At 36.4% G+C, this 57,671-nt stretch carries 45 protein-coding genes; 30 read left to right on the top strand and 15 right to left on the bottom strand.

What is annotated here, in order from left to right:
* Positions 1-219 precede the first annotated feature (219 nt).
* The 19 genes from JAZ75_RS13775 to JAZ75_RS13865 all read left to right on the top strand — a co-directional run bounded on the left by JAZ75_RS13775 (position 220) and on the right by JAZ75_RS13865 (position 24,746).
* The gene (locus JAZ75_RS13775) at positions 220-1,236 is read left to right on the top strand and encodes a LacI family DNA-binding transcriptional regulator (protein WP_208696131.1); all 1,017 of its coding nucleotides are present in this window, start codon (positions 220-222) and stop codon (positions 1,234-1,236) included.
* Between the two features lie 184 nt (positions 1,237-1,420).
* Positions 1,421-4,012 carry an alpha-amylase family glycosyl hydrolase gene (locus tag JAZ75_RS13780; RefSeq protein WP_208696133.1) on the top strand — a complete coding sequence of 864 codons (2,592 nt, stop codon included), beginning with the start codon at positions 1,421-1,423 and terminating at the stop codon, positions 4,010-4,012.
* A 21-nt stretch (positions 4,013-4,033) separates the two neighbouring features.
* Positions 4,034-7,018, top strand: coding sequence for a SusC/RagA family TonB-linked outer membrane protein (locus JAZ75_RS13785; protein ID WP_208696135.1), 2,985 nt, complete (start codon positions 4,034-4,036; stop codon positions 7,016-7,018).
* Between the two features lie 19 nt (positions 7,019-7,037).
* A complete protein-coding gene (locus JAZ75_RS13790) occupies positions 7,038-8,594 on the top strand; it encodes a RagB/SusD family nutrient uptake outer membrane protein (protein ID WP_132844687.1) in 1,557 nt (518 codons plus the stop codon).
* Between the two features lie 26 nt (positions 8,595-8,620).
* A complete protein-coding gene (locus tag JAZ75_RS13795) occupies positions 8,621-9,595 on the top strand; it encodes a SusF/SusE family outer membrane protein (RefSeq protein ID WP_183915887.1) in 975 nt (324 codons plus the stop codon).
* A gap of 49 nt (positions 9,596-9,644) precedes the next feature.
* Positions 9,645-11,492 (top strand): glycoside hydrolase family 13 protein, encoded by a 1,848-nt coding sequence (locus JAZ75_RS13800; protein ID WP_208696137.1) that lies wholly within the window; start codon positions 9,645-9,647, stop codon positions 11,490-11,492.
* A gap of 3 nt (positions 11,493-11,495) precedes the next feature.
* Positions 11,496-12,143, top strand: coding sequence for a beta-phosphoglucomutase (pgmB, locus tag JAZ75_RS13805; protein ID WP_021187800.1), 648 nt, complete (start codon positions 11,496-11,498; stop codon positions 12,141-12,143).
* A gap of 15 nt (positions 12,144-12,158) precedes the next feature.
* Positions 12,159-14,441, top strand: a complete 2,283-nt coding sequence (locus JAZ75_RS13810) for a family 65 glycosyl hydrolase domain-containing protein (RefSeq protein WP_208696139.1) — start codon at positions 12,159-12,161, stop codon at positions 14,439-14,441.
* Between the two features lie 19 nt (positions 14,442-14,460).
* Positions 14,461-15,798 carry an MFS transporter gene (locus JAZ75_RS13815; RefSeq protein WP_208696141.1) on the top strand — a complete coding sequence of 446 codons (1,338 nt, stop codon included), beginning with the start codon at positions 14,461-14,463 and terminating at the stop codon, positions 15,796-15,798.
* Between the two features lie 102 nt (positions 15,799-15,900).
* Positions 15,901-16,791, top strand: coding sequence for a DUF4886 domain-containing protein (locus JAZ75_RS13820; protein WP_208696142.1), 891 nt, complete (start codon positions 15,901-15,903; stop codon positions 16,789-16,791).
* A gap of 10 nt (positions 16,792-16,801) precedes the next feature.
* Positions 16,802-17,791, top strand: coding sequence for a polysaccharide deacetylase (locus JAZ75_RS13825; protein ID WP_208696144.1), 990 nt, complete (start codon positions 16,802-16,804; stop codon positions 17,789-17,791).
* Positions 17,792-17,844: 53 nt separating this feature from the next.
* Complete coding sequence (locus JAZ75_RS13830) at positions 17,845-18,333, top strand: DinB family protein (RefSeq protein WP_132844667.1); 489 nt, start codon at positions 17,845-17,847, stop codon at positions 18,331-18,333.
* Positions 18,334-18,595: 262 nt separating this feature from the next.
* Positions 18,596-20,413: a M60 family metallopeptidase gene (locus tag JAZ75_RS13835; RefSeq protein WP_208696146.1), complete on the top strand. Its 1,818-nt coding sequence runs from the start codon at positions 18,596-18,598 to the stop codon at positions 20,411-20,413.
* Between the two features lie 206 nt (positions 20,414-20,619).
* Positions 20,620-21,780, top strand: coding sequence for a metallophosphoesterase family protein (locus JAZ75_RS13840; RefSeq protein ID WP_208696148.1), 1,161 nt, complete (start codon positions 20,620-20,622; stop codon positions 21,778-21,780).
* A 338-nt stretch (positions 21,781-22,118) separates the two neighbouring features.
* The gene (locus tag JAZ75_RS13845) at positions 22,119-22,634 is read left to right on the top strand and encodes an RNA polymerase sigma factor (RefSeq protein ID WP_208696150.1); all 516 of its coding nucleotides are present in this window, start codon (positions 22,119-22,121) and stop codon (positions 22,632-22,634) included.
* Positions 22,600-23,250 (top strand): hypothetical protein, encoded by a 651-nt coding sequence (locus JAZ75_RS13850; RefSeq protein ID WP_208696152.1) that lies wholly within the window; start codon positions 22,600-22,602, stop codon positions 23,248-23,250. The genes JAZ75_RS13845 and JAZ75_RS13850 overlap by 35 nt, the downstream gene beginning before the upstream one ends.
* A gap of 5 nt (positions 23,251-23,255) precedes the next feature.
* Positions 23,256-23,729 carry a DUF4252 domain-containing protein gene (locus JAZ75_RS13855; protein WP_208696154.1) on the top strand — a complete coding sequence of 158 codons (474 nt, stop codon included), beginning with the start codon at positions 23,256-23,258 and terminating at the stop codon, positions 23,727-23,729.
* Positions 23,730-23,733: 4 nt separating this feature from the next.
* Complete coding sequence (locus tag JAZ75_RS13860) at positions 23,734-24,261, top strand: DUF4252 domain-containing protein (protein WP_084825452.1); 528 nt, start codon at positions 23,734-23,736, stop codon at positions 24,259-24,261.
* Positions 24,262-24,263: 2 nt separating this feature from the next.
* Positions 24,264-24,746 (top strand): hypothetical protein, encoded by a 483-nt coding sequence (locus JAZ75_RS13865; RefSeq protein ID WP_208696156.1) that lies wholly within the window; start codon positions 24,264-24,266, stop codon positions 24,744-24,746.
* A 67-nt stretch (positions 24,747-24,813) separates the two neighbouring features.
* Here the strand turns inward: JAZ75_RS13865 and sucD are convergent, their stop codons facing one another.
* Positions 24,814-25,692 carry a succinate--CoA ligase subunit alpha gene (gene sucD, locus JAZ75_RS13870; protein WP_132772105.1) on the bottom strand — a complete coding sequence of 293 codons (879 nt, stop codon included), beginning with the start codon at positions 25,690-25,692 and terminating at the stop codon, positions 24,814-24,816.
* Positions 25,693-25,783: 91 nt separating this feature from the next.
* Positions 25,784-26,317, bottom strand: coding sequence for an RNA methyltransferase (locus tag JAZ75_RS13875; RefSeq protein WP_208696158.1), 534 nt, complete (start codon positions 26,315-26,317; stop codon positions 25,784-25,786).
* A 111-nt stretch (positions 26,318-26,428) separates the two neighbouring features.
* On the opposite strand from JAZ75_RS13875, the gene rpsT reads away from it, so the two are divergent.
* Complete coding sequence (gene rpsT / locus JAZ75_RS13880; protein WP_132844653.1) at positions 26,429-26,683, top strand: 30S ribosomal protein S20; 255 nt, start codon at positions 26,429-26,431, stop codon at positions 26,681-26,683.
* 139 nt (positions 26,684-26,822) lie between these two features.
* Here the strand turns inward: rpsT and JAZ75_RS13885 are convergent, their stop codons facing one another.
* Complete coding sequence (locus tag JAZ75_RS13885) at positions 26,823-27,665, bottom strand: DUF1080 domain-containing protein (RefSeq protein ID WP_132772107.1); 843 nt, start codon at positions 27,663-27,665, stop codon at positions 26,823-26,825.
* Positions 27,666-27,708: 43 nt separating this feature from the next.
* Positions 27,709-28,542 carry a helix-turn-helix transcriptional regulator gene (locus JAZ75_RS13890; protein ID WP_021187813.1) on the bottom strand — a complete coding sequence of 278 codons (834 nt, stop codon included), beginning with the start codon at positions 28,540-28,542 and terminating at the stop codon, positions 27,709-27,711.
* A 398-nt stretch (positions 28,543-28,940) separates the two neighbouring features.
* Between JAZ75_RS13890 and JAZ75_RS13895 the strand changes: the two genes are divergently transcribed.
* Positions 28,941-30,431: a succinate CoA transferase gene (locus JAZ75_RS13895; RefSeq protein ID WP_208696160.1), complete on the top strand. Its 1,491-nt coding sequence runs from the start codon at positions 28,941-28,943 to the stop codon at positions 30,429-30,431.
* A gap of 171 nt (positions 30,432-30,602) precedes the next feature.
* On the opposite strand, the gene JAZ75_RS13900 is transcribed toward JAZ75_RS13895, so the two are convergent.
* The 4 genes from JAZ75_RS13900 to JAZ75_RS13915 are packed head-to-tail and all read right to left on the bottom strand — an operon-like array spanning position 30,603 to position 33,810.
* A complete protein-coding gene (locus JAZ75_RS13900) occupies positions 30,603-31,544 on the bottom strand; it encodes a glycerophosphodiester phosphodiesterase family protein (protein ID WP_132772108.1) in 942 nt (313 codons plus the stop codon).
* Positions 31,545-31,555: 11 nt separating this feature from the next.
* Positions 31,556-32,068, bottom strand: coding sequence for a shikimate kinase (locus tag JAZ75_RS13905; protein ID WP_132772109.1), 513 nt, complete (start codon positions 32,066-32,068; stop codon positions 31,556-31,558).
* A gap of 4 nt (positions 32,069-32,072) precedes the next feature.
* Positions 32,073-33,263, bottom strand: coding sequence for a BT_3928 family protein (locus JAZ75_RS13910; RefSeq protein WP_409049543.1), 1,191 nt, complete (start codon positions 33,261-33,263; stop codon positions 32,073-32,075).
* Between the two features lies 1 nt (position 33,264).
* A complete protein-coding gene (locus tag JAZ75_RS13915; protein ID WP_208696162.1) occupies positions 33,265-33,810 on the bottom strand; it encodes a DUF1599 domain-containing protein in 546 nt (181 codons plus the stop codon).
* Between the two features lie 187 nt (positions 33,811-33,997).
* On the opposite strand from JAZ75_RS13915, the gene JAZ75_RS13920 reads away from it, so the two are divergent.
* From JAZ75_RS13920 to JAZ75_RS13945, 6 genes are all read left to right on the top strand, one after another.
* Positions 33,998-34,795 (top strand): HipA family kinase, encoded by a 798-nt coding sequence (locus JAZ75_RS13920; RefSeq protein WP_208696164.1) that lies wholly within the window; start codon positions 33,998-34,000, stop codon positions 34,793-34,795.
* Positions 34,773-35,156: a DUF3037 domain-containing protein gene (locus JAZ75_RS13925; protein ID WP_021189640.1), complete on the top strand. Its 384-nt coding sequence runs from the start codon at positions 34,773-34,775 to the stop codon at positions 35,154-35,156. Before JAZ75_RS13920 ends, JAZ75_RS13925 begins: the two co-directional genes overlap by 23 nt.
* A 65-nt stretch (positions 35,157-35,221) precedes the next feature.
* The gene (locus JAZ75_RS13930; protein ID WP_021189639.1) at positions 35,222-36,031 is read left to right on the top strand and encodes a serine O-acetyltransferase; all 810 of its coding nucleotides are present in this window, start codon (positions 35,222-35,224) and stop codon (positions 36,029-36,031) included.
* Between the two features lies 1 nt (position 36,032).
* Positions 36,033-36,905, top strand: coding sequence for a cysteine synthase CysM (gene cysM, locus JAZ75_RS13935; protein ID WP_132772112.1), 873 nt, complete (start codon positions 36,033-36,035; stop codon positions 36,903-36,905).
* A 749-nt stretch (positions 36,906-37,654) separates the two neighbouring features.
* Positions 37,655-40,876, top strand: coding sequence for a SusC/RagA family TonB-linked outer membrane protein (locus JAZ75_RS13940; RefSeq protein WP_208696166.1), 3,222 nt, complete (start codon positions 37,655-37,657; stop codon positions 40,874-40,876).
* A gap of 12 nt (positions 40,877-40,888) precedes the next feature.
* Positions 40,889-42,775, top strand: a complete 1,887-nt coding sequence (locus JAZ75_RS13945; protein WP_208696168.1) for a RagB/SusD family nutrient uptake outer membrane protein — start codon at positions 40,889-40,891, stop codon at positions 42,773-42,775.
* Positions 42,776-42,874: 99 nt separating this feature from the next.
* Here JAZ75_RS13945 and JAZ75_RS13950 read toward each other — a convergent pair whose 3' ends face one another.
* The 3 genes from JAZ75_RS13950 to JAZ75_RS13960 all read right to left on the bottom strand — a co-directional run bounded on the left by JAZ75_RS13950 (position 42,875) and on the right by JAZ75_RS13960 (position 46,087).
* Entirely contained in the window at positions 42,875-43,165 is a 291-nt protein-coding gene (locus JAZ75_RS13950) for a hypothetical protein (protein ID WP_132772114.1), read from the bottom strand.
* Positions 43,166-43,228: 63 nt separating this feature from the next.
* Positions 43,229-45,475, bottom strand: a complete 2,247-nt coding sequence (locus JAZ75_RS13955) for a Tex family protein (RefSeq protein WP_208696170.1) — start codon at positions 45,473-45,475, stop codon at positions 43,229-43,231.
* 96 nt (positions 45,476-45,571) lie between these two features.
* Complete coding sequence (locus tag JAZ75_RS13960) at positions 45,572-46,087, bottom strand: twin-arginine translocase TatA/TatE family subunit (RefSeq protein WP_208696172.1); 516 nt, start codon at positions 46,085-46,087, stop codon at positions 45,572-45,574.
* A gap of 208 nt (positions 46,088-46,295) precedes the next feature.
* On the opposite strand from JAZ75_RS13960, the gene JAZ75_RS13965 reads away from it, so the two are divergent.
* Positions 46,296-47,651, top strand: a complete 1,356-nt coding sequence (locus JAZ75_RS13965; protein WP_183915860.1) for an MATE family efflux transporter — start codon at positions 46,296-46,298, stop codon at positions 47,649-47,651.
* Positions 47,652-47,708: 57 nt separating this feature from the next.
* Here the strand turns inward: JAZ75_RS13965 and JAZ75_RS13970 are convergent, their stop codons facing one another.
* The 3 genes from JAZ75_RS13970 to JAZ75_RS13980 form a co-directional block, all read right to left on the bottom strand.
* The gene (locus JAZ75_RS13970; RefSeq protein ID WP_208696174.1) at positions 47,709-49,100 is read right to left on the bottom strand and encodes a dihydrolipoamide acetyltransferase family protein; all 1,392 of its coding nucleotides are present in this window, start codon (positions 49,098-49,100) and stop codon (positions 47,709-47,711) included.
* A gap of 107 nt (positions 49,101-49,207) precedes the next feature.
* Positions 49,208-50,470, bottom strand: coding sequence for a competence/damage-inducible protein A (locus tag JAZ75_RS13975; RefSeq protein ID WP_208696176.1), 1,263 nt, complete (start codon positions 50,468-50,470; stop codon positions 49,208-49,210).
* 102 nt (positions 50,471-50,572) lie between these two features.
* A complete protein-coding gene (locus tag JAZ75_RS13980) occupies positions 50,573-53,218 on the bottom strand; it encodes a putative LPS assembly protein LptD (RefSeq protein ID WP_232789197.1) in 2,646 nt (881 codons plus the stop codon).
* Positions 53,219-53,389: 171 nt separating this feature from the next.
* Here JAZ75_RS13980 and JAZ75_RS13985 point away from each other — a divergent pair, with 171 nt between their 5' ends.
* Both JAZ75_RS13985 and JAZ75_RS13990 read left to right on the top strand, forming a co-directional pair.
* Positions 53,390-54,220 (top strand): N-acetylmuramoyl-L-alanine amidase, encoded by an 831-nt coding sequence (locus JAZ75_RS13985; protein WP_232789198.1) that lies wholly within the window; start codon positions 53,390-53,392, stop codon positions 54,218-54,220.
* Positions 54,221-54,289: 69 nt separating this feature from the next.
* Positions 54,290-55,243 carry an MlaD family protein gene (locus JAZ75_RS13990; RefSeq protein WP_021189627.1) on the top strand — a complete coding sequence of 318 codons (954 nt, stop codon included), beginning with the start codon at positions 54,290-54,292 and terminating at the stop codon, positions 55,241-55,243.
* A 40-nt stretch (positions 55,244-55,283) separates the two neighbouring features.
* Here the strand turns inward: JAZ75_RS13990 and JAZ75_RS13995 are convergent, their stop codons facing one another.
* Positions 55,284-57,368, bottom strand: a complete 2,085-nt coding sequence (locus tag JAZ75_RS13995; RefSeq protein ID WP_208696178.1) for a S9 family peptidase — start codon at positions 57,366-57,368, stop codon at positions 55,284-55,286.
* Between the last annotated feature and the right edge of the window lie 303 nt (positions 57,369-57,671).

Genomic DNA, 57,671 nt, shown 5'->3' on the forward strand with positions numbered 1-57,671 from the left:
CTCTTCCCATTCCGAACAGAGAAGTCAAGCCCGCCAGAGCCGATGGTATTGCCGTAACAGGTGGGAGAGTAGGTCGGTGCCTTTTTTTATACAGAAGCCTTTGCTATACAGCAGAGGCTTTTTGTGTTTATACCTTTTTATACCTTAGCTATTCTTACTTTAAGCTTCATTTAAATCCTAAATTTGTTCTATATTTGAGATGCTTTTATTTCAGCAACAATGTCACATATAACAATTATAGAATTAGCGGAACGTTTAGGTCTATCCAAGTCTACAGTATCACGGGCTTTCCGCGATGGTAATGATATCAATCCAAATACAAAAGCACGTATTTTAAAAATGGCTGATGAATTAGGCTTTTCACCTAATATGTATGCGAGCAATTTAAGAGCTAATAAAAGCAGTACCATCGCTATTATAATACCTGAATTTGGAAATAAATTTTTTAGTCAGGCGATTAAAGGAATTGAATTGGTTGCCCGTTCAAAAAATTACCATACTTTAATTTATGTAACAGACCACCGCGTGGATAAAGAAGCTTCTATTATACGATCGTTGATCAACGGACGAGTAGATGGGGTTATTATGTCTGCTTCTGGTGAAGGCCATGATCATAGCCATCTTCAGGTACTAAAAGATAATAATATACCGGTTGTTTTCTTTGATAGAACTTATGATGATGTGAATACCAGCTATGTAACTGGAAACGATTTTGAAGCAAGTTTTGCTGCTACAGAGCATTTAATAGAGAACGACTGTAGACGAATTGCTTATTTAGTAATTAATCAAAATGTCTCTATTGGTAAGGTACGTATGGCGGGTTATCAGGCTGCTTTGGAAAAATATAAAATTCCTTTTGATGCTAATTTGGTGCTTGATACCGTGAATGAATCAGAAGGTAATATGGAAGACATTAAGAATTTGTTTAAAATACAGAAACCTGATGGTTTATTTGCTTCCGTTGAACGTTTGGCTATTTCGGCAATGCGTGTTGCCAAAGATCAAGGAATTAATATTCCTTCTGAATTAAAGTTGATCTGCTTTTCATGTTTAGATATTGCAGATCTTCTAGAACCTGGATTAAGTGTTGTTAAACAACCCGCTTATGAAATGGGAAAAACTGCTACAGAATATCTGTGTCAACTGATTGCTAAACCGATTAGCTTCTCTAATCAAGAAGTAACTTATCTGGAATCTTCTCTAATTTTTCAGAAATCTAGTAAAAAAAATCATTAAAAAGTTTGGATTTAAGCCTTTAGCTTTTTATCTTAGATAAATATTGGGAACGTTCCCAGTATAGGATTACCAATTGTAAAGGGATTTTAGCTTTGAATTCATAGTATATTTTTAGCGTACAAGATGCTTTAATGCATCACTATGGGAACGTTCCCATAAATTATATTGCCAATTGTAAGGAGTTATGAGACATTATTTTATCTGTATATTTTTTAGTATATCGGTTATTTTTTTTAGTTGTAAAAAAAGTAATCCTGCCACTATAGCGATAGAAAGTGAAGTGTCTCCTAGTGATATTGGTTTAGTCACAACGAATAAGCTGTTTAATTACTGGGATGAGTCCATTACATTTATGTTTGATGTAAATAAGGGGAATCGGGCACTGGTATCGGCAGATGGACCATTGTTTTTACATATTGGGCTAATTACTGCTATAAGTAAAGATGAAAATGATTGGAAAGAGGTTGCTACGGATTGGACAAAAAATGATGATGCATTTAAGCTAAGCCGTCAATCTGATGGACGGTATAGCATCACGTTAAAACCGAGTGAAGTTTTTAAAGGAATTGCTGGAACTGACGTGATTAAAATTGCATTAGTAGTACGCAATGGTTCAGGAACAAAAATTCAGAGGAATAGAGATGGGTCTGATATTTATGTAGATGTTACTACAAAAGGGGAAGTTCATCTTTCATTTTTAAAACCTAGCACACAGCCTACTTATATTTTAACATCGGAAAAAGAAGCTTATTTATTGAATGAAGAGCTCGCTATCGAAGTTTTTTCTACGGTAGCGGGCAAACTTTCACTACGTATTGATGAAGTTGAACAGGAAACTGTAAGCAATTCATCGCAGCACACATTTAAATGTAAGTTTGGAACTTTAGGTGTACATCTTATTACTGCTCGCATAGAAGTTAATGGAAATAGCTACGAGAAGAAGTTACGGATATTCGTTAATGATAAGCCTGAAATTGCAGCACTTCCTATCGGCGTCAATAAGAACGGTGTAACGATCGACAAGGAAAAGAAAACAGTGAGTTTCGCGTTAACTGCTCCTGGAAAATCAACTATTTTTCTATTAGGTAGTTTTAATAATTTTCAGGCAGAATCAAAGTATGTCTTGAAACAGACGCCTGATGGAAGTACATGGTGGTTAACAGTATCAGATTTGGATTTTTCAAAAAAGTATACCTATCAATTTCTAATTGATGGTCAGTTAAGAATAGGGGATCCTTACAGCAAGTTAGTATTGGACCCAATCTATGATAGCAATTTAGGAAGTTCGGTCGCTGAGTTGCCAGCATATCCGATACAGCAGACTACAGGTCAGGTGAGTGTATTGGAATTGAATGGTACGGACTATCCTTGGAAAGTTCAAAACTTTAACAGACCAAATGCTTATGATTTAGTGATTTATGAATTGCTTACACGTGATTTTTCAAAACAGCATAATTTTAATGCGATACGCGATTCCATTCCATATTTAAAGCGTCTAGGTATTAATGCCGTCGAACTGATGCCTGTTCAGGAAAGTGAAGCCAATTCTACTTGGGGTTACAATCCTTCTTATCATTTAGCCGTGGATAAATATTATGGTCGTGCAAATGATTTAAAAAGTCTCATCGATAATCTTCACCAGTCAGGAATTGCGGTGATCTTAGATGTGGTACTTAATCATGCATTCGGACAATCACCTCTCGCTCAACTGTATTTTGAAGGACAAACCACGAGCTCTAACAATGTTTGGTTTAATATGATGCCAAGACATCCTTTTAATGTCGGATATGACTTTAATCATGAAAGCCCTTATACACAAACTTTTGTGAAGGATGTTCTGAAGTATTGGATTACAGAATTTAAGATAGACGGCTTCCGTTTCGATTTATCAAAAGGATTTACACAGAAAAATACGGGTACTGCAGAAACTAACGTTGGGTCTTGGTCTGCTTATGATGCTAGCCGGGTTGCGATCTGGAAAAATTATCATGATTATCTTAAAATTCTTGATCCAAGTTGCTATATCATTTTAGAACATTTCGGTTCTGATCAAGAGGAACAAGAATTAGCTGCTGAAGGAATGTTACTTTGGAATAATTTAAATGGGAATTTTAATGAAGCGACTATGGGCTATAATAGCGGATCTAAATCGGATTTGAGTAGATTATTTGCGGAATCACATGGTTTTAAGACAGCTAATATGGTGAGCTACATGGAGTCTCATGATGAAGAAAGAATCCAATTTAAGAATGCTCAATATGGTTATACTGACGGTTCTTATTCTGTTAAGAATCTTGCTACTGCTTTAGATAGGATTCAAGCAGCAGCAACGTTTTTGTTAACTAGTCCTGGTCCAAAAATGATCTGGCAATTTGGTGAATTCGGTTACGATATCTCGATAGATGAAAATGGTCGAACAGGGGAAAAACCATTGAAATGGGATTATTTGTCCAACATTTCTCGTAAGCGTTTATTTGAGCACTACGCAAAATTGATCAGGTTGAAAAAATTAAATTCAATTTTTAGAAAAGCAACTTTATTATCGTCCTCACTGCAGGATGGATTGAAATACTATACCATATCTGATGGAAATCAAACTGTATTTGTTATCGGAAATTTTGACACTGTAACGAGAGCGTTTCACATTACATCAGATTTAGCGGGGAGCTGGTATGATAATATGACTCGATCGAATCTAAATTGGGATCAAAATAGTCAGATTACAATTAAGCCTGGTGGATATTACCTTTTAAGTAAAACTAAATTAATAAACTAAACATATAAAATCAATTACATTATGAGCAAATTTACATTACGTGCTGTAATGACCTTTGGTCTTTTGATGATGCTTTGGATGAATGCTTTTTCACAAAATTCTTCACTTTCTGGTAAAGTGGTGGATGATAAGGGAGAAATTGTGATCGGAGCTACTATTGTAATCAAAGGAAGTCCAATTTCAACAGCAACAAATCAAAACGGGGAGTACACAATTAATCAAGTGCCACTAGGAAAGACGACTGTTACGGTCAATATGATCGGTTACAGTTCTATGGATTTACCGATCCAAATTGTCTCCGGTGCAAATGTGTTGAATTTCAACTTGAATTCAAGTACCAACGATTTAGAAGAAGTAGTTGTGATCGGTTACGGTGTGGCCAAGAAAAAGCAAATTACAGGTTCTATATCAAGTGTCGGTCCAAAGGAATTTAATACTGGGGTAGTGAGTTCGCCTGACCAGTTATTGGCAGGTAAAGTTGCAGGTTTGACGGTGAATAGATCAGGTGGTGACCCTACTGCAGGTTCCACTATCCAATTGCGCGGACCATCGTCATTGACTGCTAGTTCTTCACCATTGTATGTGATTGATGGGGTAGTCGGTGCAAACATTGAATTGGTAGCACCAGATGATATCGTATCGATGGATGTGATGAAAGATGCTTCGTCCACTGCAATTTATGGGTCACGTGCTGCAAATGGAGTTATTTTCGTGACGACAAAACGCGGTAAAGCAGGTAAGCCTGTATTATCTTATAGTGGTTATGCTGCTATTGAAAGAGTTGCTAATCGTGTCAATGTGTTAAGTGCAGCTGAGCACAAGCAATTTGTTGCAGACAATGGTTTGACTGTAGCTGCCTCTGAGACTGGTTTTGATACTGATTGGCAAGATGAAATAACTCGGACTGGGGTTTCTCATAATCACAATCTCTCGCTAACAGGTGGTTCTGAAGGAACTCGCTATAATGCTTCTGTAAATTACTTTAATAACCAAGGTATTGTGAAAAGAAGTGATTTAGAAAGGGTCGTAGCGCGGGTTGGAATTGATCAAAATGCTTTTGATGATCGCTTGAAATTAGCGCTTAATGTTGCGAATAGTATGAACAAATCCAATCATGTAGACTACGGGATTTTTAATGGGGCAGCTCGTTATCTGCCTACTTCACCGGTTCGTTCTGATGATGTTGCTTATGCACCATATAATGGTTATTTCCAAGTACCTGGAAGAACAAACTATTTCAATCCTGTAGCCATGTTAAATCAACGCGATGAAGAGCGAAATAACAATACTTTGCTAGCTAGTTTAAAAGCGGATCTGACGATCTTCAAGGGATTGACCTGGACTAACGTGATATCGTATCAGCAAAATCAATTTGATAAGAAATACTATATGCATCGTACAGACTTTGATTCGAAAGCATTGGGAAGAGGATTTGCTGAACGTTCAAACTTGAAAAATATAGATAAGATTTTTGAGTCTTATGTTAATTATAATGTCACTAAGAATCTTCATTCTTTTGATGCAATGGCTGGTTATTCGTATCAGAAAACTAAAAATAATGATGGCGTTGTTGCTTCTTCTGTCGGTTTTATGTCTGACGATCTAGGAGGCAATAACCTTAATTTAGGGACCTTGCCAGATGGTTATAATCCTTATAGTACATATCCTTATATTTTAGAATCTTTATTGATTTCGGTTTATGGTCGTGTGGGATATAATTATGATGAAAAATATTTGTTAAGTGCATCTGTACGTCGTGACGGTTCATCAAAATTTGGAAAAAATAATAGATGGGCAACATTTCCTTCAATTTCCGGAGCTTGGAGAATAAGTAGGGAAAGTTTCATGCAAGACCAAGATATATTTAGTGAATTAAAGTTACGTATGGGGTATGGTGTTTCAGGAAATCAAAATATAGATCCATATCGACAGATCATTATTTTCGGTCCTCAAAATGGTCAATTTCTATATAATGGTAATTGGATGAATGCCTATGGCGTTAACCAAAATGAAAACCCTGATTTAAAATGGGAAAGTACATCAATGTTTAATGCTGGATTGGATTTTGAATTATGGAGAGGGCGTTTTGGAGGTACCATTGAATATTATAATAAAGAAACTAAGGATTTATTGTATGAGTACGACGTTCCTTCGCCACCTTATCAGTTCAATCGTTTATTAGCTAATGGAGCAAGCATGAGTAATAAAGGTGTTGAGATCACTTTAAATGCCGTCGTTTATCGCAATAGTGATTTTTCATATAATACAACTGTCAACTTCGCCCGTAATATCAATAAGGTTGGTTCATTAGCTTCTAATATCGAAAATATTGGCGTATCGCAGCGTTATGAAGGAAGTATTGGTCTTGATGGCTGGACCGGTCAAACGGCAGCAATTGTTTTACCAGGTCATGCATTAGGAACATTCTATGTTGCTAATTATATGGGCTACGATGAAGTTGCGAAGAAAACGATTTATCAAAAACCAACAGGTGAACTTGTCACACAGGATCAGATTTCGGCACCAGATGATTATATGGTCATGGGGCAGGCGCTTCCTAAATTTACTTATGGATGGAATAATAGTTTTCAATATAAAAACTGGGACTTAAACTTCTTCTTACGTGGTATGTATGGCAATCAAATTTTTAATGCTACCCGTGCCGATTTAAGCCGTCTTCAACAAGCAAATGTGACGAATATTTCTAAAGATGCAGTTGAAGAAGGCATCTTTGAAACGCCACTAATTGCTTCTAGCAGATTTATTGAAGATGGTTCATTTTTAAGACTAGATAATGCAACATTGGGTTATACATTTAGTACCAAAGAATCTAAATATTTAAAAAATGCTCGGTTATATGTATCTGGACAAAATTTATTTACGATAACCAAATATTCGGGTGTAGACCCAGAGGTAAGTTTAGGTGGTTTAGCACCTGGTGTTGATAATAGAAATTATTATCCGAAAACAAGATCTTTCTTGTTAGGTGTGAAATTAACTTTTTAACCCTTATTCACAATTAGTTATGAAAAAGAGATTCAGTAAAATTCATTTATTCTTATTTGCCGGGTTACTGGTTGCAGGACAGTCTTGTACCAAATTTGACGATAAGATGTATTCAGCATATACAGAAGATACATTTCCCAAGACTCCAGAACAATTTATCGCCTTAACAGGGCCTGTATATACCAGTGCAAGAGGTTATTTTGATAATTATTTTAGTCTGCAAACAGCGGGATCTGATGAAGTTATTATCCCAACAAGAGGAGGAGATTGGTTTGATGGTGGAAAATGGCGGGACATGCATTACCATACTTGGTCAGCGTCACATGAAGTTGTTCAAAATAATTGGGATTGGGGTTTCAATGCAATAGGTACTTGTAACCGTGTGCTTAGTATTTTAGAACAAGCTCCAGAATCAACTACAAAAGCACAGACAATTTCTGAAATAAAAGCCATGCGCGCTTGGTATTATTTTATGATGATGGATGCTTACGGAAACATTCCGCTAGTTACCAGCTTTGATACAGGAACAGAGTTACCGGCAACTACAGCTCGGGCAGAAGTCTATAAATTCATTGTAAAAGATTTAGAAGATAATCTAGCAAATTTAAGTGAAGAAAAAACAGAAGCTACTTATGGTCGACCAACAAAATGGTTTGCACATACCTTATTAGCAAAACTGTACTTAAATGCACAGGTTTATAGTGGCACTGCAAATTGGAATAAGGTGGTTGAACATAGCAATGCTGTAATTAATTCGGGGAAATATGCGCTAGAAAATGATTTTTTGACGCAATTTAAACCTGATAATGGCGCTTCAAATCCTGAACCAATATTTTCAATTCCTTATGATGCTTCCCGTGCTACAGGGAATACTTTATTCAACCGTGTACTACATTATGCACATCGTCAAACCTTTGAATTGAGCATTAATCCGTGGAATGGATGGAGTGCACAACCGGCCTATTTTGACTTGTTTGAAAATGCGGATAATCGTAAAAAACAATGGTTATATGGTCAACAGTATAATTCTACGGGTCAACCTCTGAATTATAACGGACTTAATGTCGTGTTAGATCCATATAATTATAAATTAATACCTGGATCTGATTTTGACATTGGAGGAGCGGATGATGGAGGACGTTTAGCAGGTGCACGTTGTATTAAATACTATCCGGATAAGAACCAGATTAGTAATAATGCCGGCAATGATGTGGTTGTATTCCGCCTAGCAGACGTGTTGCTGATGAAAGCCGAAGCTGTTTTAAGAGGAGCTACAGCAGCAAGTGTTTCCCAAGCTGTTGATGCAGCTAATCAGGTCCGTAAACGTGCATTCCCAGTTAATCCGGAGAAACATTTTACGGCTAGCACATTAACTTTGGACGCTATTTATAAAGAACGTGCCTTAGAATTTACGTTTGAATTGACCAGAAGAACAGATATGATTCGTTTTGGTAGATGGGAAGATGCTCAGTTATTTAAACCAGCAAATGCTGGAGAAACTTACAAACGTCTATTTCCTATTCCCGCAAGAGCAAGAGCTAATAATAATAAATTGGATCAAAATCCTGGTTATTAATCTTTAAATGAATAGAAATTATGAAAATGTCTAATATATTTCGATTACTATTAGTTTTATTTGTTGGTATTACTTCCCTTTTGTTCTCTTGTAAGAAAGTGGAGCACGGTACGGACGTTCCAATATTGTCGATTAACGAAAGTACAGTTTCGACCATTCAAGTCGGGAAAAAATTAAAAGTTAGTTTTATTGCTAATCAGGTTACGGATTTTACATTCTCTATTGTACCCGTAAGTGCAGGCGAAGCTTTGATCACAGAAAATATTACTGTTGATCCCAATACATTTATTTTATCAAAAGAATTTGATATTCCTAATCAAGCATCATGGATAGGAGAGGCTTTACTCAAAATCAGTTATAATTCTTCAGGACAGATTATTGAAAAAACAAGACCAATTACTTTCACAGAGAGTAATCCACAAATGTTTCTTGTTGGAGGCTCAGTTGCCGCTGGTTGGGAACCAACTTTAGCGCTTCCGATGAGTTTGTACGATAAAGAAAGTAAAACTAAGTTTGAGATTTATGAGTACGTTACCGTAGATGGTTCTGGATTTAAATTTTTACCGACTAATGTTGACTGGACAGATGCTTTTGGTAAAGGAGCAACAGACGGAACATTATTACAAAGCGGTGATGCTGGAAATATTACTGTTTCTTCGAATGATTTTTATAGAATTCGGATGGATGCTGAAGCTAAAACCTATGAAGTGTCAAAATCAACCTGGGGCGTTATCGGTAGTGCAACTCCTAAAGGTTGGGATAGTGATACAGATTTAACTTTTGTAGGTAGCAAGGGAGTATATACCTGGAAAGTAACAGTAAACCTGGTTGCGGGTGAATTAAAATTCCGAATGGACGATGATTGGGCTGTGAATATCGGAGGCGACTTATCCGCTCTACAACAAGATGGTGCCAATATAGCAATTGCTACTGCTGGTAAATACGATATTGAACTGTCACGAACAGCTTCAGGTTATTCTGCAAAAATTTCTAAAAACTAATTTAATAGGGAGCATGAGGCTCCCTATTTCTTCAAACTTTTTTTGAACGATGATACGTTTATTGTTAAGTGGTGTTTTTATGCTACTTCAGCTTTCTTATGCCTTCTCTCAAGGTAAATTTTCTATACAAAGAGTCGAACCTTTGCATTGGTGGGTTGGTATGAAATCTTCTGATTTGCAGTTGATTATTTATGGAAAAGGCATTGGAAAGAGTACGGTTAAAATCAAGAAGCAAGGCTTAACCTTAGTCAAAACTAATCCGGTTGAAAATTCCGATTATTTATTTCTAGATCTATCGGTTGACTCCGACGCAACTGCTGGCTTTTATCCAATTGAATTTCATGAAAATAATAAGCTAGTAGGAAGCTATAAATATGAATTAAAAAATAGAGAAACATCTTCTGTGAAAGCTCAGGGTGTCCATTCCGACGATTTGATCTACTTAATCATGCCAGATCGCTTTGCCAATGGAAACACAAAGAATGATCAAATAAAAGGTTTACGGGAGATTCAGGTAAACCGTGATTCCATGTATGCTCGTCATGGTGGTGATATAGATGGTGTTATTCAACATCTAGATTATCTAGCTGATCTAGGAGTTACTTCTGTGTGGTTAACACCAGTACTGACCAATGATATGCCCCAGGCTTCCTATCATGGTTATGCAAATACAGAAAACTATCATATTGATCCACGATTGGGAACCAATGAAACCTACCGTAAACTTGGGGAGGAACTACACAAACGAAATATGAAATTGGTACATGATGTCGTTCCGAATCACGTAGGACTGTATCATTGGACCGTAATTGACAAGCCTTTTAAAGACTGGTTGCATGAATGGCCAAGTTTTACACAAACTACTTATAAAGATCAGACTATTTTCGATCCTTATGCTTCCGTTGCAGATCGCGAGCGAATGGAAAAAGGATGGTTTGTAGAGACGATGCCCGACATGAATCAAGAAAATGAATATGTTCAGAAGTATATTCTACAGAGTCATATTTGGTGGATTGAGTATGCAGGTATTGATGGTTTTCGTATAGATACCTATCCATACAACGATTTGGATTTTATGGCTAAATGGACAGCGGCAATTCAAAAAGAATATCCTCAGTTTTCATTCTTTGGTGAAACATGGGTACAGTCTGTACCGAATCAAGCTTATTTCTTAGGAGGAAAACGTGTTGGCCAGTCGATCGATACGAAGCTTGATGGTGTCACTGATTTTCAATTAAATTATGCTATCGCAGATGCATTGAATAATGAAAAGGATGGTGCAAATAGATTGTATGCAACTTTAGGATCGGATTATCAATATCCTAATCCATTAGCGAATGTAATATTTTTAGATAATCATGACAAGGACCGTTTTTTCTCTGTGGTTGGAGAGGACATAGAAAAATATAAAGCGGCATTCTCTTGGTTGCTGACATCTCGTGGTATACCACAGATGTATTATGGTGCAGAGGTATTGATGAAGAATTTTAATAGACCTGATGGCTTACTACGTGAAGATTTTAAAGGTGGATTTGCGGGTGATACTGTTAATAAATTTAATGCTTCAGGCCGATCTGATGCAGAAAATGAACTGTTCGATCATATTAAAAAGTTAGCGAATTATCGTAAGAATAATACGGTGCTACAATATGGAGCAACACAGCATTATGTACCGGAACATAATGTGTATGCATATTTCAGATCTCACGAAAACCAAGTAGTATCTGTTTTTATGAACTGTAATGACAAGGCGGTTAAATTACCCTTAGCTCGATTTAGGGAGAGTATGAAAGAAGCAACGCGAATGAAAAATATTTTAACAGATATCGATCAAGAAATACCATTGGAAATTACATTAAAACCTCATCAAACAGTGGTGTTTGAATTAAAAAAATAAAAAATGAAAAGTGCATTGGACCTTTTGAAGGAAATTAAGGGAGTAATTTTTGATCTCGACGGTGTTTTGGTGGATACTGCTGTATTTCATTTTCAAGCTTGGAAAAGACTTGCTCAGGAATTGGGATTTGATTTTACAGAGATTGAAAATGAACAATTAAAAGGTGTAAGTAGAATTGCTTCACTAGAGAAAATTTTAAACTGGGCTGGAGTTGATGCTTCTGAAAGTGAAAAAATAGAAATGGCAGAACGGAAAAATCGCTGGTATTTAGATTTAGTTGAGCAAATGAAAGCAGATGAAATTCTACCTGGATCTCTTGAACTGTTGCATTGGTTAAAGAAAAATGGATATCAGGTTGCATTAGGGTCTGCGAGTAAAAATGCACCGCTTATCCTCGAGAAAACGGGTATGATTTCTTTTTTTGATGTCCTTGTTGATGGTAATAGTGTGAGTCTTTCTAAACCTAATCCAGAGGTTTTTTTAAAAGCTGCCCGTGATCTTAAGTTACTTCCAGAAGTATGTCTGGTGTTTGAAGATGCGCAGGCCGGGGTAGATGCTGCAAGGGCTGCAGGAATGAGTGTGATTGGTATCGGTTCAAACTTGAATGGAACCGATTTGTCAATCAGCAGTTTGGAAGAAGTTTTAAATTAATTAGTTGATTTTGCAATGAAAAATTACATCGTCCACGATGAGTGGAATATCATAGAAGAAGGGTTTCAGCCCGCATATAATGAAATCTCAGAAAGTATATTTTCTATTGGAAATGGAAGAATGGGACAAAGAGCAAATTTTGAAGAAGACTATAGCGGTAAATCATTATCAGGATCATATTTGGCTGGAGTTTATTATCCTGATAAAACCCGCGTTGGTTGGTGGAAAAATGGTTATCCTGAATATTTTGCGAAGGTTATTAACGCTATCAATTGGATTGGTCTTCATATCGAAGTGAATGGTGAGGTTTTGGATCTCGCAAAATGTGATGTACATAGTTTTCAACGAAAACTGGATATGAAGCATGGATTATTAATTCGATCTTTTGACGCTAGACTTCAAAATGGTATGGAGATTCGTGTAAAGAGCACGCGGATATTTCATCTTTTTCAGTCTGAAACAGCATCTTTAAAATATACTATCCAAGTTCTGAATCAAAAAGCTTCTTTACAGGTGGAGTCTTATTTGGAAGGAGATGTCGTGAATAGAGACAGTAACTATGATGAACATTTTTGGAATTTTATTTCAAGTGGTACATCAGATTCACAGTTAAATGTGACGATGAAAACGAAGAAAACAGATTTCATAGTCCGTGCTGATTTGTTTAATAACTTTACTTTAAATAATAAAACTCTAGAATCCAAACCTTCAAAAGAAGGTGCATATGTTTCTGAAAGTGTAGCAATTTCTGTAGAGCCAGGTGATATATTCTCTGTAGAAAAACGTGTTTCAATGGTTACTTCTCAAAATTATAGTGAAACTGAATTAGTTGTGACGGGAAAAGCAAATATCGAAAAAATTTCTGCCATAACATTTGATGAATTACAACATAATCAGGCGTTGGCCTGGGGAAATTTCTGGAATGAAAGTGATATTCAGATCACTGCAGATGTTGCCGCACAGCAAGCTATTCGTTTTAATATATTCCAATTATACCAAACTTATACTGGCGAAGATTCCAGACTTAATATTGGTCCAAAAGGATTTACGGGAGAGAAGTATGGTGGTGTGACCTATTGGGATACAGAGGCTTATTGTGTTCCTTTTTACCTTGCTACGCAACCCTCGGCTATTGCCCGCAATTTATTGCTGTATCGCTATCAGCATCTGGATAAGGCGATTGAGAATGCCGCAAAACTTGGTTTTTCAAAGGGAGCGGCTTTATATCCTATGGTTACAATGAATGGAGAAGAGTGTCATAACGAATGGGAGATTACTTTTGAAGAGATCCACCGTAATGGCGCAATTGCTTTTGCCATCTATAATTATCAGCGCTATACCGGTGATTGGTCATATGTCGAAAATTATGGGCTTGAAGTATTGATTGCTATCAGTCGTTTTTGGGCACAACGTGTCAACTGGAGTGCGGAGAAGGATAAATATGTTATATTGGGAGTTACTGGTCCTAATGAATATGAAAACAATGTCAATAATAACTGGTATACCAATACTATTGCTAGCTGGTGTTTAAAGTATACGCTGGAATCCATACAAACGTTAAAAGATAGTGATCATATCAAACTAAAGGTCTTATTTGAAAAAGTTGCTTTTAAGCAAGAGGAAGCCGTAGCATGGCAGCATATCATGGATCATTTATATTATCCGATCGATACTGAAAGCGGGATATTTTTACAACAGGATGGTTATTTAGATAAAGAGCAAGTCTTAGTTGCTGATTTGCCTGATACAGAGCGGCCGATCAATCAAAAGTGGAGCTGGGACCGTATTTTGAGATCATGTTTTATAAAACAAGCAGATGTACTTCAAGGCTTATATTTCTTTGAAGATCAATATGATTTAGATACGATAAGAAAGAACTATGATTTTTATGAACCGCGAACTGTTCATGAAAGTTCACTGTCACCCTGTGTTCACGCTATTTTAGCTTCAAAATTGGGTAATGAGGCTAAGGCATATGAATTTTACCTTAGAACAGCCCGTTTAGATCTGGATGATTATAACAATGACACCGAAGATGGATTACACATCACATCGATGGCCGGAACCTGGATGTCTATCGTCGAAGGTTTTGCAGGGATGCGGGTGAAAAATAATACATTGATTTTTCAAACTTTCATTCCTAAAACTTGGGAAAGTTATGCTTTTCATGTTCAGTTTAGGGGAGTGAAATTATTTGTAAAAATAAAACAGCATGATTTTGAACTGATCAATAAGTCTAATCAAGAAATTAATATTATTTTTAACGGAGAGGAAATCTCTGTTAAGCCAAGTGCATAACCCGCTAAGCAATAAAATTATGATTTCAAAACTGCATAAACCAAAACTGTCAACTGTTCAGATTATCAATATGAGCATAGGCTTTTTGGGTATCCAAACAGGGTTTGCTCTTCAAAATGGTAATGCCTCGCGCATTCTCCAGACATTTGGAGCTGATGTTGAGCATTTATCACTTTTTTGGTTGGCAGCTCCGATCACCGGAATGATCGTTCAGCCCATAATAGGCTATTATAGTGATCGAACATGGAATAAAATTGGACGTCGCAAACCTTATTTTTTGATCGGTGCTATTTTAACTGCAATCGCACTGATATTAATGCCTAATGCTGCATTGTTTACGGCTATTTTACCTCCTTTATTAGTGGGGGCGGGAATGTTGACCATTATGGATGCATCAATTAATGTTACGATGGAACCATTTAGGGCGTTGGTTGCAGATAATTTACCGAGTTCACAACGGAGTTTAGGATTTTCTGTTCAAACCTTTATTATCGGATTTGGGGCAGTAATAGGATCTTGGTTACCGTATGTGTTAACTCATTATTTTGGAGTGGAAGGAACAGCTGCAGAAGGGATAATTCCTCTCAATGTAATATATTCCTTTTATTGTGGGGCAGGTATATTGCTGTTATCCATTTTATGGACAGTTTTATCGACAAAGGAGTATAATCCAACGGAATTAGCTTCTTTTGAAGATGCATCTCAAGAAGTTGAAGTTGAGCATCGTTCTGGTTTATTTGCTATTGCTGCAGATTTTAGATCCATGCCAAAGACGATGAAACAATTGGGTGTCGTACAGTTCTTTTCATGGTTCGCACTTTTTATGATGTGGGTGTATACTACTCCCGCAATTGCAGAACATATCTTTTATTTAAAGGGGGGGGATAAATCGAAGCTTTACATGGATGCAGCCAATTGGGTAGGAGTGCTTTTTGGTATTTATAATGCCGTTTCGGCAATCTATGCTTTGTTTTTAGCTAAGATAGCAACTAAATTTGGGCGCAAGCAGACACATGCTTTTTCACTTGCTATGGGAGGTCTAGGATTGATGTCGATTTTTATTATTAAAGATCCCAATCTCTTAATTATTCCTATGATTGGGGTAGGACTGGCTTGGGGAAGTATATTAGCAATGCCATATGCTATTTTGAGCGACAGTTTGCCTGCAAAAAAAATGGGGGTTTATATGGGGATTTTTAATTTCTTCATCACATTTCCTCAGATTGTCTGTGGTTTTTTTGGAGGTTATATGATCAAGATATTCTTTGATAGTAATTCTGTTTACGGAATATTATTAGCAGGTGTTTTTATGCTACTTGGTTCATTATCTGTATTGCGCATTAAAGATAAAATTTAAGATATAATATGGATAAAAAAAAGCTTCTCTATTGAGAAGCTTTTTTTGTTCAAATTGAAAGATATTTTTTAATTTAGAGCTTATCTGTATAAATGCATTCATATGTTTAGCACTCGAATTACTTATATTCTTTTTCTTTTTTCTTTTATTTTTCTATCAAAATTAAAGGCCCAAACTGATGACCGGACATTAGATGATGGGGTGATTCGTATACTGGCTATTGGTAATAGCTTTTCTGAAGATGCTATTGAAAACAATTTGTTTGAACTGGCAAATGCTCGGGGGAAAAAAATTGTGATCGGTAATTTATATATAGGAGGAGCACCCTTGGAGCTACATGTTAAAAATGCTTTGGGAGATAGTAGTGCCTATAGCTATCGAAAAGTAGATGAATCCGGAGCGAAGAGCGTACATGAGCATATGAAAATATCGGCTGCGCTTTTAGATGAACCATGGGATTATATCAGTTTTCAACAGGCAAGCCCTCTATCGGGAAAATATGACACTTATGCAAAGGATTTACCTTTGCTATATGCTTATGTAAAGGAGCATGTCAAGTATCCGGAAACTAAGTATATTCTACATCAAACATGGGCTTATCAACATGATAGTGATCATAGTGGATTTAGTTTATATGAACGCAATCAAGAGCAAATGTATAAAGCTATTGTATCGACATCTGAAAAGGTATATAAATGGGGGAATTTTTCAATTTTGATTCCTTGTGGAACTGCAATACAAAATGCTAGAACGACTTATGTCGGAGACCATTTTACACGGGATGGCTATCATCTTAATTTAAATTATGGTAGATTTATTGCAGCCTGTGTTTGGTATGAAGCCCTATTTAAGGAAGATGTTCGGAATAATGCGTTTGTACCGCTTTCAATAAGTTATGTTGAAAGTAAAATAGCAAAGCAAGCCGCTCATCATGCTATTATACATCCATATAATATGACGCTTCTCAAGGATTATACTTTTTGGACTTATTGATATCTTATCGATGAAACAGAAAAGGCAAAGATTTTCATTTAGACACATCTATTTGGTCATATTATTCGTGATTCTTGCATCCGATGTGATTTATGCACAACGTTTTGAACATATTGTGGACTATCAGGTAAATTTTGCCAATGTTTCTTACAAAGGAAAGCAGTATGTTGGTATTCGAAGTTTTCAGGACCAAGGTCAGAACTACGTGTTGTCAGTAGATCCAATAACATTGGAGACATACGTGTTGAATCGTAATGCTTGTAAAATTGTAGCCGTTACTTCCATTGAGAAGGTACCATATTTTGATTCATCTTTGTATATGAAGAGCTTTAAACATGTTCGAAGTAATGAACAGGTGCTTCAAGATGCTGGAATTGATTTTCCCTTTCCAAAGGAGCGGGGCATTAATCTGACTATTGATTTATGCCCATCGCATAAGCCATTGGATAAAATTGTTTTTGAGACTCTATTTGTTGCTTTTAAAGGTGTTGAAAATTCGCTTCCAGTTGCTATTTCTCTTTCGGGGAAATGGATTTTGAATCATGAAACGGACCTACAATGGCTCATTAATTTACAAAATAAAGGGTTGTTAACGATAACATGGATCAATCATACTTATACTCATAAAGTGAATAAGGATCCTTTAAATCATAATTTTTTATTAGCCACAGGCACTGATGTAAATTATGAAGTTATAGCCAATGAGAAGTTGATGCTTTCTAAAGGAATAGTTCCGTCCGTCTTTTTTAGATTTCCAGGTCTTGTTTCGAGTAATAAAATTATTGAACAGGTATTAAGTTTTGGTTTGATACCAGTAGGATCAGATGCGTGGCTTGCGAAGGGACAGCATGCAAAAGACGGCAGTATCGTTTTAATTCATGCCAATGGAAATGAAGAGATAGGTGTACAAGATTTTATTCAATTATTGAAGAGTGAACAAAGTAATATTAAGAGTAAACACTGGATTTTACATGACCTGCATGAAGGTTTCCAGTATTAACATTTATTTTTAAAATAGATTATGCAAATCATTTTTGTATTTAAAATAAGGTTATGAGTATTAAAAAGAGTTTTCTGATTGAATTAGAAAGAGAGACAAGTAATACAGGTCGTGTTTTGGATCGCATTACAGATGAACATCTGGATTGGCGTCCACACGAAAAATCGATGAGTTTAGGCGCATTGGCAGCACATGTTGTGGAATTGCATAATTGGGTTTCTAAAGCTATTCCGAAGGATGTCTTCGATTTTAAAACTGATTATCAACCTTTAAAAATTAATTCCATTGACGAATTAAAAGATATTCTAATCAAAGGTTTAATTGCAAATAAGGAAACTATTGAACAATTGCCTGAAGAGGACTGGTTAAAAGAATGGGTGTTAAAAGCTGGTGACTGGGAAATGGCACGATTGCCCAAGGCTGGAGCCGTGCGCTATATCATTACCAATCACTTGATCCATCACAGAGGTCAGTTGACTGTTTACTTGAGATTATTGAATATTCCAGTACCAGGACTTTATGGTCCTTCTGCTGATGAATAAACCTGAAGAGAATCGAAGCCAAAAGCTTCGGGTTTTTTTATGGTTTTACTTCTTAGCTTATCTACCAAATTAATTTTGAACGGGATGAGAAGTTATATCAAATTTGCGTATAATAATACATTATTATGCTTATTTTATCTATCCACATGTCTAATTGAAAAACCTAAATTAGTGGTTTTAATACCTATATTATTATAATATAAAACTCCAATTATTGTTAAGTGCCCTGTTGGCTTTACCTTAACACGTTTTTATTCATGATATGAAAAAGTACATTATAACCACATGTTTTTTAATCAGCACTGTTTTGCTATCGTTGGGGCAAGATAAAAGTGATTTTAAAGTCTTTAATGATAAGAAATTTACAACTCTGAAAAAAGGAGTAAGTGACAAAGAAATAAATGCCATATCTTCAGAGGTAATTCGAGCTGTTGCCAAACAGCTGAAAAGTAAGACATATCCTTTGCATGAGCGTATTCGAAAATATGAAAGCTACCAAGATCCCCATATTTTAGCCAATCGACTGAAAACAGGTGCATATTCGCAGTTTGAAAATCCGACGGGTATTTACTTTGATCAGAATGACGAAATAATTGCCTGGGTCGGAGATGTTAACGGTAATTCTATTTCTTTGGATATTGTGAACTGGGATGATAAAGATTTCAGTAAAGAGACTTACAAATTAAAACCTGGACTTAATATTCTCAAATCTCATTCAAAAGGTAATAGTTACATCAATTATTATACGAAAGAAGCAAAGCTTGCTAATAAAATTGAGGTACATATTCTTTCAGGGCACATCAATGGTGTTTTTCAAGTTGCTAACGATGATAATAAAAAATGGGACCAATTGTTAGCAAACGCTTACGGACCTATTTTAGATATCGTTGGAAAAAAAACACAGTTAGCTTATTCTGTCGCTTCTTTAAAAAAGTATGCTCCATCACAGGGGACTCAACTTATTCAGTTGTATGATTCTATTATCACTATCCAACATGAATTAATGGGGCTTGTTAAGTATAATAAAGTTCCCCGTAATCATATGTTCGGTCGTGTAATATGGGATGGATTTATGCACGCAGATGAATTTGGGGCCGCATTTCACGATGAAACGATGCCCTGGGTGGCTCATATTCCAACCTTACAGAAGGATTGTTGGGGAGTTGCTCATGAGTTTGGACATGTTAATCAGGTACGGCCTAATATGACTTGGCCGGGTACAACGGAAACGACAAATAATATCTATTCCGTTTGGACACGTTATCTTTTTAATAGAAAGGATGTTAAATTAGAACGCGAAGCTTTAAAGGATTATGATGAACATAAAGTTGGGGGGCGTATCACGACTTATATGGAATCTGCATTTGTGCACAAACAACCTTGGATGACACAAGCTGGGCATGATCGTATGAAACGGGAGAATGACAGAGGGTTTGCCGGCGATCATTTTGGCACTTTAGTCCCGCTTTGGCAGTTACAACTTTACATGGCTGTTGTAGGAGAAGGTGAAAAGTGGGGTAATAAAGATTTTTACGCAGATATCTTTATGAAGGCAATCAATGATCCCATAATTGATGCAAAGGAGAACAGTTACTATCAGCTAAGCTTTATTAAAAATGCATGTGATGCTGCTAAATTGGATCTGACAGATTTCTTTGAACATTCTGGTATGTTGACAACAATGGATATGATGGTAGATGATTATACGCCCGGACGTATGACGATTACTGAAATGGATGTTCGTGAGGTTAAATCTTATGCATCTCAATATAATAAACCGACCACTCCTGTTATGCATTACTTAACAGCGAATTCCATTGATATTTTTAAGGGAAAGCAACCCGTTCGTGGAACTAAAAATAGTGGGATCGAAAAACAGATAGGAAAGATTGTAATTGATAATACAAAGTGGGAAAATGCTGTAGCATTTGAAACGTACGCAGGTGAAAAATTGCTGAAAGTCGCATTTCGTGGTGCAGGTTCTGTTGATGATATTAAAACTACAGTGGTTCAGACACCCGAAGGCTATACCAGAGTGGTTGCAGTAGGATGGGATGGACAACGTATTGAAGTGATCTAAAATAAGGTATTTAAATTTTTTTGCCCAAGATCACGATCTCACCATGGTCCAGATTTTTTAACATAACGTGTCACAGATATTTCTTTATAAAGTCGAGCAACATCTTAAAGGGACTTGCTGTGACTCTACTGGTATTTCAAGATTAACTTAACTAATATGAAGCTGATTTTTTTGATAATCAGCTGTCAATTTTTACGCATATATCTATGATGAATTTAGATAGACGTTTTTTTATAAAAAGCTTAGGCTTGCTTGGAGGTGCATCTTTCGTACAGAACGTAAATGCTAATGAATTAGAACTAGCAGAAACTGCTTTTAAATTTGCCGCACTTCCTTATCTCCAAAATCTAACAGAACAGCATATAACTATCTGTTGCGTTTTGAGTAGTCCAGGTATAGCCTGGGTTGACATACTAAAGGACGATGGTACATTGTCCCATAAAATCTATGAAGTAGTAGATGGTATACGTAACGCCCGTGCTGAAGTTTTTAAATTTAAGGTACCACATCAAGGAGCAGATTTTAAGTACCGTGTGGGGGCCAAAGGACCGGGTGGTCTTGAAATCAGTTCTGAAGTGATAAATACAAAGCTATCTATAGATAACAAGTCAACCTGCGATGTTTTAATTTTAAATGATATTCATGAAGACAGAAGCAGTTACTCGTATTTATACAATAAGACTGCTCTGAATCATAAAGATTTGGTCATTATTAATGGTGATTCGTTTCATTATATTATGAAACAGAGCGATGTAACTGATAAAATGCTAGATCCTATAGCTAAAGCTTTTGCTTCGCAGGTTCCTTTTGTTATGGTGAAAGGAAATCACGATAATAGAGGATCATTTATACGTCATTTGAAAAATTATTATGATTTACCTAACAATAAGTTTTATCAGGCTTTTACCGTAGGCCCTGTTCTTTGGATTATTTTAGACGGGGGTGAGGATAAGGAAGATGAACATGAAGCTTTAAGAGGTGAATACGAATTTGATAATTACAGATTAGAGCAACGTGCTTGGTTAACGGGGATCATGCAATCAAAAATGCGTAAAAAAGCTAAACATATCATTGTTGTCAATCATTTTCCATTTTTTCATTCCGATGAATATCACGGAACCGTACATAACAGGACAAGTTTTCATGATATTTTAGAAAAGTACAAAGTTGATGCAGTGATCGGTGGACACTCACATGAATTTGGTTTTTATCCCCCTGATGCCAATCATAATTATCATGTTATCATTGGAGGTGGGCCTGAAAAGGATAACCGTACGATGATTGAAGTAGCTGCTATAGATCAGAAATTAGTTGTTAATTTAAGACGAGAGAATGGTGAACTTGTCAACGCATTGCAAAAAGGTTAATAATGCATGCAACCGTTACGGTAATTAAAGTTTATTCCTTTTTGGTAAGGTAATAAAGGATTATTTTGTAAATTCAATGATATCCTTTTATACTGATGTACTGAATTTCTAGGGGTAGTTTATTTTCAGGCTACTTCATAATTTATACACAAACATGATTATTCATTTCATGGATAATCTATCTTTTTAAACCGAAGCTAAAAAGCTTCGGTTTTTTTATGTTCCTTCGTATAAGGAAAACAATTCCTAGAATATAACAGCACCAATTATTTTTTTTAAAAAAGTATGTAATATTTCGATACCCTTGCATGTCTTCTATATAAAAGCGATTAAAATTTATGAACCAAGAAACCTTTAAAACGACAGTCTTCATCCATAAGGATCGGTTATTTCGTTTTGCAAATAGGTTTTTGCTAGATCAGGATGATGCGTTTGATTTGGTTCAGGAAGTATTATTGAAGTTATGGGAATCGAGGAGTGAACTTTTAAAAATTACGAATATCGAAGCTTATGCGATGCGAATGACAAAAAACTTTGCCTTGAATAGATTAAATAGAGAGGGGGTCAAAACAAAATATATGGCACAACTTGATCAAGATATTCAAAAAGAAAAGTATCCTTCCTTAACTAGAGAACTTATTTTAAAATTCATAGATCAGCTCCCTGAAAAGCAAAGACTGGTGATGTATCTCAGAGATATTGAGGAATATGAAATTGCAGACATTGTTGCCTTGGTCGGAATAGATGAAAATGCAGTGCGCGTAAATTTATCGCGAGCTCGAAATGTGATAAAAGTCAATTTGACAAAAGTATTTGATTATGAAGAAAGAAGAATTAAAGAAATTAGAAGCTAAATATTTAGCAGGAGAAACGACTCTTGCCGAAGAAAGGTTACTAAAGGAGCAAAGCGAAGAGGGGTATTTTTCGGTCTTATCAGAGCAGGATAAAGCGGAGATGCCGTTGGATTTTGAATCTTTTTTAACAACTACAGAAAAGGTACAATCTGTCCATCTGCCACAAAAGAGAAAAATATGGACATTGTTTTCGTCTATCGCAGCAGCTGTTTTGGTCATCTGTTTAGGTATATGGTATTTGCCTAATCAAAAAGCAGTGGAAGAAGAAGAGGTGGCCACTCTTAAGATTCTCTCGAAGGAGCATCATGAAAAGGATATCATTGAAACGAAACCATTGGTTGAGAATAAAGAAAGTGAAAAAAAGCTATCACGGAATTCAACGGTTGTAAGGATCGATACTTACAATAGTGACCGATCAGTTTTAAAGCCAGAATTAGATCTGGCAAGTGAGCCACTTGCGTCAGAAGAATTTTATGTAGAGGTCAATGGGGTAAAAATTACAGATGAAGCGGAAGCATTAAAGATTACTGAAAATGCACTGCTATTTGCCTCTTCGAACTTAAAAAAAGGAATGAAGGAAGTTGAAAATATAAAATGTTTAAGTATTGAATTATAAAAATTATGAAAACGATATTATTAGTATTAGCGCTATTGTGTTCAAGTTTGGCACATGCTCAACTATCGAAATTAGATGAGATCTTTGAGCAATATAAAGAAGGAAAAGGGGTGACTTCTATTAAAATTGGTAAGCCTATGTTCAGCATGCTGAATAAGATGAAATTATCCGATAATGAAGTAAATAGTATAAAACCATTGCTTTCTAAAATAAACAGTATTAAGATGCTGATCTTAGAAGAGGCAGATCTAGGAGTGCAATCTGATGTATCAAAAGCTATTGGCAAATTGAAATACGAAGAATTGATCACCATTAATTCGGAAGGTAATAAAATTAAATTTTTAGCAGAAGATACAGCATCGGATGTTATTAAAAATTTATTGCTCAGTATTCAATCTGAAGGAAGTACGATTTTTATGATCCTGGATGGTAAGGTGAGCTACGATGATGTAAATAAATTGGTCAATACTAAACAATAGGATTATGAAGCATTCAATAATTATAGGAGCCCTTTTACTCTTTTGTCTGACCTTGCAAAGTTGTTTTGTTAAAACAAGTCCAAACATGTCGTTTGTGAGTAAGAGAGACCTCTCAAGTGATACGGAAGTTGCATCAATAAGGGTACCGATGTTTTTAACAAAAGCATTTATTAAAGGTAAAATAAAAGAATTAGATGAAGAGGATGCGATTGCGGCATTGGCCTTGCGGAAAATCAAGAAGTTAAAGATCATGACAATTTCTGGAAATAAAAAAGATAATCTCATGAGTAAGTTTAATGCTTATCTAGCTAAAAATAATTTTGAAGAAATGATGAGTTTGTATAGTGAAGGATCAAAAATTACGATTAATACAGAGATGAAGAAAGATCATGTGAAGCGTGTGCTATTGGGGATCGCAGATGAGGAGGACTATGTTTTTGTTGATATTAAGGCTGATCTGGATTTAAATGAGTTATCTAAAATGATCGAGTATTACGAAAAGAAAAATAATAAAACTAAAATAATAAACTAGTTATGGAAAAGTTAATAACCGCAATTGCACTTGTTTTTAGCGTGTTTACCGCTCAGGCACAGCTTTCTAAAGTTAATGAATTTGTAAATTCATTGCCGAAAAAACAAAAAGGGATAGACATCTTTAGATTTAGTGGTGCTAATGTAAAAGATGTAAACAAACTTAGCGATGGAGATTTGTTTATGGATATTAAACAATTTGTTCCCGATTCTTTATTGAAAGATATTCAAGATTTGGTCATCTGCCAAATTGGGGCTGAGCAAGCTAAAGAATCTAAAGCTCTTGAAAATGCTATAAAAAAAGCAGATTTAAAAACGCTGTATGCTGTAGAAACAGATGGTGTGGCAGTGCAGATGTTGACAACAGATTTTGATCAGAATAATGCGCAGGATTTACTAATTGATGTGAAATCGGAAGATGATTCCAGAATAACTGTCATGCTAAAAGGAAAGATTCCAATGGAGTTGACTGGTAACAGTAAGTAGAAGGGGGTATATATAAAAAAAGCCTTGCAATTTTTTGCAAGGCTTTTTTTATATATAAAGCTTACGCTTAGTTTTTCTTAGCTAATTCTTCAGCGATTGCTTTTCCGATTTCAGCAGGAGATTGTACTACACGGATGCCACACTCAGCCATGATTTTCATCTTAGCAGCTGCAGTATCGTCAGCACCACCAACAATAGCACCAGCGTGACCCATACGACGTCCTGGAGGCGCTGTTTGACCCGCGATGAAACCTACTACTGGTTTAGTACCATTTTCTTTAATCCAAAGAGCAGCTTCAGCTTCCATACCACCACCGATTTCACCGATCATGATGATCGCTTCAGTTTCTGGATCATTCATTAATAATTCTACTGCTTCTTTAGTTGTAGTACCAATGATTGGGTCACCACCAATACCGATAGCAGTTGTAATACCTAGACCAGCTTTTACAGTTTGATCAACAGCTTCGTAAGTTAATGTTCCTGATTTAGAAACAATACCAACATTACCTTTTTTGAAGATGAAACCTGGCATGATACCAATTTTAGCTTCATCAGCAGTGATGATACCTGGACAGTTTGGTCCGATTAAACGAGAATTTTTGTCACTCAAGTAAGATTTTACTTGAATCATATCTTTAGTAGGAATACCTTCAGTGATACATACGATTACTTCGATACCTGCTTCAGCAGCTTCCATAATCGCATCTGCTGCAAATGCAGGAGGTACGAAAATAATAGAAACGTTAGCACCAGCTTTTTCTACAGCATCTTTAACAGTATTGAATACGGGACGGTCTAAATGTGTTTGACCACCTTTTCCTGGTGTAACACCACCAACTACGTTTGTTCCGTACTCGATCATTTGACTAGCATGATAAGTACCTTCTGTTCCAGTGAAACCTTGAACAACTACTTTTGAATCTTTATTAACTAATACACTCATTTCTTCTTAAAATTTTGCATCACAAATCTACTATTTTGCATTGGAAATAGGAAGTAATATAAATACTTATATCCCCTTAATTGATAAAAAATTAAGAGAACTTACTTTTTTGAATAAAATCCCAAGTTACGATACCAATTGTGACAGATACATTGAAGGAATGTTTTGTTCCAAATTGCGGAATTTCGATACAATAATCCACTAATGTCATGACTTCTTCATCGACACCATTCACTTCATTGCCAAATATTAAAGCATACTTAGCATCTTTTGCAGGTATAAAGTTTTGTAATAGTACACTGTTTTCGGCTTGTTCGATCGCAATAATAGTATACCCCAATTCTTTTAAAGTTTTAATTGCTTCCATAGTTTCCTCGACATGTTCCCATGGAATCGTTTGTGTCGCACCTAAAGCTGTTTTTTCAATTTCGCGATGTGGAGGTGTAGCCGTGATACCACATAAGAATATTTTTTCTATTGCAAATCCGTCAGCCGTTCTAAAAGCTGATCCGACATTATGCATACTTCTCACATTGTCTAGAACGAGTGTGATAGCTGTTTTCTCTTGGTTTTTGAATGTTTCAACATCAGCACGTTGCAGCTGATCCATGGATAATTTTTGCATGTTGCAAAGATAAGTATAGAAAACTTTAAAATAGATTTTGAATATTAGAAATAAGATGTTATTTTTGCATTCCGAATTTTAAGTAAAGAACGAATAAAAATTAGCTAAAAAATGGCAAATCATAAATCAGCGATCAAAAGAATTAGAGCAAACGCTACAAAGCGTTTAAGAAACCGTTACCAAGCAAAAACTACTCGTAACGCAATTAAAAAATTACGCACTTCTACTTCAGCAGAAGAAGCTAAAACTTTATTGCCTCGTGTAATTTCTATGCTTGATCGTTTGGCTAAGAAAAATGTAATCCACAAGAAAAAAGCTTCTAACAACAAATCTAAGTTAACTAAATTTGTTAACGGTTTAGTTTAAGCTTTCAGTATAATATATAAAGGGATACAGTTCTCTGTATCCCTTTTCTTTATGTTTTTACTTTACCCTGGATTTTCTCTTTTCCAAGCGAATGAATGTAAATAAAAGTGTCGAGATTCTCGACACTTTTTTATTTTTCTTATTTTTCCATTACCGCTGCAATTGCCTTTTTCAGAGCCGCTGGGTTTTTCATATAAGGTTCTAAATCGTAAATCTCAACCTTTTTAAAGTCTATAGGATGACTCTCGCTTTGAAGAGAGATTGTTCCTTTACTGAGTAGTTGCCCCGCTTTTGTTTTTGGAAGGTCAGAGTGCGATACATTTCCACCACCATATTGCGGCTTCTGATATTCGAGAACTTTTTCTCCATTTACAAAATGTTGGATAATAGAATCTCCTAAGACAAGAAAATCTGCTGTTACCCATTGATCTCCATGATAAGTTTTCGATGTAGAGCTTACACAATGTGGTGTAAATAATTTATTGTTCATGACAACATTTGTACCCGGTGTACATAGATTACTTGTTGTCCGTTCATTTGTTCCGTCGCCACCTAATAACTGGCCTTCAATTGAAACTGGAAAATCTTGATCTTTTGCCATTGTTTTAGGATCTTGACCATGTAACATAGCACCACTGTTGCGCCACGCCCAACCTTCACCTCCATTAGCTTGATCGCCAACGAAACGATATTGAACACGTAGGATGTAAGCAGAAAATTCTTTGTTGTAGAATAAATGGCCATATTGTTGATCAAATTGATCATACCCATCATATCTTACTTTTAATAAACCATCTTCAACACGAAACGTATTCGCATAGTTTTCTCCAACCTCGTGCTTGCTAATTTTTGGCGTCCAATTTTTTATATCCTTGCCATTGAATAATTGTAATGGTTTTGGTTTCTTGTTCAGTGAGCTGGCGCCAACTGAAACACACAGGGCAAGTCCTGCTAAACTAAAAAATAGTTTTTTATAATTCATTATTAAGATTTTAGGTATTAGAGAACTAAAATACTTAAAAATATTAAATTAACAATTGTTTTTGCTTTACATATTCGCTTGGTCTTACACCGATCACTTTATTAAAGGTATTACTGAACGTCGGCAAACTACTATAACCTACCTTCAAAGCAACTTCATTTACACTTAGTTTTTCATCTAAAAGAAGTTTAAGAGCCGTTAACATTCTTAATATTGTATAATACTGTATAAAAGACATGTTGAGTTCTTTCTGGAAAAGACGCGCTAATGTACGTTCGCTGATGTTGAATTTTTGAGAAAGTGTTTTAAAGCTTACATTTTCCTCAATGCGGCTTTCTAAAAAGGTGACGATATCTTTTAGCTTTTGATTGTTCGGATAGGGGAGTGCCAATGGTAGCTCGTGCTGGGAGACTTCAGGTAATAATAATTTAAATGCTTTTGCAAGCGAATATTTAGGCTCTTCAACAGGGAAAATATTACCGTTCCATCTGTTTGTGAACATGATCAACTCATTAAGAAGATCGTCGACAGGGTAGATGCTTATCTTCTTGTAGAACTCCTGGTCAGTATCATACTTTGGAAAATAAAGATTACGCATAACCACATCAGGGGTGCTCGGATGAATACTGTGGCGAATGCCAGCCGGTATCCAGATGTAATGTCTTGCAGGAAGAAAATAGGACTTCTCAGCTGTTTTTAAAAAAACAACACCACCTTCTGTATAAAGAAATTGATCTTTATTGTGCACATGCTCGGTAATAAAATTTTCGCCAATGATAGCATGGTGACAATAGATGCTATCCTCAAAAGAATCCACTTCTGTTACGTAATAACGATTAACATATTTGGGATCTTTTATATCGCTTTTTATATTCATGATTTCCTTCCGTTTCCGTTGCAAAGTTAAAGTTTTTATACAAAAGCTTTGTATTACTTTATGAATGTAAGTTAATACTCACCATTATTGATTGTTAATTTGGGTATGTAAGTAAGTGTGTACTAATTTTTTGAAATTTTTTAAACAATTAAGAGGTTGATTGATAGTGTTTTATGTTTTTTTCAAATATTTAATATTAAAACGATTTCTTCTGATAAAAAATATTAAATGCTGATTTATAAATAATTACAAATATATCGTCTTTATTGGATAATTTTGTGACTAATTGCAATAAATTGACATAGAAAAAATAACTTAATATTGTTTGTTCTAATATTCAAACAATTACTAAGAATATGTTTGTAAATATTAGTAAATTGGGAAATAAGTAAAGGAATATGTCATACGATAGAATTAAACTTAAAAGTTTACTTGATAAAGTAATTACAGCAGAGCAGGCTGCACAACTATTTGAAAATGGTATGATCGTTGGCTCAAGTGGATTTACGAAAGCCGGAGACAGCAAAGTCGTATTGCCAGCTTTGGCAGACCGGGCGAAAACAGATCCTTTAAAGATAACATTGATCACAGGTGCTTCTTTAGGTCATGGCACAGATGGTAAGCTGGCTGAAGCTGGTGTTCTTGCTAAGCGTATGCCGTTCCAGGTGGACCGAACACTTAGAGGAAAGATCAATAGCGGGGAAGTCCTATTTATTGACCAGCATTTGAGTGAAACAGCAGAGTTGCTGCACAATAAGAATTTAGCCTCTGTTGATATTGCCGTACTTGAAGTAGCAGCGATTGAAGCCGATGGTAGTATTATTCCGACCACTTCAGTGGGTAACTCAGCAACTTTTGCTGCTTTAGCCAAGCATGTGATCTTAGAAATAAATACAGCTGTTCCGATGGAGATTCGTGGCATCCATGATATCTATCAAGCCGAAGATTATCCAAGAAGAAACGTTATACCTATAGTAGCTCCTGAGAATAAAATTGGGCGAAAAACAATTGCCTTAGACCCTTCAAAAGTCGTTGGAATTGTATTTACTGATATCGAAGATAGTCCGGCAGATATTGCAGAACCAGATAATAAGACAACGGCTATTGCGAGTCATATCTTAAATTTCTTTGAGAAAGAAGTAGAAATGGGACATCTGTCTTCCAGTTTATTGCCACTTCAGGCGGGGATAGGTAAAGTTGCGAACGCTGTTTTAATGGGTTTTAAAGACAGTAATTTCCGCAATTTAACGATGTTCTCAGAAGTTTTACAAGATAGTACCTTTGATTTAATTGATGCGGGAGTAATGGATTTTGCATCGGCTTCTTCCATTACGGTTTCAAAGCCCTGCTATGATCGTGTATTTGGAAACTTGGATAAGTATCGTGATAAGATGGTCTTGAGACCGCAAAATATCTCAAATACTCCAGGATTAATTCGTCGTTTGGGTGTTATCGCTATTAATACGGCTATTGAATTTGATATTTATGGCAATGTAAATTCCACACATATTTCAGGCACCAATATTATGAATGGTATAGGTGGTTCAGGTGATTTTGCAAGAAATGCTTACTTAAGTATATTCGTTACACAGGCAGCATCAAAAGAAGATCGTATTTCGCATGTGTTACCCATGGTATCACATGTTGATCATACAGAACATGATGTTGACATATTAGTAACTGATATCGGTCTAGCCGATTTAAGAGGATTAGCTCCTCGTGAACGCGCTCAAGTTATCATTGATAACTGTGTTCATCCAGATTATAAAGAGCAGTTACAAGACTACTATGACCGTGCCTGTGAGCGCGGGGGCCATACACCACATATCTTGGAAGAAGCATTTAGCTGGCATGTGAATTTGCGCGATCAAGGAAGTATGAAGAAATAAAAAAAGAGTGATACAATAAAAAAGTAAAGCAGCTATTCTTAAGAATAGCTGCTTTACTTTTTTGTCCCCAATTCAATGATTGGTAATAGACAATGATAAAAGCGCGCTTACTCTAAAATATGCTATTTTTTAACCATGTTTTAGTTTTACTTGCTTCTTGTCTTACCATCGTTATTGAATAAATTTGGAAGTTATATTTCTCTTTTTTATGTAAAAGTCTAAAACGCGTCCCGCTTCTAGGGGTCTATCGGTGCTCAAAATATCTGCGCCATTTTCAATAAAGCGGGCATATAGTTGATCTCCTTTTTGTTTGGCCTGGCGGTCTAAATTTCCTAGTGTACCTAATATACACATGATACCATGTTCATGAAGTAGCTCTATTAAGTTTTTATCCGCTTCTCTGGTGCCGAGAAAGGCAATAATGCGATTATCTGGAATATCTCGATCATTGAGCCGCACTAAATCTGCTTCATTTTTTATAGGTGCAGACAGCATGAGGTCAGGGGCTAAATTATGCACAACAGCAGCCTGATTTGCGGAATACGTAATGATTATGGCATTACTTTCAGCTTTTTGACTGCGAATAGCACGGATCACCAAATCATAGGGAACCCCTTGTTTAATATCTAAGGTGAAGATGACTCTACCTTTGCCCCATGCTAAGGCTTCTTCCAAGCTCGGAATTCGATAAGGGGTTAGCTTTCCATTAGGATCTTTTAATCTTAAACCTTTTAATTCATTTTTAGTTTTAGAATCTACTGATCCCGAGCCATTAGTTGTTCTGTTTAAGTTGCTGTCATGCATCAATATTAAAGCAGAATCCTTAGTCAACCTAACATCACATTCCACAATGACAGGTCTGTAGCTCGCGTTAAATGCAAAAGTTTCTACTGCATTTTCAGGATAACCGGTTGTAGGGCCTCCTCGATGTAAGCTGATGAGCGGATATCGGTTTTCATCGTATGTTAAAAATTGATAAAGCTCCTCTGCTGTTTTTAAATTGAGTGTTTTACTACCCGCCAGAACATCCGAAGATGTGCCGGTCCGAAAGCAGGATGCTAAAAGTGCGGTTGTAAAAATTAAAAAAGGGAAGAGATTTATTCTTCTAAACATACAGTGATTTGTTATTGGTTTTTCTTTAATAAAATGATGAGATCATCTATTGGCGTATTGATATGATCAATAATTAGATGAGCTTGTTGATAAAACGGTTCTCTTTCAGTTAATTTTTCAGTAATAAAATTAAATAGTTCCTCTTCAGTTTTACCGATTAAAATAGGTCTTTTATTCGGTTTTGACTGAGACAATCTATCAAATAGCGATTTTGGTGACATCTGTAAATATACCGAAATACCATTTTCATTCATCCACTGCATGTTATCAAAAAAACATGGAGAGCCACCTCCGGTAGAAACGATTGCATTTTGTTGCGCAGTTTTTAGTAACTGCTTGCGTTCTAATTCTCTAAATTTTTCTTCCCCGTGCAACTGAAAATATTCTGTGATGGACATGCCTATCTCTTTGACAATTTCATCATCAGTATCGATAAAAGGTAACTCTAATTTACTTGCTAACTTTTTGGCTAAAGTGGTTTTTCCACTTCCCATATAGCCAATTAAAAAAATAGGTTTTGGCATATTATTATTTATCTAAACTTAAGTATCGCTCTTCTATATCTTTTGCATCGGGTATAGCATTGTAATGCCATTTGTCGATTACGGTTCCTGATTTTAATAAAAGTACCCCAGGATTTGCACGGATCATGCTTTTCAACGGAATAAGATCAGCATAGAATATTTCTGAAATTAAGTGTAATTTATCACTTAGGTAGTCTGAATCTTCAGAAGAACTGGCCGTCAATAACACTATTCGTAGATTGTAATCTTCAGTTAATTTTGTCGCTATTTTATTGATTTTATCTAAAGCCTCTACATTAGCTTTGGACAGGTCTTTAGCAACAATAATTAAATTATAATAAGGATTATTGATTATTTCTTGGGTATGGTCATTTCCTTCAGCATCTGTAATCAGTAGATCTGTAATCGGAATCTGATAGCCTTTCTTCACCAATTTACTTTGCGGTTCGCCAACGATTTCCCAGTTTGTGTCTTCCCAGACTTTTTCAGACATGTAAATTTTATCGGTAATGGTTTTTGTTTCCCCCGTTTTAACATTTTTCATGCTGTAGATCTGTTCATAAACATCGCCTTCTTTTCCTTCAGGTAGAACCATTAGCGATGGGATATTATTACCGATTTTATAAGGTAAAAAATCTATAAAAGGTAAATACATGAACGTATAGATTCCAATGCCAAAAGATAAGACTGCTGTAAATGTTGCTACGAGGCCACGATTGGTCGGATCTTTAATGAGTGGTGTAATTTGATTGCGGTAAACAAAAATGATTAAGATCAAAGCAAGCAAGACGAGATCCTTGCCAAAGGACTGCCAGGGTGTCAACGGAATAGCGTCGCCAAAACAACCACATGAAGTAACAACTTCAAAAAAAGCAGAGTAAAAAGTAAGGAAAGTGAAGAAAATGATCAGCAGTAATAAACCCCACGCTACAAGCTTTTTGTAAAAACCTAACAAAAGCCATATACCCAATATTATTTCTAGTGCACAGACAACGATAGCAATCGCTGTAGCATAGTCATTTAAAAAGTCGGTATGAAAAACATGAAAATATTCTTCGAGTTTATAACCAAAGCCAGTAGGGTCATTCGCCTTTATAAAACCGGAGAAAATAAAAAGAAGACCTGTAAAGATGCGCGCAAAGCAAAGTAGATAGTTTGTTTTTTGCGATTTATTATTGATGACTGCTGACATAATTTTAGTTTGATTGAGCTAACCCCATTTTTATAAGTGCAAAAACGGCATAATTTAACATATCTTGATAATTGGCATGTATTCCTTCGGAGGCGATTGTGGCGCCGTTATTGTCTTCAATTTGTTTCACACGGTGAATTTTCATGAGTATCAGATCTGTTAACGAAGAAATCCGCATATCGCGCCATGCTTCGCCATAATCGTGATTTTTAGCTAGCATAAGGTCACGTGTTTCATTTACTTTTTCCGTGTATTTTTCATTTACAAATTCTGGACTTAAATTTTCTTCACCATCTTCACCTAATTCGAGCTGAATCATACCCATAATACAATAATTGATGATACCCACATATTCTTCCAAAATACCTTCCCCAACTTTAGATACTTTTTTGACCTCTAAAGTACGAATGCGTTGTGCTTTAATATAAATTTGATCGGTTATAGAAGGAAGTCGCATAATACGCCAGGCTGTTCCATAATCTTTCGTTTTCTTGATAAATAAATCTTGGCAGTGCTCGATAACTGTATTGTATTCCTGAGTCGTATTCATAACTATTATTTGCGTATTTCACGAGAAAGTGAGTGAACTATTGTTACAAATATAATTAGAATTAACCATTTTTATGCGTCACAATTATGTCCAATTTAGCTGAATATCGCTAATAAAAAATAAAAATGTTGATATTTGATTTAAGGATTTATCGCTTGAGTATCGGTAAATTATAAAAGGATGACAGATGATAATTAAAAAACCTGAAATAAGAGAAGTTAGAATTACCCGCTACATACAGCCTTTTCGTGAAGGAGGTTCTTTGCCGGCATTGGCCGATGCAGATGATGGCTTTAGTTACGTGATTAAGTTCAGAGGTGCCGGACAGGGAAAGAAAGCTTTAATTGCAGAGTTGATAGGCGGAGAGATTGCCCGTGTTCTTAATCTCAGAATGCCTGAAATGGTTTTTGCAGATTTGGATGAATCTTTTGCCAGAACCGAACCTGATGAGGAAATTCAAGATTTATTAAAATTTAGTGTTGGCAAAAATCTAGGTGTTCATTTTTTAAATGGGGCCATTACTTTTGATGCCAATGTTGATCAGATAAGTCCTGAAGAAGCATCTCGAATTGTCTGGCTCGATGCGTTGTTGATGAATGTTGATCGTACGGTCCGTAATACAAACATGCTGATCTGGCATAAAGAATTATGGTTGATTGATCATGGAGCTTCCTTATACTTCCACCATAGTTGGGACAATTGGGAAGAGCAAGCTATAAAACCCTTTGTGCAGATAAAAGATCATGTGTTATTAAAGAACGCCAACCAAGTTGAATCGGTGGACCGACAATACCGTTCTTTATTAACCGAAGAAGTGATCCGTAATATAGTGGATATCATACCAAGTGAATGGTTAGTTGATGAATCGAGAGATTTATCTGCAGCTGAGGCGCGAGAAGTTTACGTGTCCTTTTTGATGAAGCGCTTAGCACATGCTGATCATTTTTTAAATCAAATTGAAGATGCCCGAAAAAACATTATATGAGTATGCGGTGGTACGCTTAGTACCACGTGTGGAGCGTGAAGAGTTTATTAATGTTGGTGTGGCGTTATATTGCCGGAAATACCGATTTGCAAATGTTCTGTTTGATATCGATGAAGTGCGCGCCAGATCTTTATTTCCGGATATGGATATAGAAATGATAAAGGCTCATCTTGAATCTTTTGTGAAAATATGTACAGGAGCAAAAGATGGTGGCAAATTAGCTGCGTTGGATCAGACAGAACGTTTCAGATGGTTGACCGCCAATCGAAGCACAATTATCCAGTGTTCTCCGGTACACCCCGGATTATGTGAAGATCCGGCAGAAACTTTACAACTTCTTTTTAACAAGCTGGTTTTATAAATTGTATATTTTATCTACCATATAAGTATAGTATATTTGTACTATTACATAAAGGGATTACACCCATGAATGATTTTTACGAACACATTTATCAAAAACAATTGGAGGTATTTGAAATGCCTTCCAATAAAAAAATATCAGGCTGGGCAGTAGGGATCTTAGATCTGTTATTTCCAGAGCGAAATGCAGGTGGGATAAAATCTGTCGCAGAAGTGCAACTTGCTTTTCAGCAAGCTGAGCTTGAATTAGAGCAACTGTTAAGTAAATCAAAGGCTTGTGAAGCATGTGATCACTCGCTTGTTGCACGTGATTTTTTTCAATCATTACCACAATTATATGAATTGATGTGTTCAGACGCTGATGCTTTAATAGCAGGCGATCCGGCAGCAAAGAATCAACGGGAAGTTATTCGTACATATCCCGGTTTTTTCGCAATAAGTATTTTTCGGATCGCAAATAGACTTCACCGTCTTGGTGTTCCTTTGATACCCCGTATTTTAACAGAGCACGCGCATTCGAAGACGGGCATTGATATTCATCCGGCAGCAACTATCGGCCATCATCTTTATATTGATCATGGTACAGGTTTAGTCGTAGGTGAAACCTGTGTTATCGGAAATTATGTAAAGCTTTATCAGGGGGTGACGCTAGGCGCATTGAGTGTTGAGAAAATTTTATGCAATGTGAAAAGGCATCCTACAATCGAAGATCATACCATTATTTATTCGGGAGCAACCATATTAGGTGGCGATACTGTTGTAGGCCATCACTCCGTTATCGGGGGAAATGTGTGGTTGACAAATTCTGTAGAGCCTTATACAACTGTCTATCATCAAGCAAATTCTAAATTTATAGATTCCAAACCTTTAATTTAATATGGGAAATATCATTGATACCATTGGCAATACTCCTTTAGTTGAAATCACAAAATTTCATAGTAATCGAAATGTGAAGATTTACGCTAAAATGGAAGGAAATAATCCTGCAGGTAGTGTAAAAGACCGTGCTGCATTGAATATGATTCGATCGGCTATGGAAAGAGGTGAAATTACGAAGGATACAAAGTTGATTGAAGCAACGAGTGGAAATACGGGTATTGCACTCGCTATGATTGCAGGTATTTATGGCCTAAGTTTAGAACTAGTAATGCCAGTTACTTCTACGCGCGAACGGACATTAACGATGCAGGCATTTGGTGCACAGGTCACATTATTAGAGAGCATGGAGATCTGTCGTGATTATGCGGAAGATAAAGCTGCCACAGGAGATTATTTTATTTTAAACCAGTTCGCAAATCCCGATAATTATAAAGCACATATTAAAACTACAGGTCCGGAGATTTGGCGTGATACCGCAGGAAAGATTACACATTTTGTTAGTGCAATGGGTACTACCGGTACGATAATGGGGAACTCTATATATCTGAAGGAGAAAAATCCTGAAATACAGATCGTCGGTTGTCAACCAACTGAGGAGTCATCCATTCCGGGGATTCGTCGCTGGCCTGAGGAATATCTTCCGAAGATATTTGACGCTTCTCGTGTCGACCGTATCCTAGATATCTCGCAGAAAGAATCTACTGAGATGGCTCGTGAGTTAGTGAAAAGGGAGGGTATATTTGCAGGTATGAGTTCTGGAGGAGCATTTGCGGCCGCATTGAAGGTAGCAAATGAAATTGAAGAAGGAACTATTGTATTTATTGCATGTGATCGGGGTGACCGTTATTTAAGCTCAGACTTATTTGCCTAAGTAGCATTATTATAATTTTAGAAAAAAGAGTCATCCCGTCCGGATGACTCTTTTTTTTACCTTGTTATTTCATTTTCTACATTTTTATTTTTTAATCAGATTTGATGATTCTCTCCTTGAAGTTATCCACATTGTGAATTAATATTGTTGATAACTATAGGACTTGTATTTTATGTTATCCACATTTTATAACAAAAATGTGAATAAGGTATTTATGCCGGATTTATTGCTTTGTGGCTGATTAAATGGTATTTAATGCTGTATTTTTTAAATTTAAGTTTTACAAAAAAAAGTATTAAACATTTATACTTCTTTTGATAATCTTTTTAAACTTATTTATATTGTCCATAAATAACTAGAATATATGTGAATAGCCAAGTGTTAATAAGTTAAGATTACTACAATTATTAACACGTTATGTTAGTTGTTAACATTAAATTGTTAATAACTTATTGCGACCAAACATCTGTTACACGGTAAAAAAACTCTTCAACTTTTACTTTCCTGGTAATGAGAAATTTAACTATTTTTTTTATAAAAGGATATATTTTTCTTTTTAGACAACTTTAATTTGATATAACTTAGTTGGTGTACATAATACAGCCTTAGTGTTTTGTATACATTACCAATTTAAACCGATTAAATTAAATAACGGTCTTGTTTAATAGACTATTGGTATACTTCCAATAGAAACAGTCTGTTTACCTAATTTAATTAACATCAACTATTTTAAACCAAACTAAAAAATTATGAGCAATCTTAATTTAGGTCAACAGCAATGGAAGAAAGCCTTTTGGATGGGAGCTATCGTCTCTTTATCTACAATCTGCCAATCACCCGTGCTTGCAAATCCAAAGAGTTTAACTTTTATGAGTTCGGCTCAAGAAAAGATTTCAGTTAGTGGCATTGTCACTAATACAGATGATGGTTCACCAATTGAGGGTGTCACTGTATCTGTTGTAGGGACAAATATCGCTACCAAGACAAATCAAAAAGGGGAGTACGTTTTGACAAATGTTCCAAGTGACGGAAAGTTGAATTTTCGAATGATCGGAATGACTTCTACAGATGAAGAAGTTAAAGGAAGAACCAGCATTATGGTGAGTCTCGTTAATTCCAGCGCCAACCTAGAAGAAGTGGTTGTGGTTGGTTATGGGGTGCAAAAGAAGGAAACTGTTACAGGATCTGTAGTCGCTGTAAAAGGTTCTGAACTATCAAAATCACCAGCTCTCAATGTTTCCAATGCCTTAGCAGGCCGGGTGCCGGGGGTAATTGCGACGAATGGATCTGCAGAACCCGGCTATGATGGGTCAACTATAAGTATCCGTGGAACCAATACCTTAGGAAATTCGAGTCCACTAATTGTTATTGATGGAATTCCCGCACGTCAAGGTGGTTTTGAACGATTAAATCCGGCAGATATTGATAATATTTCAGTTTTAAAAGATGCCTCTGCAGCCATTTATGGTGCAAGAGCGGCAAATGGAGTTATTTTAGTAACGACAAAAAGGGGAACAAACGGAAAACCTAAATTATCGTATAATTTTAATAAGGGATTTTCACAACCGACGGTCATTCCAAAATTGACAGATGCCGTTGAATATTCCGAATTGCGAAATGAACTCGAGATTTATAAATTACCGGTAGCAGAGTGGGCAGCAGCACAAAATGCCTTCAAAACGACCGGTACTTTTATCCGTCCAAACAATACAGCTGTTTCCGCTCCTTTTACACCAGAAGATGTTCAATTATTTAAAGATGGCAGTGATCCTTGGGGACATCCTAATACAGATTGGTATGGGGAAACCTTAAAGAATTGGTCTCCTCAAGAGAAGCATAATGTACAGATTACCGGAGGAAATGATGCGGTGAAATATCTAACCTCAATTGGATATCAGAATCAAGATGCCTACTATAAAAAATCTGCAACCGGATATAAACAATATGACTTAAGAATTAACTTGGATGCCAAGATAAGTAAATACATCACAACCAAATTTGGAGTTTTAGGGCGTCAAGAAAATAGAAATTTCCCAACCAAAGGAGCGGGTACCATCTTTAGAATGTTGATGCGGGGTAATCCTACACAACCAGCTTATTGGCCAAATGGAATGCCTGGACCTGACATTGAAAATGGTGAAAATCCTGTTGTGATCACGACTAACGAAACAGGTTATGAACGTGATAAAAGGTATTATTTTCAAACCAATGGACAGATTGATATCACAATTCCTTGGATAGAAGGCTTGAAGTTTTCTGGTAATGCAGCTGTCGATAAATACATTAAGAAAATTAAACGTTGGGAGACGCCGTGGTACCTGTATACTTGGCAGGGAGCTTATGAAGCTGATGGAGTAACTCCACAATTGGTAGCGGGCAAAAGAGGTCCGGCAGATCCACGGCTAAACCAATCTGATGAAGATCAGTTGAATATATTGCTGGGCGGTGTGCTGACTTATGATAAGGTCATTGGTGATCACACGTTCAATATACTAGCTGGGGTAAACAGAGAAACAATCCAAAATGATAACTTTTCAGCTTATCGACGCTATTTCTTATCGGATAAGGTCGATTATCTGTTTGCTGGTGGTGATGCCGAGAAGAATAATGACGGTAGTGCATGGGAGCGTGCAAGATTGAATTATTTTGGAAGGATCAATTACAATTATAAATCGAAGTACATTGCTGAGTTGCTATGGCGTTATGATGGTTCTTATATGTTCCCGGAGAAAACGCGTTATGGATTTTTTCCAGGAGCGATGTTAGGTTGGGTCGCTTCAGAAGAAGGATTTTGGAAGGATAATATAAAAGCCATTAATTATTTTAAAATACGAGCATCTTATGGTCAGATGGGAAATGATAATGTCTTTTATGATGATCTCCTACAAGAATATCAATTCTTCTCCACTTATAAATTTGGGTCTTATATTCTTGGCGATGAAATGATTAAAACCCTATACGAAAGCCGTGTCCCAAATAATTTCATTACTTGGGAGGTTGCTAATAATTATAATTTAGGTATTGATGCGCAGCTTTTAGGGGGTAAGATTAACTTTGAGTTTGATGTTTTTAAAAATAGAAGAAACTCAATCCTATGGAGACGTAATGCATCTATTCCTCAAAGTACGGGTATGACCTTACCTGCTGAGAACATCGGCAAAGTTGATAACAAAGGATGGGAGTTTAATTTAGGTTATCGCGATCAGAAAGGCGATTGGGGATATAGTGCTTCCATCAATGGTGGGTATGCTAAAAATAAAATTGTATTCTGGGATGAAGCTGCTGGAGCACCATCTTGGCAGCAGACAACTGGTAGAGTGATCAATTCCGGGTTGTATTATCAATATGATGGTGTATTTAAAAGTCAGGAAGAGATCAACTCTAATACCTTGGATTATTCGGCAATTACGAATAATCTAAGACCTGGTGATATGAAGTATAAAGATTATGATGGAGACGGAAAGATTACGCCGGATGATCGTGTGCGGACAAATAAGAATACGAATCCAACTTTTCAAGGTGGTTTGAATCTGGGATTACGGTATAAGAATTTTGATCTATCCATCTTATTTCAAGGGGCTATGGGTGGAGAAGTTCGGATAGCGACAGATGAATCTGGTGCAATTGGTAATTACTTACATGAATTTTATGAAAATAGATGGACGATCGATAATCCTAGTTCTGAACATCCGCGTATCACCGATCGTTCGGATCAGTACTATTCCAAAGACAATACCTATTGGTTGCATTCAAACAATTACCTGCGTCTAAAAAATGTGGAAATAGGATATAATCTAAGTGCGAAACTTGTGGAACGCTTAGGTATTTCAAGTTTTAGAGTTTATGCGAGCGGTATGAACTTAGTTACTTGGTCCAAATTGAAAATGTATGATCCTGAATCGACTAATACTTTAGGGCATTACTATCCTCAAGCTCGATTAATCAACACAGGGATACTTTTATCTTTTTAATTCGCTATCATTATGAAAACAATAAAATTATTTTATATACCGATTTCTGCATTATTATTTACAGGATTATTTGCCAGCTGTAATGATGATTTTGTCAATACCAAACCATTGGCAGAGGTTCCAAAAGAGCTTGTATGGACAGATGCAGGACTCGCTCAGGCATTTGTAAATGATCTATATAATGGATTTGGACAGGGAGGTTTTAATGAACAGATGTTAGCCTCGTTGACAGACGAGTCTATGTTTACCCATCCGGGTAGAGGAATCAATACCATTACGGAGAGTAGATCCAATCCAGCGGATCAGGGCTGGATTGTTGATTCATATGAGTATGGGAATATGTACAAGCGTATCCGCGCGACTAATATTGCGATCGAAAATCTTATTACGCCAAAATTCAATAATGAAGCGCTAGCGAAACAGATGCTGGGAGAGGCTTATTTCTTAAGAGCCTATTACTATCAGCAACTTTTGCGTTTCTATGGTGCAATTCCATTGATTACCAAGATTTATACGCTTGAAGATACGGATTATACTGCTGCTCGAAATACGTATGAAGAGTGCGTCAATTTCATTGTTAAAGATTGCGAACAGGCAGCTGCTTTATTGAGTGGGGTGGCAAAAGTAGATGGTCGTACCAATGAGGCGGCAGCTTTAGCTCTAAAAGCTCGTGTGTTACTATATGCGGCTTCCGATTTGCATGATGTACCAACGGCAAAGACCAAATCTTCAACTATATCAGCATATGCTAACCCAGAACTTTTAGGTTATGTATCTGGAAATCGTACAGAGAGATGGCAAAAAGCTAAAGCAGCGGCAAAGGCTGTGCTGGATAAAGCAGAATTTGCATATAAGTTAGATTTATCTAAGAAAGAAACGCCAGCTGATGGACGTGCAAATTATATCGCTTTAGCTATGGCGGGCAATTCAAAAATTGCCGATGCTGATGCAAAACGGGATTTAATTTTAGGAAGATTCTTTAATGACTTGAAAGATGAAGGTGGGGCTTATGTAGGGCGTAACAATGGACCTAATGGCTATCATAACTGGGCAGGAAATAGTCCTACGCAATTACTGGTAGATGATTATGAGACCCTGTCCGGTGAAAAATTTAATTGGAATAATTCTGTTCACACAGACAGTATATATAACAATCGTGATCCTCGCCTTGGTGCTTCTATACTACATGACGGTGCAAAATGGAAGCCAAGGACAGATGATGTTAAGAAGAGAGATACTGCGAATCGAATTCAAACGGGTCAGTATGAGGTGATCAATGAAAAGGGAGCGAAAGTCATCCAGTATGGATTAGATACGCGTAATTCTCCTGTTGAAGATTGGAATGGAAGCTATACAGGTTATTATATGCGAAAATTTGTAGATGCAGACCCAAGAATTGTTGATCAGAATACCAGACAAAGTGTGCCGTGGCCAGTACTCCGTTATACTGAAGCTGTACTGAATTATGCAGAAGCTTGTCTTGAATTGGGAGAGGATGCTGAAGCACGTACTTGGCTAAATAAAATTCGATTCAGATCTGGGATGCCTGCTATTGATAAAGATGAATCTGGACAAAAATTAAAAGATCGGTATCGTAATGAAAGACGTGTTGAATTGGCTTATGAGGAACACCGCTTCTTTGATACACGCCGTTGGATGAATGCCAAGGAAACGATAGGAAGACAAGTTACTTTAATAAGTATTTTTGGGACTTTAAAAGCGGGTAAACTTGTGACTCTTTACGGATATAATACAGACAATTATAGCTACTCTTATAAAGTGAATACAATTGCACCTGGTATAGAGAATAGAAATTGGTTGGATAAAATGTATTTCATATCCATTCACCGAGATGAAATGAATAGAAATACCAAGTTAATTCAAAACCCAGGTTACTAGTTTTAATGACCTAATTAAAAAAATGGGGTTATCTTGAGTAAGTCATGACTTTAATTATAAAAGTTTCATCGTGCTTCTTTGAGATAACCTTTTTTTGTGTTAAAATAAATGAATGCGAACCAATTGTTCCCATTCGTCGTCAAGTGAGCCTATAAATTCAGGTTTCTTGGCTCGGTTATACCAGTAGCGTGCATTCCAAAGATCTTTTTCTTTGCGGTGTAGGTAAGCATGCACATGTGCCGATTTTGAATCTTGTAGATGATCGATTAAATCATGGGCTTTTTGCCAATCACCTTTTTTATCCCACCAAAGTGATTCGAGCCATATAGAAAGTTCAGACGGTGGAACTGCCAATACGGTTGAAGATGAAAATTTTTCAAATGTTAACATGCTTCTAAAATAGCGAATAATGTCAACATAAAAGGGTGATTTTATTAAAATCACCCTTTTATGTTATTTAAATCGGCTTGCTAATGCGGCTAATTTTGAAGCCATATCAGTCTCAGGTTCTTTTTCTTTTCGCTCTTTGTTGTGAAAACTTTTTTGCTCGCGTTTCGGTTTTGGTGTTGAGGCCGCGTCATTTGTTTTCATAGAAAGGCCGATACGATTTCTTTTCTCATCAATTTCGGTTACTGTAACCTCTACATGTTGTTGTACTTTTACTACTTCGTGCGGATCAGAAATAAAACGGTTCGACAGTTGGCTCAAATGTACCAGTCCATCTTGGTGAACGCCAATATCAACGAAAGCACCAAAATTGGTAATATTAGTGATGATACCCGGTAATTTCATTCCTACCCTTAAATCCGATACTGCATTTACACCATCAGTAAAAGCGAAAGCTTCGAATTTTTCACGTGGATCCAGTCCTGGTTTTGCCAATTCGGCGATAATATCATTCAGTGTCGGAAGACCAACTTCATCTGAAATATAATTTTTTAGTGGTATTGTTTTCCTTAGTTCGGCATTATTCAACAGCTCCTGAACATTTGTTTTAAGATCTTTAGCCATTTGCTCGACTAATTTATAGCGTTCAGGATGTACTGCTGATGAATCTAAAGGATTTTCAGCATTGCGGATTCGTAAAAATCCGGCGGCCTGTTCAAAAGCTTTATCTCCCAACCTAGGTACTTTCTTCAATTCACGACGTGATTTGAAAGGTCCGTTTTCTTTTCTGTAATTGATGATTGATTGTGCCAAAGCAGGACCTAAACCAGATACGTAAGCTAGAATTTGTTTTGATGCGGTATTTAATTCAACACCTACATTATTCACACAGCTCATAACTGTATCGTCTAGTGAGCTCTGTAATTTGTTTTGATCAACGTCATGTTGATATTGTCCTACACCGATCGATTTTGGATCGATTTTCACTAACTCTGCTAACGGATCCATCAACCTGCGACCAATAGAGACAGCGCCACGCACCGTAATATCCTGATCCGGGAATTCATCTCGTGCAGTTTCTGATGCAGAATAAATAGAAGCGCCACTTTCATTAACCATCACAATAGTAACTTGATCTAGATTCAGTTTACGGATGAAATCTTCTGTTTCCCGACCTGCTGTACCATTGCCGATAGCAATGGCTTCGATATCATATTTTTTTACCAAGTAAGGTATAGTCCGCGTTGCTTCTGCCAGACCTCCGGCACCACTATGTGGAAATATAGCAGTATTTTCTAGTAAAGCACCTTGCTGATCCAACACGACAGTTTTACAGCCCGTTCTAAATCCAGGATCGATTGCTAAAATTCTTTTCTGTCCTAATGGGGCCGCCAAAAGTAGTTGACGTACATTATCTGCAAATACTTTGATAGCTTCTTCATCCGCTTTCTGACGTGTCAAAACTCGAATTTCAGTTTCCATAGAAGGTTTTAATAGTCTCTTAAAGCTATCTGTTAAGGCTAAGCGAACTTGCGCAGCTGCTTCATTATTCGCTTTGATATAAATGTGGTCAATTGCAGGAATAACTTCTTCTTCAGCAACTTCGATATCCAAATAAAGAAGTTCCTCTTTCTCACCACGTCGCATGGCCAAGACACGATGTGAAGGTGCATTTTTTAATGATTCTGACCATTCGTAATAATCTTTATATTTTAATGCAGCTTCTTCTTTTCCTGGAACTACTCGAGATACAAATTGACCTTTGTCCACAAATATTTTACGCGCTTTATCTCTTACTTCAGCATTTTCAGCAATAGTCTCTGCAATAATATCGCGGGCACCTGATAGTGCCTCATCGATCGAGTTAACACCTTTTTCTTCATCAATAAGTGATGCCGCTAAATCGGTGAAATCTGTACGTTCCTGCGCTAACAGCAGGTCAGCAAGCGGTTGCAGTCCCTTTTCTCTGGCCATACTTGCACGTGTTTTACGCTTAGGCTTATAGGGAAGGTAAATGTCTTCTAGATTTGCCATCGTCTCTACATTCTGGATTTTTAACGCTAGTTCTGGAGTTAATTTTCCTTGATCTGAGATGGATTTTAAGATGGCTTCCCTTCTTTTATCTAAGTCACGTAATTGCTGAATACGGTCACGGATGGTCGTAATTTGTACTTCATCTAGACTGCCCGTCATCTCTTTTCTATAACGTGAGATAAAGGGTACAGTAGCACCTTCATCTAATAATCCGATTGTTGTTTGTACTTGTTTTTCGCTAATCGCTAATTCCTTCGAAACTATAATTTCGTGTGTCATAAATAGGGAATGTAATATTTATTAAAATAGAAAGCTGCTGGAAATAATCCAACAGCTTTATTTGACGATATCTTATTGAAAATAATAGGCTTAAACTTATGCTTCTTTAGAAGGCTCTTCTGCTTTTTTAGCTGGATCAACTGCTGTTTTTTCAACAGATTCAGTTGTATTATCCTCAGTTGCCTCTGTTTGTCCGTTATCTGCAAAATGATCGTTGTAACCATATTGAAAATGGTTTGGCTCTTCACCATATTCAGGCTGACGGCTATACTGCATAGTTCCTTCAGGTGCTGTAAACTGAGGCGTCTTCTTTTCGGATTCTTCTTTGTTTTCAGCTTCAGCTTCTTCTTTTACTTTTTGTTCTGCTGCTTGGGCTTCTGCCAAAGGATTTTCCTCTATTTTTAAATCAATGTCTTTTTCGAAATTATTAATTTGATCGGAAATTTCTCTTTTGATACCTTCTGAAGCATCTTTAAACTCTCTGATCCCACGCCCTAGACCTCTTGCCAATTCAGGAAGTTTTTTACCCCCAAATAATAAAAGAGCGATGACCAGAATCAACATCATTTCTGATGTTCCTATGTTAAGAAATGCAAATATTTGACTGTACATTTTACTATCGTTTTAATAAATTATAAATGCTAAGTTACAGCAATATTTTAAAAATGAAATAGTGTTTAAGGAAATATTAACATTTCAATTGTAAAAATTTAGTGTGCTAATTTGACATTTTCATTATGATTTATTGATAGATAAGAAATGTAGGATTGGGAAAAATCTCGTACTTTTGGAATCTTTTCAAATTAAGTAGCGGGAAAATATGTTGAAGCGATTAAAATCTTACAAGCCTTATTATTGGAGCACTTTTATACTGGCAGGACCAGTTGTGATCTCTCAACTTGGTCATACCATGGTACATATGGCAGACAGTGTCATTGTAGGGCATTTTGCAGGTACAGTTCCTTTGGCTGCGGTATCATTGGTCAATGCGGTCTTTATGGTCGTTATGGTTATTGGTTTAGGTATTGCTTACGGAATTACCCCATTAATTGCGCAGGAAAATGGACGTGGTAATAAAGAAGAATGTGCTAAGTTGCTTTCGAATAGTATTTGGATGAATGCCATAGCAGGGATACTCTTATTTTGCCTCGTATATTTTGGTTCTATGTTGGCTATTGATCATCTAGACCAAGATCCTGCGGTGGTAAAAGAGGCGAAACCTTATTTACTTATTCTGAGTTTATCTATCTTTCCTTTGATGATTTTCAGTGCATTTAAGCAATTTGCTGAAGGTTTAGGTTTTACTAAACAAGCCATGAATATTACCATATGGGGCAATGTTCTCAACATTATCTTGGCCGTTATTTTTGTTAAAGGAATGTTTGGTATCAAACCTATGGGAGTCAGTGGGGTAGGATACAGTACGTTGATCGACCGTATTATGATGATGGTCGTCATGTTGTTCTATGTTATGAAATCTTCTTATTTTCAGCCTTATATCAGTAAATTTAAACTATGGGCTGTTGATCTTATCCGGGTTCGAAAAATCTTAAAAATAGGAGCACCTGTTGCCATGCAATATGTCTTTGAAATCGGCGCATTTGCAGGGGCCTCATTGATTGCTGGTACTATTGGTGCTGTTGAGCAAGCTTCACATCAGGTTGCTATTCAATTAGCTGCTATGACTTATATGATGGCAAGTGGAATTGCGGCGGCTGCAACTATTAAAACAGGGAATAGCTTTGGTAACAAAAACTTCTTTCGTTTACAGCGTTTTGCAGTTTCCTCTTATCAATTGGTTTTAGTATTTATGACACTGACGGCTTCACTTTTTGCTATCTTTAATAACTACCTTCCTTTTATTTTTACACAGGACATGGCAGTCGTTACTATTGCAGCTCATTTGTTGATTATAGCTGGATTATTTCAGCTTTTTGATGGAACTCAGGTTGTAGGTTTAGGCATATTAAGAGGTATGGGGGATGTCAATATCCCGACATTAATCACTTTTATTGCCTATTGGATCATCGGATTGCCAAGTGGATATTTTATGGGAGTTCATTTAGGAATGGGCGTAGAAGGAATCTGGTATGGTTTAACTTTGGGCTTGCTCACATCGTCTGTTTTATTATACTGGCGTTACCGTATTGTAATTCATAAACATTTGAATGCTTAGCATAACAAAAAGGCTTCTTTTAATTTAAAAGAAGCCTTTTTGTTATGCTATAAAACGTTAGATTTCGCGATTAATATCCCAGTTCTCTAAATAATCGGCCACTCTTTTCAAAAATGTTCCTCCCAATGCTCCATCTATGACACGATGATCATAAGATAGCGAAAGATACATCATCTGTCTGATACCAATTAGATCACCATGTTCTGTTTCAATAACAGCAGGTTTCTTCTTAATAGTACCAACGGCCAGAATAGCTGCTTGAGGCTGATTGATAATGGGGGTACCCATGATATTTCCAAAAGCACCAATATTAGTAAAGGTAAATGTCCCACCTTGGGTATCATCAGGTTTTAACTTGTTAGCACGTGAGCGATTAGCCAGATCATTGACAGATTTGCTAAGTCCCACTAAGCTTAATTGATCTGCATTTTTGATTACAGGAACAATTAGATTACCATTTGGAAGAGCGGCGGCCATTCCAATATTGATATTTTTCTTTTTGATAATATGATTCCCATCAACAGAAATATTGACCATAGGGAAGTCTTTTAGCGCTTTAGCGATTGCTTCAATAAAAATAGGAGTGAAGGTGATATTTTCGCCATCTCTCTTTTTATACACCTCTTTCGCCTTATTGCGCCAGTTGACCAAATTAGTAACATCTGCTTCCACAAAAGAACATACATGTGGTGAAGTCTGTACACTTTTCACCATATGATCTGCGATGATCTTGCGCATACGGTCCATCTCGATGATTTCATCCCCGCCTGAATTTATAGTATGAGCAGTTTCAACTGGAGTTGCAGCATACTGTTCTTTTTTCTCGGGAACAACAGTTGCTACTGGTTGAGTTGCACGTGTGCTAGTATAATCAGTGCCAGTCTGCTCTCTTTTGCGTGTTACATATTTTAAAATATCTTCTTTGGTTACACGTCCCTCAGAACCTGTTCCAACAACCTGATCTAACTCTTGTTGACTTAAGCCTTCATGAGAAGCTATATTTTTGACTAAAGGAGAATAGAATCTAATTCCATTATGAATGCTGGACTGATGATTTTCAATAGCAGGTTGAATCTGATTTAATCCTGGTATTTCTATTTTTTTATCTTCAATCTGAATCGTAGTCGGAGTAACTTCTATTTTGTCTTGATTTTTCTCTAATGCTGATTGTGTATCTACTGTTGGAGATTCTAATCCATCTTGGTCACCTTCGATCTCAATAATGGCAATTATATCACCTACTTGTGCAACTTGATCAATTGAAAAAAGTTGTTCTTTTAATATTCCTTTTACTGGAGAAGGTACATCCGAATCGACTTTATCAGTTGCTATTTCTAAAATTGCTTCATCTTCACTAATGGTATCACCTGGTTGTTTTAACCATTTTGTTACAGTAGCTTCAGATACACTTTCCCCCATTTTAGGAAGTAATAATTTATATAATGCCATAATAATTCAACTGCAATCCTTTTAAATACTAAGTTAGTTATTTTAAGGTTTATATTTTACAAAGTAAAATATAATTTTTGATAAATCAATTTTTGCGGAATAATATTTTACAAATCAATGCCTATCTGATGTTCTTTGACAAGTAATTGCCAAAGCATGAAAAGCGCTAATTGTCTGGTTCGTTCGATATTTATTGTTCTGTCATTTTGAAATTGGAACTTTCTGGCAATGGTTTCTTTTTCACCGGCAATTGCGATCCAAACTGTACCTACCGGCTTTTCTGGAGTACCTCCTGTTGGCCCTGCAATTCCACTGGTTGCAACCGCGTAGTTTGTATCAAATTTATGTTTAGCAACTTGAGCCATTTCAATAACAGTCTGTTCACTTACTGCTCCGTATTGACTCAGTGTTTCTTCTTTAACATCCAAAAGCTGTTGCTTTAGCTTATTCGAATAAGGAACGGTACCACCCACATACATCGCACTACAGCCAGGCACCGCAGTGATCATAGCGGCAAGACTGCCTCCAGTACAGCTTTCTGCTGTTGTTAACGTTAACTGGTGACGAATAAATTTCTGAATTAAAAAATTTTCTATTGAGGTGTCATGATTTGCAATGACATGATCAGCAAGTCTGTCGATCAGCTTACTTGAGAATTCTTTTGTTTCTTTTGTAATGTCGTCTTTATGAGATCCAGTTCCCGATAGCCGGAGCCTAACAAAGGCAAGGGTGGGCAAGTATGCGAGTTTAATATGTGTAGGTAATTCAGATTCTAGATCCGCTATTTTTTCAGCGAGATAAGATTCACCAATTCCTCCAACGATAATATTTTCCTGTGCCAGATAGGTTGTGTTATCTTGTTTATAAAGTATGGGTAATACTTGTGTGTTCATGAGATGTTTCATTTCAAAAGGAACACCAGGCATAAAGATATAGGTGGTAGCACCTTTTTTTATGAGCATACCCGGAGCAGTACCGTATTGATTGAACAGGATAGTACATCCTTTTAACACATCCGCTTGCTGTCTGTTGATTTCCAGCATTTCTTTTCCACGAGCTTCAAAAAATTGCGTTACATGCTGTAAGACTTTTTCATCGCGTTGCAGGAAAGTATTAAAATACTTCGCCGCAGTTTGCTTGGTTATATCATCTTTCGTAGGACCTAATCCCCCTGTAATAAGTACAACATCCGTCTGATCCTGACTATTGGATAATGCATTGAAGATGGCTTCCTCTTTGTCCGAGATCGAAAGGATCTGTGTTACGGAGATATTATTGTTTTGAAGCTGAGTCGCTATCCAGGCTGAATTGGTATCAATAATTTGACCGATCAGGATTTCATCTCCTATGGTTATAATTTGTGCTTTCATGGATATATAATAAAAGAAACGTACTGGTGTTGCGAGCAAAAGCTACCGAATTTCAATGTTGAATCTTTTAGGTCAATTAAAAATGTTAAAAAAAAGCAGTTATTAAAAATAACTGCCACCTGAACTATTCCTTTTCGAAAGTTTTAAATCTTGCAGGATTGAAGATTTAGCTCTTATCGTAATGTTATAACTTTGGTATCTTCCAAAAGGTGTCCATCCAATTGCCATATCCCAACAGTGAAGGTCTCTATAGATATTAAACTGTGTCAACGATATCTCTTTTGCTTTTAGATCGTAGCCCGAGTTAAAGGTTACTTTCCATTTCGGCGTTAAACTAAAATCACCATGAATATTTACCGTGCTCGTGATGGTCGAAACATGACCTGGCTTAGAATATTGGAAACTAAATGATCCGGCTAAGTTCCAAGGTATATTGAAATTCACAAACGCATTCGGGTCGGCACTGATGCGGGATAGAGCCTGTGCCTGTTCCGGAGTCATATTGGCTCCCATTTGGTTACGTAAAGAATCGATGTTATTATTTCTGTTTTTTGAGGCCTTTGGATTGAAACTATAATCAAATGAAAGACCGAAATTGGTCAAACGTGCAAGTTTACCATCACTGAACATATATTTATTATAGCGTTGTCCTGCTTGATCAATTGCATAGGGATCTAATGTTCCGTTGAAGTTAATGTTAATTTTTTCACCAAATACAGCAGTTCTTCCAGAGAAAGAGATGGGTGATAATTTCATGGAATCGGCCACAAAATTGTAGTTTCCACTAAATGATAAACCTTGTAGGATCGGAATTTTCTTAATTCCACCATCTGTCGTATCCGATTTACTTTTTACTTTAGCTTCGATATTATTATCAACAGAGAAACCTATTCCCATGGATTTTCCAGCCGAAGGTGAGCCGTATACATTCTTATCAAAAATAGAATAACGGTTTATGATTCCGTACTGATCCACATAGTTTTTATAAAAACCATACATGGCATCAGAAAAATCGGGTCTATAATTTAAATTGACAGATGGAGTGATGACGTGTCTTATAGCCTGTATTTTACCTATTTTTGGATAGCTACCATAGATTTTTGTTGATAGCCCGGTCGATAATGAATAGTCATAAGCTCTTCTGAAACCTTGGACTGTATCAAGGGCTTCAACATAACCTTGTTTGGTATTCTCCATTCGTTTACGGGTACTTTGTAAATACCATCTTTCCGTGTAATTCACACTTGTGTTGAATTGGAAATATTTTAAAGCATTTAAAGATAAACTGATCGGGATATTATGTTGAAATCCGTTTGTAAACTCTTTTAATGTTTCTTTTCTGAAAATTCTAGATTCGTTCGTGTTCAGGGTGTTGGTTCCCTGTAAGCTATAGCCGACATTGATTCGTTGAAACCATTTTTGTTCTCCCACGCGTTCTTTTGAATCAAAAGGATTGAAAGAAGAAACGTTTAAACTGAAATTTGGAAGTTGTAACTGAATATCACCTTTATTCATGTCCTGACGATGACTTAAAGTCGAAGTAAAGTTGACTTTTCCATCGGCAAATACACGTCCATAACTAATGGAAGAAGACATGTTGTTTTTGGTAATATCATTAAAATTATTGGTACCGTTAACACCCGTATTTTGAAAATATGATCCAGTTCCAAAATTTACATTCGCAGAAAAAGATGTTCCCGGATTTGCTTCCTGTCGCTGTGTATGGTTCCAGGTAACATTAAAATCTTTGTTAGTCCCATAATTATCTGTTCCTTCAACTCCGGCTTTGGTTGAGGCATAACGGATATTGAATCCACCATTATATTTATAGTTGACTGTATATCTTGTATTGATCGATGCTTCCCATGATCCTTTCGAATATAAGCTTCCTCGAACTTCACTATCCCAATAATCATTGAAAGCTAGATACCAACCGATGTCACGCATGGCAAATCCGCGGGTGTAATCTTCTCCAAATGATGGAAATAAAAAACCTGAAGATCTTTTGTCCGGTTTAGGGAAAAAGGCAAACGGGAAACCGATAAATTTTAAAGGTATGTTCTGTAATACGAGATAGGATGGACCTGCGATAATTTGGTTTTTAGTCACAATACCTTTGCTGAGAAAAATCCCGAAGTGTGTGTGTGGTTCTGGAAGATTACAGGTACTATACAGTCCATGATACAGCGACATTTCATCGTAAATATTCTTACGAACTACCTTTGCCTGGATATAACCTCCTTCTACATCAGTCATGATTCCGTAGGTATTACCTTCTTGTTTTTCGTAATCATATAGGAGGGAGTCGACCGTTTTAGGACTTTCAGCTCCAGTCATTACAATAGGACGCCCTACATACTTGCCATTATGGTCGATAATACCTGATGCAAATATTTGTTTTTTATTTCGGTCTAATCGAATATAATCGGCAGATAGTTCAAAATCTTGATACTTAACTTTAGCACCTCTATATAAGTGACTTATATTTTTATCGACTTCCGTACGTTGTGAATCTCTAGCGATGATACTGACCTCCGCCTGCAATCCACCCTTATTTTTGGTACTGTCTTTGCCGATAATTGTAGAATCTCGTTTAACACGAACGGAATCAGTTGTTCCTTTGACCGAAACAGAGTCTTTTAGACTCTTTGACGTTGTCTTTACGGGGGTTTTTTCTTGCGAAAATGTTGCAGAAACACTTAGCGAAAGAATAAGAAATATTGTTAAAATGTGTGTTAACGACTTCAAAATTAAAGACAAATGTTATTTTTGTAAAAATATTTAAACTAAGCTTGACAAAATTAGTCAAAAACAAATAGAAAGTGATGTTTTTTAACGAGATTAACATTTCCTATTTTTGTACCACAATATTACTCATTACATTTTGTTATTAAATTACAGAAATCAAAAAAAATATACATGAAATTAGATTTGAATATTAGAAAGCGGAAACTTATATTTTTTTTAGCTCCAGCGATTTTTCTATTTATGGTTTTGACGAGTGCTACTCCTCCAAGCAATACTATTTCTAAAGCGCATGTTACTCCTCCCCAGGATTATCAAATTAAAACAATTGTAATTGATGCCGGCCACGGTGGGAGGGATTCCGGAGCCAAAGGATCACGTTCTTTGGAAAAAAATATTGCTTTAGAGGTGGCTTTGAAATTAGGTAAAGAAATCGAAAGACAGTTGCCTGGAGTACGCGTAATGTTTACCCGTAGAACAGATGAGTTTATTGATTTATATAAGCGTATCCGAATGGCTAATGCTGCTAAGGCTGATATTTTTATATCGATTCATTGTAATTCTGCACCAGGAAGATCGTCAAGAGGTACAGAAACAATTGTATCAGGTTCACATCGCTTAGGTGAGCAGACTGCCGCAATTCGTGAAAATGCGTCCCTATTATTAGAGGAAAATTATAAAGAAAATTATCAGGGATTTGACCCAAAAGATCCAGAGAGTTATATCATCTTCTCTTTGATGAAAAATCAATACCGCGAGAAAAGTGTCAAATTAGCAAATCTGATGCAACAAGAATATGTCAAATCAGGAAGAGTAAGCCGAGGGATTCTGGAACAGGGATTGGCAGTATTAGCAGAAGCAGGAATGCCAGCGGTTTTGACCGAAATTGGTTTTGTAAATAATCGTGCAGAAGAAGACTATATGCTATCGGATGAAGGACAAAGTGAGATCGTACAAAACTTAGTCTCAGCAATCAGCGCATTCAAAAAAAGCGTAGAAAGATAAACTTATTTGCCATTGTCTTGTTTAAATGATAAATTGAGTTCAATAAAAACACCTTAAGGAAATATTATTTTGAAAATATCAAACGAGACTAAAGTCGGAATTTTAGCTGTAATAGCAGTAACATTATTATTTATAGGATATAGCTTTTTAAAAGGTAATGATGTATTTAGCAGTGATAATACCTATTATACATCTTATCAGGCAGTGGATGGTCTTACAGCCTCTAAGCCTGTATTAGTGAACGGATATCAGATTGGCCGTGTTTCTAAGATGACATTGCAACCAGATGGAAGCATTCTGACAGAATTTAAAATTAAAGCCGAGTACAAAGTTCCGAAAAATACCGTTGCACGTATAGCAAGTACAGATCTTCTGGGTGGAAAAGCAATTGTATTTGATATGGGCAATAGTACAGAAATGGCTAAAGATGGTGAAACATTAGCTTCAGGTATTCAGGCAAATATAATGGACAAAGTAGAGCCTATTCAGAAAAGAGTTGAAACCATCACCATAAAATTAGATTCTGTACTGACAGTTGTCAATTCTGTTTTGGACGATCAATTTCAAGAAGACTTTAAGCAAAGTGTTCATAGTATTTCAACATCTTTAAAAAATGTGGAGCTAATTACGAAAGATGTAGAAGGTCTGGTTGGTTCGGAACGTAAAAGATTAACCACGATTATCTCTAATCTTGAAGTTATTACCAATACATTTAAAAATAATAGCGGTCAGATCACAGCTATCATGTCCAATTTGAATACTGTAACAGATAAAGCAGCTAAATTAGATTTCCAACAAACTATGGATAAAGCTAATATGGCTATGACTGACTTCCAAACAATCGTAGATAAGATCAACAAAGGGCAGGGTTCAATTGGATTATTGATCAATGATAATAAGCTTTATGATAATTTGAATAATGCTTCAGAAAGCCTTGATCACCTTATGAAAGATATTAAAGAGAAGCCGGGAAAATACATTAAGCTTTCCATCTTTGGTAAAAAGGGAGAGCAGGAGAAATAAAATTAAAAAGGCTTGAAGTTTACCTTCAAGCCTTTTTAATTTATAAGGTTTCTTTCAGCCATCCGAAAAATTCTCTTTGCCATACCTGAGCATTATGCCCTGATAACACCCAGTGATTTTCGTCTGGTAAATAAACTAATCTACTTTTGATTTTCTTCAATTGAGCAGCCTGAAAAGCACCTAGTCCCTGGCCAATCGGCACGCGGTAGTCATGACCTCCTTGAAAGATTAATATTGGTGTATTCCACTTGTCAACATATTCAGAAGGGTTGAATTCGGTATATGATTTTACATTTGCTTTATCCCAATAAGGACCGCCTAGTTCGTGGTTCGCGAAAAACAATTCTTCTGTTGTACCATACCAACTTCTCATATCGAATAAGCCGTTATGTGCAATTAATGTTTTAAATCTATTTTCATGTACTCCAGCCAGCATATATACTGAATAACCACCATAACTAGCACCGATAGCAGCACGACGTGTTGTATCTACATATTTCTCTTTAGAAATATCATCAATGGCAGATAAATAATCCCTTATAGGCTGTCCGCCCCAATCTTTGGATATTGCTTCATTCCATTTGACTCCCCAGCCAGGCATCCCGCGACGATTTGGAGCGATCACAATATAACCTTGAGAAGCGATAAGCTGTAGATTCCAACGGAATGAGTAAAACTGGGTCAGTGCAGACTGAGGTCCACCTTCGCAATATAAAATCGTTGGGTATTTTTTTGTTGGATCAAAATCTGGCGGATAAATTACCCAAGAAAAAAGATCTTGGCCATCAGAAGCTTTTGTAATTCTGGATTCAATTTTATTATCACTGATATGAGCATACATTTTATCATTGACAGTCGTCAATGCCGTTAACTTTTTATTCGCTAAGTCATATTTGTAAATCTCTGTAGCTCTTGTGAATTTTGTTGATGTTACGATCAACTGATTGGCTACCTGTCCCACAATTCCTGTGATATCAAAATTTCCTTCAGAGATTTGTTTAATCGATGCTAAAGATTTGTTTTTTAAATTAGTAGGAACAGTCAGTTCGAAAAGTTGTACGGTACCTTTGGATGGTGCCACAAAATAAATCTTACGATTGTCCTTGCTCCATATGAAAGAGTTTACTGTGCCGTCCCAATGTGCAGTAAGATTTAAACGCTGAGATGATGCTTTATCGAAAATAATGATATCATTTTTATCGGCTTCGTAACCATCTTTTTTCATACTTAGCCAAGTTAACTTAGTTCCATCTGGACTGTAAGTCGGGTTGGTATCATAGCCATTCATACCCTCAGTCAGATTTGTTGTTTGCTTAGAAGTAAGATCATAGCGGTAGATATCCGTATTTGTACTCACGGCATACTCTGTTCCAAACCTTTTTTTACTGACATATAGCACAGCTTTACTATCTGGTGTCCACTCAAAATCTTCAGAACCGCCAAATGGCATTTGAGGGCTATAGAAAGGCTCATCCTGCAATAAATCAATTGCTTCGCCAATCTTACCGTTGTTATAGCTGGCTACAAATGGATGATTGAATTTTCCATTATTGAACGTGTCCCAATGACGGTAGTCAAGATTGTCAAAAACATAAGCGTCAGATTTTGGTAAATCAGGATATTTGTCGGTACTGTGATATTTTTTGATTAAAACTGCTTTGCTAAATAAAATATATTGACCATTTGGAGATAGCTTTACATTTTCTAGATCAGTTTCGCTGTGTGTCAATTGTATAGCTTCACCTTTATATCTATTCTTTTTCCAAAGTTGCCCTTTGAACAAGTAAATGATATCGCCATTTTCTGTAATCTGTACGACAGACTCACCGCCCTTTTCACTTGTTAGAGGAGCTGTGTTACCTGTTTCTAGGGATAATGTGTAAAGGTTTTTTTCCGAACTGTTTGTTTCTATAGCATAATTAGAGACACCATATACTAAAGTTTTTCCATCTGTTGAAATTCCTTCTCCAGAAACACGGCCTAATTTCCAAAGTGTCTGCGGATCTAATGGTGCTTTTGCGGTGTTTTCCATATTAAGAACCATTTTGGTTTCTTTGTTTTCCTGAGCTATTGATGCCGAAGCGCATAATAAAATGGAAAGCGTTATTAAAGATTTTTTTTTCATAAAGAATACGAATATGAACAGGCAAGATACAAAATCTAAGATCATTTAACATATTAAATAAAGTATTGGAGAAAGAAAACAAGGTGAAGGAATTGTTCAGAATGACGCGATATCACTTTGTGTTAAACTATTGAAGGGAATTGGAGAAATTATAAAATACTATCTTAGCGCATTAAAAAAAGCATAGCATTGATATTAGTGACTGAAAATTATATAGAATTAGTTGGATAAAAAAAGCTTCACTCAGTGCTCAAAAAGGAAGGGCTATTTAACCTTTTTAGCGCTGAGTGAATACGCAATTTT

This window comes from Sphingobacterium sp. UDSM-2020 (assembly GCF_016132525.1).
Taxonomy (GTDB): domain Bacteria; phylum Bacteroidota; class Bacteroidia; order Sphingobacteriales; family Sphingobacteriaceae; genus Sphingobacterium; species Sphingobacterium anhuiense.

Coding starts and splice junctions, on each gene's coding strand:
- JAZ75_RS13775 (WP_208696131.1), top strand. CDS start 220: ATGTCACATATAACAATTATAGAATTAGCGGAACGTTTAGGTCTATCC.
- JAZ75_RS13780 (WP_208696133.1), top strand. CDS start 1,421: ATGAGACATTATTTTATCTGTATATTTTTTAGTATATCGGTTATTTTT.
- JAZ75_RS13785 (WP_208696135.1), top strand. CDS start 4,034: ATGAGCAAATTTACATTACGTGCTGTAATGACCTTTGGTCTTTTGATG.
- JAZ75_RS13790 (WP_132844687.1), top strand. CDS start 7,038: ATGAAAAAGAGATTCAGTAAAATTCATTTATTCTTATTTGCCGGGTTA.
- JAZ75_RS13795 (WP_183915887.1), top strand. CDS start 8,621: ATGTCTAATATATTTCGATTACTATTAGTTTTATTTGTTGGTATTACT.
- JAZ75_RS13800 (WP_208696137.1), top strand. CDS start 9,645: ATGATACGTTTATTGTTAAGTGGTGTTTTTATGCTACTTCAGCTTTCT.
- pgmB (WP_021187800.1), top strand. CDS start 11,496: ATGAAAAGTGCATTGGACCTTTTGAAGGAAATTAAGGGAGTAATTTTT.
- JAZ75_RS13810 (WP_208696139.1), top strand. CDS start 12,159: ATGAAAAATTACATCGTCCACGATGAGTGGAATATCATAGAAGAAGGG.
- JAZ75_RS13815 (WP_208696141.1), top strand. CDS start 14,461: ATGATTTCAAAACTGCATAAACCAAAACTGTCAACTGTTCAGATTATC.
- JAZ75_RS13820 (WP_208696142.1), top strand. CDS start 15,901: ATGTTTAGCACTCGAATTACTTATATTCTTTTTCTTTTTTCTTTTATT.
- JAZ75_RS13825 (WP_208696144.1), top strand. CDS start 16,802: ATGAAACAGAAAAGGCAAAGATTTTCATTTAGACACATCTATTTGGTC.
- JAZ75_RS13830 (WP_132844667.1), top strand. CDS start 17,845: ATGAGTATTAAAAAGAGTTTTCTGATTGAATTAGAAAGAGAGACAAGT.
- JAZ75_RS13835 (WP_208696146.1), top strand. CDS start 18,596: ATGAAAAAGTACATTATAACCACATGTTTTTTAATCAGCACTGTTTTG.
- JAZ75_RS13840 (WP_208696148.1), top strand. CDS start 20,620: ATGATGAATTTAGATAGACGTTTTTTTATAAAAAGCTTAGGCTTGCTT.
- JAZ75_RS13845 (WP_208696150.1), top strand. CDS start 22,119: ATGAACCAAGAAACCTTTAAAACGACAGTCTTCATCCATAAGGATCGG.
- JAZ75_RS13850 (WP_208696152.1), top strand. CDS start 22,600: ATGAAGAAAGAAGAATTAAAGAAATTAGAAGCTAAATATTTAGCAGGA.
- JAZ75_RS13855 (WP_208696154.1), top strand. CDS start 23,256: ATGAAAACGATATTATTAGTATTAGCGCTATTGTGTTCAAGTTTGGCA.
- JAZ75_RS13860 (WP_084825452.1), top strand. CDS start 23,734: ATGAAGCATTCAATAATTATAGGAGCCCTTTTACTCTTTTGTCTGACC.
- JAZ75_RS13865 (WP_208696156.1), top strand. CDS start 24,264: ATGGAAAAGTTAATAACCGCAATTGCACTTGTTTTTAGCGTGTTTACC.
- sucD (WP_132772105.1), bottom strand. CDS start 25,692: ATGAGTGTATTAGTTAATAAAGATTCAAAAGTAGTTGTTCAAGGTTTC.
- JAZ75_RS13875 (WP_208696158.1), bottom strand. CDS start 26,317: ATGCAAAAATTATCCATGGATCAGCTGCAACGTGCTGATGTTGAAACA.
- rpsT (WP_132844653.1), top strand. CDS start 26,429: ATGGCAAATCATAAATCAGCGATCAAAAGAATTAGAGCAAACGCTACA.
- JAZ75_RS13885 (WP_132772107.1), bottom strand. CDS start 27,665: ATGAATTATAAAAAACTATTTTTTAGTTTAGCAGGACTTGCCCTGTGT.
- JAZ75_RS13890 (WP_021187813.1), bottom strand. CDS start 28,542: ATGAATATAAAAAGCGATATAAAAGATCCCAAATATGTTAATCGTTAT.
- JAZ75_RS13895 (WP_208696160.1), top strand. CDS start 28,941: ATGTCATACGATAGAATTAAACTTAAAAGTTTACTTGATAAAGTAATT.
- JAZ75_RS13900 (WP_132772108.1), bottom strand. CDS start 31,544: ATGTTTAGAAGAATAAATCTCTTCCCTTTTTTAATTTTTACAACCGCA.
- JAZ75_RS13905 (WP_132772109.1), bottom strand. CDS start 32,068: ATGCCAAAACCTATTTTTTTAATTGGCTATATGGGAAGTGGAAAAACC.
- JAZ75_RS13915 (WP_208696162.1), bottom strand. CDS start 33,810: ATGAATACGACTCAGGAATACAATACAGTTATCGAGCACTGCCAAGAT.
- JAZ75_RS13920 (WP_208696164.1), top strand. CDS start 33,998: ATGATAATTAAAAAACCTGAAATAAGAGAAGTTAGAATTACCCGCTAC.
- JAZ75_RS13925 (WP_021189640.1), top strand. CDS start 34,773: ATGCCCGAAAAAACATTATATGAGTATGCGGTGGTACGCTTAGTACCA.
- JAZ75_RS13930 (WP_021189639.1), top strand. CDS start 35,222: ATGAATGATTTTTACGAACACATTTATCAAAAACAATTGGAGGTATTT.
- cysM (WP_132772112.1), top strand. CDS start 36,033: ATGGGAAATATCATTGATACCATTGGCAATACTCCTTTAGTTGAAATC.
- JAZ75_RS13940 (WP_208696166.1), top strand. CDS start 37,655: ATGAGCAATCTTAATTTAGGTCAACAGCAATGGAAGAAAGCCTTTTGG.
- JAZ75_RS13945 (WP_208696168.1), top strand. CDS start 40,889: ATGAAAACAATAAAATTATTTTATATACCGATTTCTGCATTATTATTT.
- JAZ75_RS13950 (WP_132772114.1), bottom strand. CDS start 43,165: ATGTTAACATTTGAAAAATTTTCATCTTCAACCGTATTGGCAGTTCCA.
- JAZ75_RS13955 (WP_208696170.1), bottom strand. CDS start 45,475: ATGACACACGAAATTATAGTTTCGAAGGAATTAGCGATTAGCGAAAAA.
- JAZ75_RS13960 (WP_208696172.1), bottom strand. CDS start 46,087: ATGTACAGTCAAATATTTGCATTTCTTAACATAGGAACATCAGAAATG.
- JAZ75_RS13965 (WP_183915860.1), top strand. CDS start 46,296: ATGTTGAAGCGATTAAAATCTTACAAGCCTTATTATTGGAGCACTTTT.
- JAZ75_RS13970 (WP_208696174.1), bottom strand. CDS start 49,100: ATGGCATTATATAAATTATTACTTCCTAAAATGGGGGAAAGTGTATCT.
- JAZ75_RS13975 (WP_208696176.1), bottom strand. CDS start 50,470: ATGAAAGCACAAATTATAACCATAGGAGATGAAATCCTGATCGGTCAA.
- JAZ75_RS13985 (WP_232789198.1), top strand. CDS start 53,390: ATGAAATTAGATTTGAATATTAGAAAGCGGAAACTTATATTTTTTTTA.
- JAZ75_RS13995 (WP_208696178.1), bottom strand. CDS start 57,368: ATGAAAAAAAAATCTTTAATAACGCTTTCCATTTTATTATGCGCTTCG.